Origin of the sequence: Aliagarivorans taiwanensis DSM 22990 (assembly GCF_000429505.1) — a bacterium.
Classification (GTDB): domain Bacteria; phylum Pseudomonadota; class Gammaproteobacteria; order Enterobacterales; family Celerinatantimonadaceae; genus Aliagarivorans; species Aliagarivorans taiwanensis.
The window spans coordinates 113,276-170,058 of record NZ_AUBZ01000003.1 but is presented as its reverse complement, the minus strand read 5'-3'; the positions used below and the strand labels follow the sequence as shown (position 1 = coordinate 170,058).

Genomic DNA, 56,783 nt, shown 5'->3' with positions numbered 1-56,783 from the left:
CGTTCGTTCGGGTGGTTGGCGAAAGTTACTTCCAAGGCGTGCAAGCCAACGATGATCTGGGAGAGCAAGAGAGCTGGGGGCCTGCTGTGCGTTATTACCCTAGCCGCAATAGCTATTTGGAGTTGAGCTACAACTTTACCCGTGATGATAACGACAACGACGATTATGTGGGGGCTGCGCTGAGTTGGGCTCCCACCTCCAGAACCACCTTGTATGCGGAATATGGCCAACGCTTCTTTGGTGATGCCTATGAGTTTTCATTCCAGCATCGTAAACGCCGTTTGACCACCTCGTTCTCCTACAACGAAGAGCCGGTCAGCTTTGACCGTGAGTTCTTCACCGATGGTGATGATATTACCCAGTTAAGCCTGCGTCGCTCATTAAATGCCAGTGTCAGTTTGGCGCTTAAACGCACCACCTACACGTTTAGCGGCCGACACGTGAGGCAAAAACGCCTAAGTGGCGATCAAATCAATTCAGAGAACATCAACTACGGGGTTGGTCTGTCTATCTCTCATCAGTTAACCCGCGACTGGACCGCACGAGTAGGGGCCGATTACGACCGCTACGAGCTGGAGAATCAAACCGTTGAGCAGCAGGACGATGATTACTACCGCTTCAACATTGGCTTCGACCAGCGGATTGCTGAAGAGCTGTTCTTGGTCTATAGCTACGCGTTTTCCGATCGTGCATCGAACGTCAGCAGCCGTGAATATCAAGAAAATCGCCTGTCCGTGCAGCTAAGGAAGAATTTCTAGATGTATGAAGCGTTTTTTGGGCTTAGTGACAAGCCGTTTAAGCTAAGCCCTGACCCTAAGTTCTTCTTCGCCAGCCCGCACCATGAGCGGGCTATTTCCTATTTGCGTTATGGGCTCTCTCAGGGCGAAGGATTTATCGTGGTCACCGGGCCCATTGGTACCGGCAAGACCACCATCGCGCGCAGCTTGCTAGCCTCGGTGGATGCCTCGATCGTGGCCGCGCAAATCGCCACGACCCGTTTGAACCCAGAAGAGCTGGTGCGCTTGGTGGCGGCACAGTTTGCCATTGACGTAGAAGGGCTCAACAAGGCCGAGATCCTCAAGCGCTTTGAGAAGTACCTACTGACCTTACATCAGCAAGGTAAACGAGCATTGTTGGTGGTGGATGAGGCGCAGAACCTGCCCGCCGAAACGGTTGAAGAGCTGCGGATGTTGTCGAACTTTCAGCTCGACGATAAGCCGCTGTTCCAGAGCTTTCTGCTTGGCCAGGAGGAGCTCAAGCCGATTATTGAGCTGCCGGAGATGGAGCAGTTTCGCCAGCGTATTATCGCCTCTTGTCATCTCAAGCCCTTCGATGGCGAGCAGACTCAGGGCTACATCGAGCACCGCCTCAAGCAGGTGGGCTGGCAGGACAACCCCAAGTTAGATGAGGACATCTTCCCCAAGATCTCCGAGCTGACCAGAGGCATCCCGCGTAAGATCAATATCTTTGCCGATCGCTTGTTCCTGTATGCCTTTTTGGAGGATTTGCACACCATCTCCATGCAGGCGGTAGAAGCGGTTGCTGAGGAGATGGGCGGTGAGCTCAGTGGCTCGCTGAATCAGCAAAGCACCGAGCAGCCAGTTGCGTCGGCAGCCAACAACGAGCTGGAGCAAATCCTCGGCGAGCAAGCACCAATCGGCGATATCGATAGCAACCGGATAAAAGCGAACCTGTTGGATGTTTCCAGCTATCTGGAAGAAGTGGTGCTACGTAAGATCAAAATCATTCGCTACCTCGACAAGATGATCGAGAAAAAGCGCAACAGCTTGGTGGAAACCGACAGCGAGTCGGAAGCCTAAGCACAGCATAGGACACTCACGTGGTTTTACTCGGACTGGCCGGCTTTGCCTTGTCGGCCCTGCTCTATTTGTTTTTTGGCGCACTGCTATTGACGGTGAAGCCTCAGCGTATGCAGCAGGCACTGTTGCTGGCGGTGGGACTGAGCCTGCTATGGGCCGTGCTGGCCTTGTTGCAGCTAGCTTGGGGCGCGCCTCTTTACTTGGTGATGGCGGCCGAAACCCTACGAAACCTCGGCTGGTTTGTGCTGTTGTTAGCGGCGACCTCGCCGTCGCTGTGGGTGATGCGTTTTAACTCCTACAGCAGCAAGCGCCAACGGCTGGTGAGCATTGCGCTGTTGGTGGCCTTGCTACAAGCCTTTAACCTGCAGCTGGGTTCGTCGGGGCAATGGGTGTGGCTAGTGGTGCAACTGGCACAAAGTGTGGTGGGGCTGTGGCTGATTGAGCAGCTGTATCGTCGCGTTGAACCCTCAATACGCAGCGCTACCAAACCGTTGTGTTTAGGCTTAGGCCTGTTGTTTGCGTTTGACTTTACCCTTTATGCCGAGGCCATGCTGACGGCGCGCATTCCACTGGCCTTTTGGAGCCTGAAAGGGGTGTTTGCGATGATCTCGGTGCCGCTGGTGCTACTTAGCGCTCGCCGGGTTAAAAACTGGTCCACCGAGCTCTACGTCTCCCGAGATGTGGTCTATCACAGCACACTGCTAATGGTTGCGGGTGGCTACTTGCTGATGATGGCGCTGGTGGGCTATTACATCCGCTACGTGGGCGGTGCGTGGGGCTCCTGGGCGCAACTCGCATTTTTTGCGCTGAGCGGTCTGGTACTGGTGAGCCTGTTTTTATCAGAGAGCTTCCGCAAGAAGGTCAAGGTACAGATCACCAAGCACTTTTTTGCTAATAAGTACGAGTATCGTCAGGAGTGGATGGACTTTGCAGCGGTGCTGGAAGAGGGCTCGCAGTCGCCTTATCACGTGGCTTTGCAGGCGATCAATCGCCCCTTTGGTTGTAGCTATACCTTGCTGGCGCTCAAAGAGCAGGGGGAGTTTCGAGTGGTTGCCTCTTACAACACCCGTCAAGATGACCAAGAGGCGTTGCGGGTACTAGACGCCTTTGCTGAGTTGGCGCTGAATCAAAACTGGATCATCGATTTAAGTGAGCTGCGCTCCAATAACGATTTGTTGCCCAAATCGGTTAGCGCCAAAGACCTGCAGAGCTTCGAGAAATTCTCCTTGGTGGTACCGATTAAGACCAGCGCTGGCTTCGAGGGGGCGTTTGTCTTATCGCCACCAAGCTCGACTCAGCGGATCAACTGGGAAGACCGGGACTTGCTGCGGGCAATTAGCTATCAGCTTGGGTTGTTCTTGCAGATGCACCATGCTCATCAGGCGCTGGCCGAGAGTCAGCAGTTCGATGCCTTTAACCGAATGTCGGCGTTCTTGGTGCATGATTTGAAAAACGTCTTGGCTCAGCTGCAACTGCTCAGCAAGAATGCGCTTAAGCACCGCGATAACCCGGAGTTTATCGACGACGCCTTCAGCACCGTGGACTCCGCCGCCCAGCGCTTGGGCAAAGTAGTGGCCCACTTGAGCAATCAGCGCCATCATCAGCAGGCTCTGGAGCGGGTCGACTTATGTGAGCTCGTCAAAGAGGTGATCAGCCGGCGTGAATCGGGGGCGGTGAATGTTAGCTTAGCGTGCAACCCCAGTGCCTTGATGCCGATTGAGTGCGAGCGAGAACGCTTTAGTAACGTATTGTCTCACTTGCTGCAAAATGCGGTGGATGCCTGTTTGGCTTCGGACAAGAGTGAGCCAAGGGTGGTGATCTCGGTGGATACGGCAGAGCCTGGCTACTTTCGCTTGGCCATCACCGACAATGGCATCGGCATGTCTGAGGCGTTTATCGCCGAGCGCTTGTTTAAGCCCTTTGATACCACCAAGGGCAATGCTGGGATGGGGATTGGCGCTTACGATGCGAAGCGCTATGTCCAAGAATTGGGTGGACGCCTGGATGTTGTCAGCGAGGAAGGGGAGGGCTCAACCTTTACTCTCCACCTCCCACAAAGTAATGTTGATAGCGAGCGTTCTGTTGATAGCGAACGTCCCGTTAATAGCGAACGTCCTATTGCAAAGGAAATGCGAGAATGACAAAGGAAATACTGCTGGTCGTGGAAGACGACCCGGGCATTCAAAAGCAGATGAAATGGAGCTTCAGCGATTATCAAATCGTGATGGCGCAGGATCGCAGCAGCGCCATTGCCGCGCTGCGCCGCCATGAACCCAAGGTGGTGACGCTGGATTTAGGCCTGCCGCCGGATCCTGCCAATGCCAGCGAGGGGCTAGCTACCCTTCAAGAAATCCTCGAGCTTGCGCCGCTTACCAAGATCATCGTGATTACCGGCAACGAGGACAAAGATAATGCGCTGAAGGCGATTGCCATGGGCGCCCACGATTTCTATCAAAAGCCTATCGATGACGACACCATGTCGGTGATTATCCAGCGGGCCTTTTTCGTTGCCAATATTGAGCTCGAGAACGAAGCGCTCAAGCAAAGCTCACTGGATGAAAATGGCTTCTTGGGCCGCTCTCAGCAGATCCAGAAGGTCAGTCGCATGGTCGAACGGATCGCTCCCACCGAAGTGACCACCTTGCTGCTGGGTGAGAGTGGCACCGGTAAAGAGGTGTTGGCGCGTGCGATTCACCAGAAAAGCCCGCGCAAAGATCAGCCCTTTATTGCCATCAACTGTGCGTCGATCCCCGAAAATCTGCTGGAAAGTGAGCTGTTCGGCTTTGAGCGTGGCGCCTTTACCGGCGCCCATAAAACCACCGAGGGTAAGATTGAGTGCGCCAACGGCGGCACTCTGTTCCTTGATGAGATTGGTGATATGCCTTTCCCGCTACAAGCTAAGATCCTGCGCTTCTTGCAGGAGAAAGTGATTGAGCGGGTGGGCGGACGTAAAGAGATCGCGGTGGATGTGAAGATTGTCTGCGCGACTCACCAAAATCTGGCTCAGATGGTTCAGGAAAAGGCCTTCCGTGAGGATTTGTTCTACCGTATCAGCGAGATGACCATCAATATCCCACCTCTACGTGAGCGTGACGAAGACGTGGTGATCTTGGCGCGCGCCTTCTTGCACAACTTTAACCGGCAGATGCAGCGCAATGTGGTTGGTTTCTCAGAAGATGCCATCGTCGCCATGAGCAGTTACCACTGGCCGGGCAACATTCGTGAGCTCCAGAACAAGATTAAGTCAGCCTTAATCATGGCCGACAGCAAACTCATCACTGCCGACGACCTAGCACTTAATCTACAAAGTGATGAAGAGCAACCGAAAATGGCGCTCAACCTGCGTCAGGTGCGGGAGCAGGCAGAGAAGCAGGCAGTACTGAAAGCACTGGCCTTAAGCGATGGAAACGTGTCTAATACAGCAAATTTGCTGGGTGTGACGCGTCCCACACTTTATGCGTTGATGGACAAGTACGCCCTGCAGCGGTAATTGAATTTAAGAAGGCAGTAATGGATAAATCTCAAACTGAGATGAATATTTTGGTCACCCCTGAGATGGCCAACTTTTCCGGAAAGATGCATGGTGGCGCCATGCTTAAGAAACTCGATGAAGTGGCATACACCACCGCCATTCAATACAGCGGTCAGTATGCAGTGACCCTGTCGGTGGATCAGGTACTGTTCAAGAGCCCGGTGGAGATTGGTGAGTTTGTCACCTTCTCGGCCTCGGTGAACTATACCGGCCATACCTCCATGGAAGTGGGGATTCGGGTGGTCGCCAAAAACCTGAAAACTCAGGAAGAGCGCCACACCCACTCTTGCTACTTCACCATGGTTGCAGTGGACGAAAAGGGTAAGACCGTTGCCGTGCCGCCGCTCGAGCCAAAAACTGAAGCGGCCAAGCGCCGCTATCAAGCTGCAATGAAGCGCCGGGCGCGCAAGCTGGAAGACCGCCAAGCCGGTTAACCTTGACTAACGGGGCTTTGCGCCCCGTTTTTTATGCCTAAAGTGATACCCGGCCATGCTGAGCGGGAGTAGTCGATTGAGCCCCTGCTCTTTCACTCAGGCCCTATATCTACCAAGGCCACGTGCCGCTTCCTCCATTGGTCGAACACATCGCTCCTCAATCTGCGCTTCATACCTGAACGAGTGATCGAAATATATTCCTATCGGTTATAAAACAGCCCGTTTTATTCTTTATTCCGTCCTATATCACTTGGTTAAACTAGGGCTAATTTCATTCTGGGACCGAAACCATGTTGTTAAAGGATCTATCACCGTTAGCCAGTCCGTTGAGCGAGCCTCAGCTCAAGGCACTGCAACAGGCCACCGCCGAACTTAGCCCAGCGCAAGCTGCTTGGGTAAGTGGTTATCTCTATGGCGTTTCTCAAAATACCGATGTGGCAGTGCAGCCTGCAGCAGCGCCAGCTTCCAAACTGACAATTCTCTATGCCTCACAGACCGGTAACGCCAAGGGCGTGGCCGAAGAGCTACTTGATAGCGCTCAGCAACAAGGCATCAGCGCAGAATTGTTTAACGTAGCTGACTACAAGCCGAAAAACCTTAAGCAAGAGACTCACTTGCTGATTGTGTCTAGTACCAACGGCGAGGGTGAGCCACCCGATGACGCACTGGCCTTCCACGAATTCTTGGCATCGAAAAAAGCGCCTAAGCTGCCGAACCTGAAATACAGCGTGCTGGCCTTGGGTGACTCCAGCTATGAGTTTTTCTGTCAGACCGGTAAAGACTTTGATGAGCGCTTGGCCGCCTTAGGCGCCGAGTGTGTGGTGCCGCGTGTCGACTGTGATGTGGATTACGATGACGACGCAGCAGCGTGGGGTAAGAGCGCGCTAGCTAAAGTACAGGAAACCTTAGAACAGGCCTCTGCCTCTGTGGTAACGCTGCCGGTTGCCGGTGCCAGCAGCCATAACTTTAGCAAGAAGAATCCGTTGGAAGCTGAGCTGGGCCTTTCACAGAAGATTACCGGTCGTGATTCGGCTAAAGATGTGCGCCACGTAGAAATCGACTTGGGTGATTCTGGGTTGACCTACCAGCCGGGTGATGCACTGGGTGTGTGGTTTGACAATGACCCTGCCTTGGTTGCACAGATCCTGCAGCGTTTGGAGTTAGACGCTGCCAGCGAAGTGAGTGTCGGTGAAGAGACCTTGTCTTTGGAGCAAGCGCTGATTACTAAACTAGAGCTGACCCAAACCCCGGGCAACTTTGTTGAGTTCTGGGCTGAGCTGTCAGACAGCAAAAAGCTGCAAAAGATCTGCGCCGATAAAGATGCGCTGCGTGAGTATGCGGCCAATCATCAGGTGATTGATGTATTGCTGGAGAAGAAGGCCAAGCTGGACCCTCAACAGCTGGTGGATGCACTGCGCAAGCTGAGCCCTCGCCTCTACTCGATTGCCTCTAGCCAAAGCGAAGTGGATAGCGAAGTTCACCTCACTGTGGGTGTGGTGCGCTATCAACAGGGCGAGCAGGGCCGTTTAGGCGGCGCCTCGGGCTTCTTGGCCGAGCGTGCTGAAGATGCTGCAAATGTGCGGGTGTTCGTTGAGCATAACGACAACTTCCGTCTACCCGCTGACCCTATTACGCCGGTTATCATGATCGGGCCAGGAACTGGTATCGCTCCGTTCCGCGCCTTTATGCAAGAGCGAGATGCTCAGGATGCCGAGGGCGACAACTGGCTGTTCTTCGGCGACCAAACCTTCACCCAAGATTTCCTCTATCAGGTGGAGTGGCAGGGCTATCTGAAGTCCGGCCTGCTGACGCGTTTGGATCTGGCATTCTCACGTGACCAAGCCGAGAAGATTTACGTGCAAGACCGCTTGCGCGAGCAAGGCGAAGAGCTGTTTGCTTGGCTGGAGCGCGGTGCTCACCTTTACATTTGCGGTGATGCCAACCGTATGGCCAAAGATGTGCATCAAGCGCTGCTGGAGATTATCGCCGAGTATGGCAAACAGAGCGTCGAGCAAGCAGAAGAGTATTTGAAATCATTGCGCACCGCGAAGCGCTATCAGAAGGATGTGTATTAATGAGCGCGAACAAATTAATCGTTGAAGGCAAGTTGGCTGATAACGAGCGGCTTAAATCTGAAAGCAACTTCTTGCGCGGTACCATCGAACAAGACTTGCAAGATCGGATCACAGGTGGCTTCACCGCCGACAACTTCCAGCTGATCCGCTTCCACGGTATGTACCAGCAGGATGACCGAGATATCCGCGCCGAGCGTGCTAAGCAAAAACTAGAACCGCTGCACAACGTGATGCTTCGGGCACGTATGCCCGGTGGCATTATCACTCCTAAGCAGTGGCTGGCCATCGACAAGTTTGCCGATGACAAGACCATGTATGGTTCGATCCGTCTGACTACCCGTCAGACCTTCCAGTTCCATGGTGTGCTTAAGCCGAACATCAAGCTGATGCACCAGACTCTGAATAGCATCGGTATCGACTCTATCGCCACTGCCGGCGACGTAAACCGTAACGTGCTGTGCACCAGCAACCCGGTGGAGAGCGAGCTGCATCAGGAGGCCTACGAGTGGGCCAAGAAGATCAGCGAGCACTTGCTGCCGAAAACCCGTGCCTATGCCGAGATTTGGCTAGATGGTGAGAAGCTCGAAGGCGGCGATGAAGAGCCGATCCTCGGCTCAACCTATCTGCCACGTAAGTTTAAAACCACGGTGGTCATTCCTCCGCAGAATGATGTGGACGTGCACGCCAACGATCTGAACTTCGTTGCGATTGCCGACAACGGCAAGCTGGTGGGCTTTAACGTATTGGTCGGTGGAGGCTTGGCGATGACCCATGGTGATACTTCTACCTACCCACGCCGTGCTGATGACTTTGGCTTTATTCCGCTGGAACATACCTTGGCTGTGGCCGAGGCAGTGGTAACTACCCAGCGTGATTGGGGTAACCGGGTTAACCGTAAGAATGCCAAGACCAAGTACACCTTGGACCGTGTCGGTATCGACACCTTCAAGCGTGAAGTCGAGAGGCGTGCTGAGGTGGCCTTTGAGGTCTCGCGTCCCTATGAGTTTACCGAGCGTGGTGATCGTATCGGTTGGGTGGAAGGCATCGACGGTAAGCATCACCTGACCGTGTTTATCGAAAATGGCCGCCTGCTGGATTACCCCGGCAAGCCGCTGAAAACCGGTATAGCTGAGATCGCCAAGATCCACAAGGGCGACTTCCGCATGACCGCCAACCAAAACCTGGTGATTGCTGGCGTAAGTAAGGCGCAAAAGGCCAAGATCCAAGCCTTGGCAGAGCAGCATGGTCTGATTGACCCAAGCCACAGCGAGCAGCGGGTGAACTCGATGGCTTGTGTGGCCTTCCCAACCTGTCCTCTAGCTATGGCTGAGGCCGAGCGTTATCTGCCTGGACTGGTCACTGAGGTTGAAGGGCTGCTGGCGAAGCATGACTTAGCCGCAGAAGAGAACATCATCCTGCGCGTGACGGGCTGCCCCAACGGCTGTGGCCGCGCCATGTTGGCCGAGGCTGGCTTGGTCGGTAAAGGCCCGGGCAAATACAACCTCTACTTGGGCGGTAACCGCGCCGGAACCCGTGTGCCGAAGATGTTCCGCGAGAACATCGGTGAGCAGCAGATCTTGGCTGAACTGGACGAGCTAATTGGCCTATGGGCCAAGCAGCGCGAAGCGGGTGAAGCCTTTGGTGATTACGTTATCCGTGCCGGCATTGTTAAAGAAGTGAAAGTCAGTGTAAGGGACTTTTATGACTAATCTGAATTTGAATGAGCTCCTCCAGCTCTCTCCTGAGGCTCGCGCCGCCGAGCTACAGGATGTCAATCTAGAGTTGGAGAAGATGAGTGCTCAGCAGCGGGTTGAGTGGGCGGTGGAACACCTTCCACCACAGCGGGTGCTGACTTCCAGCTTCGGGATCCAATCGGCGGTGAGCTTGCATCTGCTGACCCAAGCTCAAGCGGACATTCCGGTGGTGCTAACCGATACTGGCTACTTGTTCCCTGAAACCTATCGTTTTATCGATGAGCTGGGGGAGAGATTAACTCTGAACCTGAAGGTTTACCGTTCGTCGATGTCACCGGCCTGGCAGGAGGCGCGCTTTGGCAAGCTTTGGGAGGAAGGCGTAGATGGCATCAAACGCTACAACCAACTGAACAAGGTTGAGCCGATGCGCCGCGCGTTTGATGAGCTGGGGGTGCAGACTTGGTTTACAGGTTTGCGTCGCTCGCAATCGAGCTCGCGGGCTCAGTTGCCAGTACTTCAGGTGCAAAATGGCGCCTTCAAGGTACTGCCGATCGTCGACTGGTCGAACAAAGACGTGCACTACTACCTAAAAGAGTTCGATCTGCCTTACCACCCTTTATGGGAGCAAGGCTATGTGTCGGTGGGTGATGTGCAAACCTCGCAGCCGCTGCAGCTCGGCATGAGTGAAGAGGAAACCCGCTTCTTTGGCCTGACTCGCGAATGCGGTATTCATGAAGAGATGGGAGGAAGCGGCATCTAATACCGCTTCTTTTGGAACTTGGCGGGCTAGTTCATTTCAAAGAAGTGCTCTAGCAGGCCAAGCAGCTGGTGGCAGTATCCGTTGTCAGCTTGATCGCCAATCAGTTTAGCCAGCTCATCGCCCATTGGCGTGAAGCGGTAGTAGGTTACCCGGCAGCCTTTGCTATGCGGACGCATGGCGTGGCTGCGGCCATTGATGCTCAAATAGGTTGCCTGACTTGAGTTGGGGCGAAACTCCAGCTCTCTATCGTAGATAAGGCCGAGTTCAGCCAGATGCAGAATATGGTGGTAGGGCAGACGAAACTGGCCTAGGTTGAGCTTTTCCACCTTTGGCCTCACCCAGCCCATGGCCGCAGGCGGTCGCATCACCCCGGTCACAATCTTACGGTTTAGTTCCCCTCCAACCTGACAGGTCATCTCACAGGCATGCTGAAACCACTGAGCCTCACGTTGGGTCATCTGTTTGAGCGTCTGCATTGCCTTGACCGAGAAGCTACCGGGTTGGCGCAGCTCTTCCGCCCAGATATTGGCCCATAGCTGCTGCATGGCGGGCACTTGGGTCTTGGAGGCTAAGCGCAGAAACTCAGTCATCCAGTCGGCATCGGGCTCGTTACCAATCTCTTGGTCGCTGGCTTGTTTCATTGCCAAGGCGCTGATGCGCTCAAGGTTTTGCTGCTCGCGGGCATGCTCCAGCTTTTCACGATACTCAGCGCGCTGAGCAAAGCTGGAGTGTGGCTTCGATTCTTGCAGCAAGGCGTCGATCCCGCGTTTGTGGGCAACTTCTTGCAACTGTTGTTTAACGTTTATCCTTCGCTTCTTACTGCTAGTTGTATTGGGCGTTTTCGCCATTGAGTTAGTCCCCTAAAGAGTCATTTACCGTTGCTTGTCGCAGCTGTTTGCTTGCTTTTTGTATTTAAAATGTTAACTTAAGGTTAAGAGAAACGCTGGGGGTTATTGTGTTCCGACGAATCAAGCTGTGGACTCGGCGCCACAAGTCTCTTACGGTCCTTATGGGTCTCTACATTGCAAGCTTATTATTATTGATGTCAATGTTTGACTGAGTTTTTCCCCCTGAAAAGCCGGTTCGACCCAGTGAATCCAAGGTAAAAACACAAAGAGGCGCAAAGCGCCTCTTTTTTTATCGGCTTAACGGCCCGCGCCATTAGTATAAAGCGTCACTCACCAGCTTGGTTTTACTCAACAGGGCTTGTTGGATCTGCTCATGGGGGCCTGAGATCACCGTATGTGGGCGCTCGTCGATGATAACCGTTACGCCCTCAATCCCACTGCTGGCATCAATGGTTAGCCAAGCCGGCGAGACGCTGCCGATACTTCCCTCCGGATAGAGCATATGCATGGTATAACCCGGTGCCATACGGCTCATCAGTACCGCCAGTAATAAGGCGCGCTCATCGCTATCTGCAGAGTTACTGGTTAGCACATTCAAGGGGCTGGCAAAATCGTGGCGGGTCTCTTCACGCTCGGGGATGTTACCGAGCCAAGCCTTAGCGTTCTCCAAGGAGTAACTCGGCCCAAGTGGCGAGTGCAGTTGCTGGGCTAGCCCGCCTAAACGGCCTCTGTTTAGGTAGAACAGCTGTGAGTAGTTTGGGCGAACACAGGGCAATGCGGCATGGTCTGGGTGTTGGCAAGGTTTCACAATCAGGTGTCGATAAGCATCTTGCTTGTACTGCTCATAGGCATCCCACATCATCATCGCCGCAGGGTCGTTCAGATCGACGGTGTCTTTTCTTAACGCTTCCACCAAGTGTTCTTGTGAGACCTGCTGATGACGTCGAATCATCTTGACCGCATAGTTTAGGCGGGGTGTTAGGTAGGTGCTGAGTGCTTGAACGGGGTAGGCGAGGCTGAAGCTGACTTTAATCCGCTCTTGTTCGGCCTCGGTTCGCATGTCTTGGTTGATCTCTATCTGGGACTGTCGGAGAGCACCCCGATTGTCAGTCCAACTCCAATTACCTTGAAAGGGCAAGGTTTGCTCTTGCTCGCTCATGGCCATCGCAGACGGTACCAGCCAAAGGCTGACGAGTACACTACACACTCTCGCTAACATAGACACCTCATTCTCACACTACGTCTACGTTAATGAATAGCAGTAATTATTATGTTTAACTAAAAAAGTTAATAAATTGTTACAGGCAGTTGCCGTTTTGGAAGCTTTCAACCTGAGGATCTGCACAGGCCGAGCAGGCGTTGCCGTACTCTTTCATCTCACCATCTACAACTGCGCAGACTGGCGCATATTCCATGGTGCAGATCTCTGGTCTGGGCTCTTCACAGTAGCCATCGCTGGCAAATTGAGGGTCGTTGCTGGCTTGGCTGCAAGCAAATAACGCAGAACTTAGCGCAAGGCTGATAATCGTTCTATACATGGGCTGTCTCGCTGTTTAGTGGATTGAATTGAGCAACTACTGATTATGGGAAGTATATCGCTAAGTGGCTCATTTCTCTCGTTAACAGGCCTCAATGTTTTGCTATCCTAGGCGCATATTTGATTCTGAGTAAGCAGTATGCACATCCATATTCTCGGTATTTGCGGCACCTTTATGGGCGGTTTGGCAATGCTGGCAAAGCAGGCGGGCCATCGCGTGACCGGCTGTGATGAAAACGTTTATCCACCCATGAGTACTCAACTTGAGTCGCTGGGCATTGAACTCATCCAAGGTTTTGACCCTACTCAGCTCGAGCCAGCTCCTGATCTGGTGGTCATCGGTAATGCAATGAGCCGTGGCAACCCTTGTGTAGAGTATGTCTTGAATCGAGGGCTGGAATACTGCTCCGGGCCGGAGTGGCTTAAGCGACATATTCTACCGCAGCGCTGGGTGCTAGCGGTTGCCGGGACTCATGGGAAGACCTCCACAGCAAGCATGCTGGCATGGATCCTCGAAGATAACGGACTAGCGCCGGGCTTCTTGATTGGCGGGGTGCCACAGAACTTTGGCGTGTCAGCCCGCAATGGCGATACGCCATTTTTCGTGGTGGAAGCCGATGAGTATGACAGTGCGTTCTTCGATAAGCGCTCGAAGTTTGTGCACTACCAACCGCGCACCTTGGTGCTTAATAACCTCGAGTTCGACCATGCGGATATCTTCGATAGCCTGAAAGATATTCAGCGTCAGTTTCATCACTTGGTTCGAATTGTTCCGGAAAGCGGCAGGATCATCTCTGATGGCGACTGCGAAGCGCTTGAACAGGTGCTGGCAATGGGGTGCTGGACGGAGTGTGAGTATCGCGGTAAGGAGTGGTCCTGGGAGGCTGTAGTTCCTTCATGTCAGCAGTTTAAGGTCCTCCTTAAATCTGAGCTGCAGGGAATCGTTGATTGGGCGCTTATCGGCGAACACAACGTGCAGAACGCCATTATGGCGATTGCTGCAGCGCGGCATGTTGGGGTTAAGCCGGAGCATGCCGTTGATAGCCTGAGCCGCTTTATCCCACCGAAACGACGTATGGAGCTGTTGGCTCAAGTGGATAGCGTATCGGTGTACGATGATTTTGCACACCACCCCAGCGCCATTGAGACAACCTTGCAAGGGCTACGCGCTAAAGTGGGTAGCGACAAAATCATTGCGGTGCTAGAGGCGCGCTCCAACACCATGAAGATGGGGGTTCACCAAGACCGACTGGCGGCAAGCTTAGCGCTGGCTGATGAGTGCTTGTTGTATCAAGGCAAAGAGCCTGCGGGGATGCATGAGATTGCAGAGCAACTACCGAATGCTCAAGTGAGTGAAACGGTTGATGAGCTGCTTAGTACTTTGCTGGACAACGATTTGGCAGAGCCTTGTCATATTGTGATTATGAGCAACGGTGGCTTTGCCGGACTGCATCGTCGTTTAGTGGATGCTTTATACCAATCTACATAAGTAACTGATCATTCTTGCTGGTTAAAATCATTGATGCCCGCGTCAACGCTTTTGTAATTAGTCCACTAGTTCCGGCAAGCGCCTCCTTGTCCTCAATGATTTTGCCTGCGCAATATCTGAGCATTAACTTATCCAGATTGGTATTAAAACAAAAAAGCCCTGAATAGGGCTTTTTTCATGACTAGTCCAATATCGACTAGTGTGCAGGTGGGCGCAGCAGCGACTGTACATAGTCGCCCAAGAAGTCGAGAACTTCCTGTTTGGCTGGCTTATCTGGGCGGTTGCTCATTTGCACGCCCAGGTAGATAGCACCGTTAATCGCTTGGGCGGCTTGCAGCGCGTTTAGCGAGCTGCTGATCTCGCCCTTGTCGAAGCCTTGCTGTAGTACATCGCCGATTTGCTTGTTGATCTTACCGGAGATGTCGCTAAAGCGTGGCCACACGTCTTCACGAACAGAAGAACTCCACTCCAGCCAGATGCGGATAACATCAGGTTGGTCGTAGGTCATATCGAGCAGCGCTGACAGGTGGTTTTGCACCGCCTGCATGGCACTGTCGTTTTCTGCATAGGCAGCTTCGACGAGCTGTTGCATCGTCTGCTCTACTTCAGAGAGCACTGCATCGACTAAGTCCTCGCGGGTGTTGAAATAGTTAAAAACTGTTGCCACAGACACGGTGGCGAGCTCTGCTATTTCAGCATGACCAGCTCGACCAATACCGCGGCGGGCAAATACTTCGATGGCGCATTCCATCAATTGCTTACGTCTGACTTCTGGTGAGAGTCGGGTGCGACGTCTAATAGTACTTGTTTGCATATGTTACTCTCGTGCTTGCTACCAATTTCGTTCCAAAGGCGCCTACTTTTTAAGGTAAATATAATCTAAAATGTGCCGATTAACTGCTGAAGGCACGCTTGTCTACGCCTTTGTTAGAGAATCATAGAGTAAGTGCGAAGAAATTTGTAGGTTATTGATATAAATATCTAATGTTAAATTGGATATATTTAATGATATCAATAGTTTGTATTCTCATTACCAGCTATTACTGACACATTAAGAGCCATAGGTCAATTACATGAAACACCGTATTGAAGAGATGATCAGCGAGCAAGTTATTGCTGAGCGTATCGTACAGTTGGGTAAAGAAATAACCGAAAAATATCAGTCTGATAGAAAGCTTGTTCTCATCGGCTTGCTACGTGGTTCCTGCATCTTCTTGTCCGACCTGGCGCGTCGAATCGAGCGTAACTTAACCTTGGATTTTATGACAGTATCCAGCTATGGAAGCGCAATGGAAAGTTCCAGAGATGTGCGGGTGCTCAAAGATCTGGATGATGACATCAAAGATTGTGACATCATTATCGTTGAAGACATCATTGATACGGGCAATACCCTTAGCAAGGTTCGCGAGATGCTGAGCCTGCGTGAGCCGCATAGCGTAGAGATCTGCACGTTACTTGACAAGCCATCGCGTCGCGAAGTTGAAGTGCCGGTTGACTACGTGGGCTTCTCTATCCCGGATGAGTTCGTGGTGGGCTATGGCCTGGATTACGATCAGATCTATCGTAACCTGCCTTATATCGGTAAAGTTATTCCACTGGATTAAGTGTCTATCCCCGTGATATTTCAGGGTATTGCTCTCTTAAGCTGGTAGAAAAGCAAGTTGGGATGCATCGATACCAGGCATGGAAATAACGGGATTGCTGTTCAATTGAAAAAGTGACCTGCCTGGGTCACTTTTTGTTTTAGCGGGTTTGTTATGTACGCGTTGGAAATATCGGGTTTACAAAAAACCTATAGCGGGGGCGTGAAAGCGCTTAAGGGCTTTGACTTAAAAGTGGGAAAGGGCGACTTCTTCGCTCTGCTTGGGCCAAATGGTGCGGGGAAGTCCACCAGTATTGGCATCATCACCTCGTTGGTGAACAAAACCGAAGGCAGTGTGCATATCTTCGGTCATGATATCGACCAAGCGCTGGAACAGGCCAAGGCGCAAGTGGGGCTGGTGCCACAGGAGTTTAACTTCAACCAGTTCGAGACGGTGTTGCAGATCGTGGTTAATCAGGCCGGCTACTACGGTGTACCTCGCACAGTTGCGTTGCAGCGCGCCGAAAAGTACCTAGGGCAGTTAGATCTGTGGGAAAAGCGCAATAGCCGCGCCCGTGAACTCTCCGGCGGCATGAAGCGCCGGTTGATGATTGCTCGTGCGCTGATGCACGAGCCGCAACTGTTGATCCTTGATGAGCCAACCGCGGGTGTCGATATCGAACTGCGCCGCTCCATGTGGCAGTTCCTCACCCAGCTTAACCAGCAGGGGATCACCATTATTCTGACCACCCACTACCTGGAAGAAGCCGAGATGCTCTGTCGCAACATCGGCATCATCGATAAGGGCGAGCTGATCGAGCACACCTCGATGAAGCAGCTGCTATCCAAGCTCAACATCGAAACCTTTATCTTTGACCTGCCAACAGGTTCGCACATCGATAACTTGGCAGGCTTTACCTGCCGAATGGTGGATGACCATACCTTAGAGGTGGATGTGGCGAAGAGCCAAGGCTTGAATGCTGTGTTCCAGGAGCTGGATAAGCAGGGCATTACTGTGCTGAGTATGCGTAATAAGGCTAATCGCTTGGAAGAGCTGTTTGTGGAATTGGTGAGCGAGGGCCGTAACCGTGAATCTTAGTGTCTACCGGATTGCTCTGAAGAGCATTATCAGCAAAGAAATTATTCGCTTTACCCGTATCTGGGTGCAAACCTTGGTGCCGCCGGCGATCACCATGAGCCTCTACTTTGTCATCTTCGGCAACCTGATTGGCTCGCGTATTGGCGAGATGGGGGGCTACAGCTATATGGAGTTTATTGTTCCCGGCCTGATTATGATGTCGGTGATCACCAACTCTTACAGTAACGTAGCGTCCTCATTCTTTAGCTGTAAGTTCCAACGCAATATCGAAGAGCTGCTGGTGGCGCCGGTCCCCAACTACATCATCATTGCGGGCTTTGTCGGTGGCGGTGTCGCTCGAGGGCTGCTGGTGGGGCTGATTGTCAGTCTGGTTTCGCTGTTCTTTGTGCCTCTGCAACTACACAACGTATTGGTGATTGCGCTAACGGTATTTCTCACCTCGGTGCTGTTTGCCCTAGGTGGACTGATTAACGCTATCTATGCCGATACCTTTGATGATATCAGCATCATTCCTACCTTCGTGTTGACCCCGCTAACCTACCTTGGCGGTGTGTTTTACTCGCTAACGCTATTGGGCGACTTTTGGCAGACGCTGTCGAAGGTCAACCCCATCGTGTATATGGTGAATGCCTTTCGCTATGGCTTCTTGGGGATCTCTGATGTTTCGCTGCTGACCAGCTATTCGATGATCTCAACGTTTATCGTTGGCCTGTACCTGTGGGCGCTTTACCTGATTAAGACCGGCTATGGGCTGCGCAGCTAATGGACGCCTGCTCTAGAAACGTTGAATCTAACCAAACCGGCCTGCATGAGCGTCTTGATGAGGTGGTGCAGCGCCACCTTGCGCATCGTTTCCGTAAGCCTTATCAGGAGCACTCGTTAGCCGCATTCAAACAATTGGAGCAACAGGTTGAGCGTGCCGGTAAGCCGCTGATCTTTGATTCCTGTTGTGGGGTGGGGGCGAGCACTGCCCGGCTGGCGGAGCTGCACCCCGAGGCACTGGTGATTGGTATGGACAAGTCGGAACATCGGCTGTCGCGCCATCATGCTCATACTCCTAGCGAGGGTGAGAACTATCTGCTGCTTCGGGTCAACCTCAACGACTTATGGCGCTTGGCGGAAGAGGCGGGGTGGACGCTGAGCCACCACTACTTGCTCTATCCCAACCCATGGCCGAAGTCGGTACACCTGCAGCGACGCTGGCATGGCAGTGCGGTGTTTCCATCGTTATTGGCGCTAGGTGGCCAGCTACAAATGCGTAGCAACTGGCCGCTGTATCTGCAAGAGTTTGCCCGAGCGCTTGAGCTAGCAGGCCACAGTTCTTCGCTGCAGCAGATCAACCCCGAGCGGCCAATCACCCCATTCGAAGAGAAGTATCAGGCCAGCGGCCAACCGCTTTGGCGACTGGACAGCGACCTGAGCTCCTTGTCTTAAAGAGCGGTCTTAACGAGCGGCTTAAAGCGGCTCAAGCTCAGGCCTCGCGGCTAAGGTGCTCGATGCCGGCGTCATACACTTGATAGATGGCGTCCAACACCTCAGTGGCCTGACGGAAGTACTCCTGAACCGAGATACTGGGCGTTTCTGTCTTGATAAGATCCTGCTCGATGGTTTGTTGCAAGCGCGCTAACGAGTCCCAGCGTAGCTGTTTTTCGGGCAGCAGCCAATAGCTGTACTGATCGAGGATAGCTGGGTCGGTCTCGGCAATCTTTTGGTGTAAAAACGATAGCCGAATGCGCTCAACGCTGCTGCTATGGCCCGCCGAGGCCAAGCCGCTTCCCAACGCTCGCGCCTGACCGATCGATTCGGCGGTCAGCAATAGCTCGTGCCACAGAAAACTTACCGACAGTCCCTGCCCATCAAGACTGTTTATCTCAAACTCGATGGCGATATCCTCTGCAAAGTACAACAGGTTACGGATCATCAAGCTGTGTTGGGTGATGTTGTTCTCCAAGGTGTTGCTCTGCCAAGAGCCATGTAAGCGCTGCCAGTGCTGCAGATAGCTTTGCCAACGTGTCTGCTTGGCGATATAGGCATGGTCGTTGAGCCGGGTCTGCCAGCTGCGTAGCTCCTGTTGCAGACGCTGTAGGTCGCTCAGTGCCTGCTGGTTGCCTTTGAGATAGGAAGAGCTGAGCCCGCGATGCTGCTGCTGACGGACCACCAACTCTTTGAGCTGACTGAGTAATGCCAAGCCGCTGCGACGAGTTTGGCGCAAGCGTCGTTTGGCTATGTAGCGAGACGCGAGCACCGCGAGTGCCATTGCCGCTAATACCCCAAGGGGTAAGTAATGGTTCATCTAGGCCTCCGTCTGACTTAGCTGACGAAGATGCTGGGCGATGTCGGCGCTTTGCTCTGCGCTGGCCATATTGGCGCGGGCGGCATCGGCGACCTCGCTGATATGTTCGGCCAGCGAGTGAGTAGCCAACTTTTGCTGGCTGCTGGCAACGCTGATCTGTTCAAGCTGCTGCTGCAGCAGTTGGTTGATTTGCTGGATCTCGCCATGTAGCTGGTGGCTGTGTTGGATCTTCTGTTGTAACTCACAAACCTGCTGGTCGAGCTCGCTAAAGCGCGCCACCGTAGCATCTAGCTGTTTGGTTTGGGCGTTGATGTGCTCACCGATCTGATCTGCGGCTTGATGGCAGTGCTGGGCCAACTCGCGAACCTCTTGTGCAACGATGGCAAAGCCACGGCCATGGTCACCGGCGCGAGCCGCTTCGATGGAGGCGTTTAACGATAACAGATTGGTTTGCTTCGCCAGATCGAGGATGGTCTCGGTGAAGCTGTTAATGCTAGAGGATTGCTGGCTTAGCTGACGCAGTTGTTGACGCGTCTGCTGGCTGCTCTCCAACAGCACATGGGTGGCCCGATAGGCTTGGTCGCTGGCATTGCTGCCGCGCTCAGCGATGGAGAGCGCCTGCTGGCTTTCGCTGGCCACTTGCTCGATGTTGCGGGCCACTTCCGACTGGCACTCGCTCATCTCCAGCACCGCGGCCGATGAGCTATCACTGGCTTGGGATTGCTGTAAGGTGCCACTGGCCACCTGTTCGGCATGCTTGCTGAGTTCGCGGGCGCAGTGGCTCATCTCGCTCAGTGCATCAGCCTGCTCTTCGAGGTTTCGTTGTAGCTCGGTGTCAGCGAGCACTGGTTTTGGGGCGAGAGGTGCGCTGCGGGAGGCGAGCCATAAAAAGGCGAGCCCTGGCAACATCACTAAGGTGAGTGGCTGGCTGAGGCTGAGCAAAACAGAGCCAAGCAATAGCGCCAACAACACCGGGTAATAAAATCGAGACATACTGCTCCTTGCTGTCTTGTCACATCCTGTGTTGCCCATATCGGTGATATGAGCATCAATAAGACACTAGCAAGCACCATTCCGCTTTGAGTAAATAAGACTAGGAAGTTTGCATTTGTAGGCTGGCGCGAATCAGCCGGCGATGGCGCAAGCTGGCCTCTGGCAGGCTGTCACAGTGCTTTAAGGCCTGCCACTCGTGGGCGAACAGATGCAGTGGGCTAGCACCATGGTGGGCGTGCAGGGCGATGACTCGTTCGTCGATCTGCTCTTGTAGTCCTTCGAGGCGGGCGAGATGAAAAAGGTCGTGCCGTAGATACTGCATATGCAATCGCCAGTGGCGGCGTAGCATTGGCTCTAGCAGCTTGAGTTGGCTCTGTAGCGGGGCATTATCGGGCTCAACGCCACTAACCACATAATCGCCGCTAAGCGCTGAAAAAAGAGGGATATACCACTTCACCTGAGACAACCTGGATCGAGCTAAAGCTAAGTACTGGCAAACAAAATGCCAAAGTCGCAGGCTAACTCCCTAAGGATAATCTCGATGTTTATTAGAAACGCAAAATAAAAAACCAAGTGTATGGGTGGCACTTGGTTTTTTCAAAAGATTCCTTGGTGGCAATGACAAGCCTTGCTTGCATTGCACTTATTTGGTGCGAAACTTAGGCCAGTTGCACCGGAATATCTTTGCTGGTGCGTACGATGTTGTTTTGCTGATCGAGGTATACCAAAGAGGGCTTATGTGCCTGAGCTTGCTCAGCGCCCATGCCCACATAGGCACAGATGATTACCCGATCGCCCACCGCGGCTTGGCGAGCCGCCGCGCCATTTACCGAGATGATTTTTGAGCCGCGCTCACCGGCGATGGCATAGGTAGAGAAGCGCGCGCCGTTCTCGATGTTGTAGATATCGATCTTCTCGTACTCGAGGATACCGGCCGCGTCCAGCATGTCTTGGTCGATGGCGCATGAACCTTCATAGTTAAGTTCGGCATGGGTCACGCGTGCTTGGTGAAGTTTGCCCTTAAGCATGGTGGTTTGCATGGTTGATTCTCCTTTATAAACGGTTGCCGGCTCAGGCCTGGCTGTTGTGCTGGGGCAGTGCCACCACAAGGTTATCAATAAGTCTTACGTCACCCAGAAAGGCTGCCATCAAGATAACGGCGCGCTGGGATGACGGGTTAAGCGGGGCCAGGGTATCGGCATCGACGATATCGATACCGTCACAGCGAAATCCCTGTTGGTTGAGCTGTTGCTCACCCCAGGCAATGGTTTGCTCAATTTCTGCTAGCTGAACGCGCTCGGCGAGTTGGCGCATGATCTGGGCAAGCTTGGGGGCGAGATCACGTTGTTGCTGGCTCAGGCGATTATTGCGTGAGCTCATTGCCAGACCAGATGCTTCGCGCACTGTGGGTAGGCCGACAATCTCGATCGGCAGCATCAGGTCGCGAGTGAACTTACGGATCAGCGCCAGCTGTTGGTAATCTTTTTCGCCAAACACAGCCACATCGGGCTGCATCAGGTTAAAAAGCTTGGTGACCACGGTGGCAACACCGGTAAAGTGGCCAGGGCGCATGGCGCCTTCCAGCACATCATGCAGTCCGGTGACCTCGATCCGGGTCTCCCTCTCCAGCCCGTTTGGGTACATTACCTCTGGGGTTGGGGTAAATACCAACGCGACACCGGCTTGCTCCAGTGCTGCCAAGTCTTGTTCGAGGGTACGCGGGTAGCTATCCAGATCGCTGGCGTTGTTAAACTGCATCGGGTTAACGAAGATAGAAACAGCCACCTGATCGGCCAACTCACCAGCCTTGCTCACCAGCGCCAAATGGCCATCGTGCAAGTTGCCCATGCTTGGCACAAAGCCCAGGCTACCGGCCTGCTTAAGCTCAGCTATCGCTGGGCGTAGCTGTTCAATAGAAGTAATGACTTTCATGACTAGTTGAAGCTGTGCTCTGCTGCTGGGAACTCACCGCTGGCGACCTGCTCGATGTACCGGCTGACGGCGCTGCGGATGTCTCCGGTTTCGCTAAGGAAGTTCTTGGAAAACTTAGGGATGTGGCCTTTGGTGATACCGAAGGCGTCGTGCATCACCAAGATCTGGCCATCTGTAACATTGCCGGCGCCAATGCCGATCACGGGGATCTGCAAGGCATTGGTAATACGCTTGGCCAACTCGGTGGGGATACACTCCAGCACCAACAGTTGCACGCCTGCCGCCTCAAGCTCGATGGCGTGTTTGAGCATCTCGTCGGCTTGCTCGGGCTCGCGGCCCTGCACCTTAAAGCCGCCGAACAGGTGTACCGATTGCGGCGTTAGCCCGAGGTGACCGCACACCGGGATGCCGCGCTCCACCAAGCCGCGAATAGTCGGGGTTAGCCAGTCGCCGCCTTCTACTTTGACCATTTGCGCGCCCGCTTGCATCAGCTTGGCGGCATTCTCGTAGGCTTGTTCGGTGGTGGCATAGCTCATAAACGGCATGTCGGCGACAATCAGCGCCTTGTCTGAGCCGTTGGCGACGCTGCGAGTATGGTAGGCCACGTGTTCAACGGTCACCGCGACGGTGTCGTCATTACCTTGCAGTACCATTCCCATGGAGTCGCCGATTAACAGCATGTGCATGCCTGCTTGATCAAACAGCGCGGCAAAGCTGGCGTCATAGGCGGTGATACAAGAAAACTTGTCTCCCTGCTGTTTCATTTGCTTCAGCTGGGCGGCAGTAATTCGTGTCATGTTAATAACCTTAGGGTCTAACCCTCTGATTGTTAATGTGTTCCCACCCACTCCATTGGGCGTTTAGCGATGTGCAGGCCATTATTATCGATGGCGGCGGCTAGATCCTTGACCGCTCGGCCATCTGGCAGATGTAGCTCTGGGGCGATTTCAACGAGGGGTAATAATACAAACTCTCGCTGAGTCATACCAGTGTGGGGAACTTGCAGCCGTTCGCTGCTAAGTACCTGATCGCCGTACAGCAAGATATCCAGATCCAAGGTGCGCTCTCCCCAGCGGCGCAAGCGCTGGCGCCCCTGTTGTTGCTCGATGGCTTGTAGGGCATCGAGCAGGGCTTCCGGGGAGAGTGAGGTCTCCAGCGCCACGACTGCATTCAGGTAGTCGGGCTGGTCCTGAGGACCCATTGGGCGGCTGCGGTACAGCGAAGACACCGCGCTAAGTGTCCATAGCGGTGACTCGCTCAGGGTGTGGCGAGCCAATAACGCCTGCTTAAGCGGATCGCCCAGGTTGGTACCCAGGCCGATATAGCAGATAGGCATATTAGTCCTGGCTAGCGCTTGGTTTGCGTGGTTTACGGCGGCGCTTGCGCGGGCCATTGCCTTTGTTGAGTTGGCGCAGCATGTTGGAGCGGCCGGGTTCGTTGCTCTGTTGCCATAGCTGCCACCATTCCACCAGTTTGGTCTGCTCTGGGTCTTCGCTGGTTTGAGCACGCAGCTCCAGGAAGTCATAGGCGGCGCGGAAGCGCGGGTGGCCGAAGGTGGCAAAGGCTCGTTTGCCGTGGCGGCGGCTTAGGCGCGATTGTAGCTGCCAGATCTCGCGAACACCGGTGGTAAAGCGGCGTGGGATCGCCACGCTCTTACATTGTTGGTCTAGCACCCAACCCATGGCCATGACCATGGCATCGTGCTCGCCCAGCGACAGCTCAATCAGTAGCTCTTCTTTCTTCTGCTGTACCAATGGCCATAGCAGCGCGGCGAAGATAAACGCAGGCGTCACCTTCTGGTCGTTGTTGACCCGGCGATCGGTGCTGGCCAGCGCCGCTAGGATAAAGCGTACATCTGGGTCCCGTTCATCCATCTCTTGCAGCAGAGGCTTGAGCAGCGGGAACAGTGAGAACAGCAATTGCGTTTGCTGCAGCATCTTGAAGGTGTCGACGCCGTGGCCGGCCATAAATAGCTTGAGGCACTCTTCGAACAGGCGTGCAGCTGGAATATCTTTGAGCAGGTGGGCCAGTTGCGGGATCGGATCGCCACAGCTTGGCGCAATCTCGAAGTCCAGTTTTACCGCAAAACGCACGGCGCGCAGCATCCGTACCGGATCTTCGCGGTAGCGGGTCTCTGGGTCACCAATTAACTGCAAGCGACGGGCTTCGATGTCGTCGATGCCGCCAGCAAAGTCGACGACCGAGAAGTCGGCAATGTTGTAGTACAGGGCATTTACGGTAAAGTCGCGGCGCTCGGCATCTTCGTCGATGCCGCCGTAGACGTTGTCGCGCAGTAGCATACCTTCGTCGCTTTGCTTGGCGTGCTTGTCGGGCGCTTCGACATGGTGGCCGCGGAAGGTGGCAACCTCGATGATATCGCGGCCAAACAGGATATGTGCCAGACGGAAGCGGCGGCCCACTAAGCGGCAGTTACGGAACAGCTTCTGGATTTGCTCAGGAGTAGCATTGGTGGCGATGTCGAAGTCTTTCGGGTGCTTGCCCAACAGAAGATCGCGTACACCACCGCCTACTAGATAGGCCTCGTAGCCAGATTTGTGTAGACGATACAGTACCTTCAGCGCATTCTCGCTAATGTCTTGGCGGGAGATATTGTGCTGATCGCGGCCAATCACCTGCTTTTCAAGGCGAATTTCCGATTCTGTTGCTTGCGGCTTAATCATGCGCTTAATGCCCTTGGCGATGCGACTTAAAATGGTTGCCCCCTGAAAAAATACTACATCTTGGCTAAAAATAAGGCGCTAATATAGCGAGTTTCAGCAGAAATACAACTGTGTCAGAGTGAGTGCATCTCACTACGGGGAATGCGTTGCCAATCCCACTGTTCGACAGCTAACTGCAGCAGTTGCTCACAGCTTAGCTCAAGCCACTGTGGATCGCTGTGTTGCCCTAGGTATTTCAAACTTTGCAGCAGCAGTTGTTGTGGCTGTGCATCGGAAATAGATGGGGCGTGATTTTGCTTGCTGAGCTTGTTGCCATGCTCATCGAGGATTAATGGCAGATGCAGATAACTGGGAAGCGTTTGGCCCAAGCAGTGATAGATGTAGATCTGCCGTCCGGTTGGCTCAATCAGATCGGCGCCACGCACCACTTCGGTAACCCCTTGGTCGATATCATCTAGTACCACCGCCAGATTATAAGCGAACAGGCCATCGCGGCGTTTTACGATAAAGTCTTCTTCGGCCAGCGCTTTAGGGACGCTGATGGTGCCATTCAGGCGGTCATCAAACTGGTAGACTGCGGCGTCGGTTTTCAGGCGCAACGCAGCATTATCGGCACCCAGCATCAAGTTCCGACACGTCCCGGGGTAGTAGCCTCCAGCGGCTTTGATCTGTTTGCGGGTGCATTGGCAGTAATAGGCCAGTCCTTGCTGCTGCCATTGCTCCAGCTGAGCTAGATAGTGTTCGCTTTGCTGGCTTTGGTAGCGCACCTCGCCATCCCAATGTAGGCCGTAGTGTTCAAGCTGTTTGAGGATCAGTGATGCTGCGCCGGGTTGCTCACGCGGCGGATCGATATCTTCTATGCGCACCAGCCATTGGCCGTTATTGGCACGCGCCTGCAGATAACTGCCGAGGGCAGCAACCAATGAGCCAAGGTGGAGTGGACCGGAAGGAGAGGGGGCGAAGCGCCCTACGTAGCGACTACGCATTTGTTGAGGCATATAAAAAGCAAGGGCCACTTGCGTGGCCCCTTCGACTAACCGACGAGTTGTTTCTCTTTAATCTCTGCAAGGGTCTTGCAGTCGATACAGAGGTCGGCGGTGGGTCGCGCTTCTAGTCGGCGAATACCAATCTCGACACCGCAGGCATCGCAGAAGCCGAAATCGTCTTCGTCGATTTTTACCAAGGTCTTTTCGATCTTCTTGATAAGCTTGCGCTCACGGTCGCGGGTACGCAGTTCCAAGCTGAACTCTTCTTCTTGAGCTGCTCGGTCAACTGGGTCAGGGAAGTTAGCTGCTTCATCCTTCATGTGGGTTACGGTGCGGTCGACTTCCTCACGCAACTGATTGCGCCACGCATCGAGAATGGTACGGAAATGATTCATCTGATCATCATTCATGTACTCTTCGCCCGGCTTCTCCTGATAAGGTTCAACCCCAGCGATTGACAGTACACCTAGTGTTTTCTTTTTGCCTTGTGGCATACCTTTCTCCCAAATTCCATACTGCCGACTGTTCCGACAGTCGTGGATAATAGGCGGCTATCTATAGCAGAAAGAATCAGTACTCGCAAATCCTTATGCTGCTTTTGCCAAGCCAGCCCAAGCCTGCTTAAAAGCTATACGCAGATATACGCAAAATGTAAGCCAACGGTTTCCCTTAGCGGGGGACAAGGTTAATTAATAACACGCTCATTTTGCAGCAGCATAGTTTATTGCTTAACGTCTCGTTTACAAGTTTTTTGTGGACTAATCGAACAAAAAACTGTCGATTGCTTAGCTCCATTTGGCGACATTATTTGCTACTATCTGCCCGTTTTTAGTTACTTTAGTGAATCTTTCCCGTGATATCCCGGCAAGCCAAAGACTACCTCAAGGCCATGAATATCGACATTTGGCTCGAACGTCGCCCCGCGCAATTATGCCCTGATGTGCCGCTGGTGGTGCTTAGTGACGCGCCTCTCAATGCGCGTCAGCAGCAGCTCGCCGATCGCTTGACGGTGGTATTGGGCGGCGCGGAGAAGGCGACAGTAGTGGCACCTGCTCGGCTGTCGAAGGACTTTCCGGGGTGGGTGTTAAGCGTTGATGCTGCGCAGGGGGCCGATACCCGACCTAAGCTACTCTGCGCGTCTGTGGACGAGATGCTAGAGAAGGTTGAGGCCAAGCGCCGGGTGTGGGCGCAGCTATGTCAGAGCTAGTGTTCAAGCCTTTAGCGGCAGAGCAGCTGCCCGCGATTGCGCGTATTGAGCAGCTTGCCCATGCCTTTCCCTGGTCGCACAGTTCGCTGCAGGGCAGCTTTGGTCGGCTTTACCACAACACTGGGCTATGGCGCGGTCTGCAGTTGCTCGGCTACTCCATCGTGCGCGAGGTGGCGGGCGAGGCGGAGTTGCTGAATCTGGCGGTCGACCCCGGTGTTCAGGGCTTGGGACTGGGGAAGCAGCTAATGAAGCAGCTGATCGCGGATGCTGAAGCGCAACATTGGCAGCTAATGTGCCTGGAAGTCAGAGAGTCCAACCTGCGCGCAATCAACCTCTATAACCAGTTCGAGTTTGTTGAGGTGGAGCGGCGCAAGGCCTACTACCCGAGCGAACAAGGGCGGGAAGATGCCATCGTTATGTTTCGTCACTTTCCCGCAGAGTAGCGGCTCTAGGGCCGCCTTGCTGCCTGAGTAGATACTACCAGTGCCACTGTAGGTGGAAGCCGTGGTAGTTGCTGCCCCCTTTGATCCGCCCAAACATCGCTGAGCTCTCAAAGATAGCGGAGCGGTGGTGGATGTTATAACCAAACCATGCACTCTCCCACTGCGGCTTTCTAAACAAGTCACCAAGGTTAAGATCGAGAGAGAAATCGAGATAGTTCATAAACTTACTACCCTCATACTCTTTCTCTTTCATCTCTTCATCTTCGATATAGGTTAGGCTAGAGATGTAGGACAAGCCCTCACCTGCGCCAAAGCGCACCCGCACTGGGGTATTAAAGGTGTAATAGCCTTTGAAGGCGAACACATATTCGGTCTTACTGCTTTGATCAGAGGATGCGTAATGGAAGGCGAAGGCGCTATGCAGATATACCTCAATCGGCAAGCTCAGTAAGGTGTCGCTCAGCTTATGACCGTAGGCGATGGAGGTGAGTTGGTTGCTGTTATGCTCCCAATCGAACTCGATCATTTCGCCAAGGTTTGATGGCGTTCCCCAGTTATGAGCAACCCGCAGATAACCGCTGGGCAAACGGGCGTTGCCCTTTTTAAGCTCGCTACCAAAGAAGGCAAAGCCCACATAGGACTCAAATTGGCCACTCTTGTCGATGGTATCCAAACCGCGGGTGTTTGAACCGAATACGCTGGCACCCACGTCCCCCACCAAGTAAAGCTCTTGCCAGAGGTGGTAACGGCCACTCAGCCCCACCTTCCAATCGATATCGGCCTTGGCATCGATATCGGTGGCCTCGCTCAGCCCGTAGTAGTAGCTGTTAAAGCGGCTGGATTTAAGCTTGGCGTTGGCATAGGGGGTTAGCTGCCAACCATTGCCCCGGTAGTGACGGCTAAGCGCTAAGTTGCTCTGAAAGCGACTTTCCAGATCAGTCAGCAGGTCGGCCTTTAAAAAGGTGTCGTCGGCAAAGCGCCAGGTCCACTTTAGGCCGGTATCCAGCCCATCTTTGCGTATCGTATTCTGTAAATCTTTCGGGATATCGAAGAAGCGATAGCGGCCCATCAACGCCACACTGGAGTTATCGCCCTTCCACAAGTAAGCACCGAGCTCGGTGCCGTCCATATAGACATGCTCGCCGTGGTAGTAAAACATCGGCACAAAATCGTTCACATACTCCGAGTCGTTTACCCCCGGCACCAGATCTTCGGTGATATTAAAGGGGATGGTGGCACTGCGGAATGACACCGCGACCCCCCAATCACCCGGTTCAGTTTCCAGATAGGCGGCACGTGCGGAGTTAGTGGCGAAAGCACTGCACAGTAGCAGCATAATGAGTCGGCGATTAAGCATTGGCGTATCGAAACTATTCTGACGGTGGCTGAAGGGCGCGTATTTTGGCACGCTCCAAGGCGAGACGGAAGCTGGTTTCGGAAAGGGGCATGAAGTTCCCTTTTTCTAGGTGTTGCTCCATGGGTACCCAAATTTGTTGGGTGGCCAAAACGAGGAAGGTCGACACCGCATAGTCTGGGTCGTTGAGTACAAACAGTGATGGGTAGGTATACATACCAAACTGATCGGCAAAGCGCTCATGGCGCCGATCGGTATCCATGTTGATTTGCACCTTGATGTACTCATTCAAGGTGGGTTTGAGCGCCGAGTTGTTGAGAAAGTCTTTCTCAAAATCGAGGCAGCGCTGGCAGGCCTTGCGCCGCACATACAATAGGATCGGTTGGTTTTCAAAGCGCGAGCGGCTGATTGCTTGGTAATAACCTTCAAGGTCAAACAGCCAGCCATCTTTTGCATGCACGCCGCGGTCTTGGACATGAAAGATAAAGATATAGGCTAAGGCCGCCACTGCCACGCCAATCAACAGGCAGCTAAGCAGGATTTTCTTGAACACTTCCATGGCCCCTGATGATTATCCCAAATGTAAGCTAATACTCTGTATAGCTTAGCAATTTTGCACCGCTTAATAAATGCGCAAAAAAGCGCCCTACCGGAACGGACCAGTAGAGCGCTTGGGTATTGTGACTGTGTTCGAAGTATTTAGCGCACGAAGTCGAGTACGGTTAGCTCCTCACCCAGGTAGCTGGAGTTAGTTCCTGGCACCGGATATAGCTGAGCCTTACGACCTTCAGAGGCATCATCATTGTCAGAGAGAGCGATGTTGAAGCCAATACGCTCGCCAGCCAGTGTCTCGACGGGGAGTTCGACCGCAAAGCTCATCACACTGCCGTCATCGCTCCACTTCGCAACTCGCTCGCCCGGGAAGCTGTTGTCTTGCCAATCCTGACCAACGATGCTGCGCAGTTGCACAAATTGCTCGCCGACTTTCAGGAATAGCTCAACGTTGTCGTTTTCCCAGTCATGCTCGTGGTTTGTAACGGTAACATCATCGTGACGATGTACCACGCCGTAGAGCACGTTGCCCTGATAGCCCACTTGCCAAGAGCCATAGATATCACTCTGCGCCGGTGGTGACATATCTCTGCGATTAAGCTGGTTGAACGCAAAGGAGTAATGGTAGGTATTCAACCAATCCATAGGCTTGTAACTGCCCGGTTCGCCAGATACTTGCACCTCAACAGCTTTAAAGGTGTAAGGGATCTCAAATGGAATCGCTGAGATCTCCAAGTTTTGCCCCGGGAAGAAGATTTCAGCGAAGTCTTCACCTAGGTAGCCGGAGTTGGTGCCGGTTACTGGGTAGAGCTGGGAGCTACGTTGGCCATGCTCGGTGCCCGCCTTATCATTGTCCGAAAGAGCAATGTTAAAGCCCCAAGTTTTACCGGCGAGGGTATCGACAAAGTTAGGGGTAATGGCAAATTCGAACACCTTGCCGTCATCGTGCCATACGCCTTTGGCGGTGGCGTCATATCCTTGAGGAGCAAAGTCCTGGCCCACAATTGCACGGTATTGAACGAACGGCTGATCTTTGCCTGCGCGAAGGAATACCTCTACCGAATCGTTCTCATAGTCTGGTTCCACGTTGTTGATCGTGATGTTGTCTTCACGTTCAACTCGACCGTATAAAGTATTGCCTTTGTACATCACAGCAAACTTACCTGAGATCTCCTGATCACTTGGCAGACGTTGATCGCGTCCTTCCAGTTGGTTGAAGGCAAATGGGTAGTAGGTCGCGTCTTGCCACAGGCTTGCATCGTTGTTCAAGCTTGGGCGCTGTGGAGCCTCTGGAGAGACAAAGGCCTGCAGATAGCGGTTTTCGGTGGCAATGCGCACCGGTGGCTGCCATTCAAATTTGTCATCGCGCTTCAACTCCATTTGAGCTTGAACTGCGTGATATGCCGGTTTTGGCTGATACTGCTTGTCGAGTAACAGACCATGATCCCAGCCTTTGAACCAATGAGGGATCCAGCTGTACTTGTCGGTCAGCCCCCAAGTAGTAAACACATTTACCGCATCGTAGTGTAGGGCGAGTTTCATCAGCTCTTCGTACATGGTTGCTTGTTCCGCAAGGGCGCGGTCAGTGGCATCACCCTGAATACGAATATCGACTTCAGTGAAGTGATACTCCAAACCCAGCTCTTCGTGGCGCTCAATGTTGGCGGCAATGTTGGCGGTACGTAGAATATCGCCGCTGATCAGGTGAAGCTGGGTGCCCGCGCCATGGATTGGCACGCCTTGCTCTTGTAGCTGTTTCACTAAGCGGTAAGCGGCGTTGGCTTTAGGGGTGGTGCCTTCGGTGCTGTAGTCGTTGTAGTACAGTAGCGCGTCCGGGTCGGCCTCGTGGGCCCACTGGAATGCCTTGGCAATATACTCTTCACCGATGCCTTTATACCAGATGGTTTCGCGCCAGCCGCCGGCATCATCCAGTGCTTCGTTTACTACATCCCAGTACTTGATACGACCTTTGTAGTGACCAGCAACGGTCTTGATATGCTCTTCCAAGATCTCCAGCAACTCTTCGCGGGTGAACTCGCCTTCTTCCAGCCACTCAGGGTTTTGGATATGCCATACCAGCGCGTGACCACGCACTTCCATGCCATTCTTCTCTGCGAATTCGACCAGCTTGTCCGCTTTGCTAAAGTCGTAAACACCGCGCTGAGGCTGGATGTAGCTCCACTTCATCTCGTTTTCAGGCGTTAGCAGGTTGAACTCGGTTTTGAGTACCTCTGCAAACTTCTTCTCGGCGATGTGATCGGTCATCATCGCTGAGCCGATCAGTAGCGTGTTTTCGTCGAGGATCTCTCTGAGGGGATCTGCCTGAGCAAAGCTGCTGCTGACGGCTAGCGCCAACAACAGCGGCTTGGCGCCCTTGGGAAAGTGCTTATTTAGCATCCTTAGTCATCCTTATTCTTTATTTTCTTAACCGCTGGAGTCACGCTCCGGTGGTTTGTGGTTCTTGTGTTTGTCGCTGCCATTTACGTTTATTAATTAAAATCAGTGTATTGGCGTTGCTGGCAGAACATTGTCTATGGCCCGCTTAGGGCCTCCATTTTCCTTCCTTTGCTGACTTCACTGTATGTAAAGTAATCACGTTTAAGGATTGTGGAAAGTCACACTGGGGTTACCAAATCTTACTAATGTGAGTGGTGGCAACAGCTGGTGAAAGCTGTATCAAAACCGCTTGATAAAGGTGATTTGGCTCTTTGCAAACAGGCAAATGATTTGTTGGCTGTTACCAGCAAAAATGTCTGCTAACTCAGAAGCTTGTTTTAGTTGCTGCGCTGCTTCACACTGGCAATAACCATTGGTAGGTCAACGCGCCACTGTGAGGCGCTCAAAGGAAAGGTCGTTGGCAAGTTTTCAAAAAAACGCTGTGGAAGCAGCGGTGCGTATAGCCTTGTTATTTGTGCTGGTGGCGTGGTGTTACGACATCTTGAAGCCATTTATTACCCCTATAGTGTGGGCGGCCTTTCTGTCGGTGGCGCTTTATCCGCCTTATCGGCGCTTGCGTAATTCTCTGGGCAATGCCTCGTTAGCGGCGGTAGTGATTGTGTTGCTGGGCTTGATGCTACTGCTGATCCCCGGCGTTCAGTTGGCTAGTGCGGTCGTCGGCAGTGTGTCGCATTTTGCAGAAAACCTACAAGAGGCGGACTTTGTCCTACCGGCGCCTTACCCGGCGATCCGCCATTGGCCGTTTATTGGCGAGTGGTTGTTTCAGCAATGGGCGCTGGCGGCACAAGATTCCCAAGAGTTCCTGCTACAACACTCCGAGCGCCTGGCTGATTGGGCTGCGGTATTGCTCAACTTAGCCGGTGGCGTGGTCGCCAGTTTATTTCTTTTCTGTTTTTCGTTTATCGTTGCCGGCGTGTTGCTGGCTAACTCAGAGCGCTGCAAGCAGCTTAGTCAGCGCTTTGCTGAGCGCCTGCTCGGACATCGCGGCCCAGCAATGATCCAACTCTCTAGCGATACTATCCAGAGCGTGGCTAAAGGCGTGCTCGGTGTCGCTTTGATTCAAACGGTGTTGATTTCAATTGCTTTTATTGCGGTAGGCATTCCCGCCACCGCACTCTTGTCGGCCTTGGTGCTGGTGCTTGCTATTGCTCAACTGCCGCCGCTGTTGGTAGTCGGGCCGGTGATTATCTACGTCTTCTACACTGAGCCGATGTGGGTGGCGATCACCTTTGCAGTGTGGGGCGTGGTGGCAAGCTTTAGTGAGCATGTGCTCAAACCTTGGCTGTTGGGGCGGGGCGTGGATGTACCGATGCTGGTTATCTTATTGGGGGCGATCGGCGGGCTGCTGATGTCGGGCTTTGTGGGCCTATTCATTGGTGCGGTTGTGCTGGCTGTTAGTTATCAGCTAGTGATTGCTTGGTTGGATGATGGGTTGCCCAAGCCGTGATGGTTGGGATAAAAAGGCCCGCACAGGGTGCGGGCAAATGGAAGGAAGAACTGATTACTTGCGAAGACGTTCAGCCTAGTTACACAGTGCTATGGCATCGCTAGGCACCTCTGCGGCAGCCGCAATACTGGCGCCATGGAAGGTGTACTGGGCCGTGCCGCCGCGTGTATCGAGATGAACAGGGCGCTTGACCGAGCTGATATCAAAGTCTGCATCTGCATCATTAAAGCAAGATAGCGGGGCGGCAAACACCTTACGACCTTGTCCGGCTTGGGTTGCAAACAGGTCGTTGCTGAAGTAAAGCGGTTTGCGGCTGTTCCATTCATCGGTTTGCAATGCCAGTAGGTTGGAGTCACTGCCGGAGGCTGCCGCAATCTCCATGTCTAGCAAGATCACGCTATCGCTAGAGGTACTCATATCCAGAGGCGTATCTGAGTAAATAAACAGATAGGACTGTTCGGTGGTGGTGCTATTTACGCTCCAAGAGACCACATTGCCGTCGGCATCAGTGTTGGCGCTAACGGTCATGTTGCTGTTGTTGATTGTGCTACCAGCATTTACTAGGGCATCTTCGTTCCAGCTGGGCTCGCTGCCGGCTTTTAGCTCAAGCCCAGTTGCTGCAGCGCCATCGGCGTAAAGAATATCGCCAGGTAGGCTTGGCTCATCAGGTTCTCCGGGCTCACCAGGTTCGTCGCTATCACACAAGTTCACCGCACCTTCTGGCAGGCTTGCCTGCATATCCAAATAGACACCCGCCAGCTCGTAATCGGTAGCGCCATCGCGCATATCCAAACGTAGCAGCTGATTAACCTTGCTTAAATCAAACGCACCGGCTTCGTCTGCTTCGAAGCAGCTCAGTGGCAGGTACAGGGTCTGCCAGCCTTCGCCTTCCAGCGCAGTCAGTGCTGACTGCGGGAAGAAGAAGTTGTTGCGATCCAGCCAAGGGCTGGCACCTCCATCGGTTTGCATGGCAATCAGGCTCTCGCCACCATCATCGATAGCTAAATCAACCTTCAGTTGAATGCGCAAGGCACCGTCGGCGTATTCGTTCAGATCCATGCCGCTAGCGTGTTGCACCACCAGATACGCTTCATCTTGTGCGCCAGTGGTGGACACCATCCAGCTATGCTCGGTCTCTTCGCCATTATCAAAGCCACCGCCTTGCTCGGCAGACAGGCCGCCATCGGAAAAGCTACTACCTACTTCCAGATTGCTCATACCGTAGTCTTCAGAGCTGCCAATCTGCAGGCTGGCACCGCTAATGGCTTGGCCATTGCTATACAGGGTGGCGGTTTCTGGGCTGGGATCGGGGCCCGGACCTGGGCCTGGATCGACAGGATCATCGTCGTTACTGCTGTTACAGGCGCTCAGCGCGAGTACACAAGCAAGACTTAGGGCAGAGTACTTTGCTGTTTTCATTATAAAGTTCCTTTTTCTTGCGTCATTTCATGGTGTGCTGAACCGCTGGCGTATCCGCTTGCCATGGATTCGGCGTAGCCGGGCCCACACCACCCTCTGTGAGGGTGGTGATAGACCAAGTAAAAGCGTGAAAGTGTTAGCTGTTTGGTGCGTAGATCTGGTATTCGCCGCTTAGGTGAAGCAGGGCGAACATCTGCAGTAGGCCGTCGTAGTAGCGCCACTTACCGGTGGGCAGGTCTTGCTTCCACAGGCGTTTCACATAGTCGTGGGCATCTTGGTTATCGATAACTAGCGCGCCGGTAGCGTTCATGGCTAGCTGGCCGTGGCTGCTCCACTCAACTTGTGGCACACCTTCCATGGAGTGAACCTGGAAGTTTTGACCGTGCTTTTTGTATTCCTCGTTGTAGAAGCGCAGTTGCTTCTCGACCAGTTGCTTTTGTCCTTCATCGGCGGCAAACCAGTTGTAGTCCATGGCGATGTTGCCGATCACCCGGAAGGCGTCATACCCGCTTTGGTGGCTGATCTTGTTAAAGCTGGTCACCTGAGGCGTTCCATCAAAGGCGGCATATTCTGCATAGAGGCCAGTCTCTGGGTGCTGGGAGATATGCAGATAGTTGCGGCTAGTATCTGCAGCGGCAGTCCATAACTCATTTTCTACCGAAGCCCACTCGCCCATCAGCTGATAAAACGCGGGCACGTGGTAAGAGGGGTCGGTGTAGGTACCCAGCGATTTCTCGGTAACAAACAGGATCTGCTGCTGTTCGCGGCTAAACATCGGTACTGCTGTCGACGTTTCTGGCTTGTTTACCATGGCGTCGAGGATGGTGTTGGCTTCATCGGCGTAGGCAAAGATGCCTTTTCTGCCCCCCCAGCGGTTTTCTGCCATTAGCAGCGCCATAGCAAAGTACAGCTCGCCGTCGGGGGCGGGATTGTCGTCCAGCGAACCGTAGGGGGCTTCAGCTTCAAGATGCCAAGCAAAGTAGTGCTCGTACCAACCTTCTTGGTGCTGCATAAAGGTTTTCGAGAACTTCCAAAGCTTGTCGAACATCGGCTGATCGTTCATCTGCAGGGCAATCATCATGCCGTAGGACATACCTTCTGAGCGTACGTCGTTGCTGCCAATATCCTTGATAAAGCCCATATCGTCGCCCACTGGGAAGAACAGGGCTTTGCCGTTTTCGGTACCACGGGATGTTGAGTAGAACAGCTGCTGGTATGCCTTATCGACCTTTTTCTTCACCTGCGCTTGGTTGCCCAAGCCAAGTTCAACGAACACGTTGCGGTACTCACCGGTGTGGTAAGCGCCCTGTGGAGAGTCCGCATAGGCTGAGGTCGATACGCTAAAGGCACTCACGGCTAATACGGTGGAGGCTAAAAACTGGGCTTGCTTGCGCAAGTGTCGGGTCATTTTCATGAACATTTCCAAAATAGATTTGCGTTGCTTCTTTAAGATAGAGATTGCCGATAAGTCGCAGTAATTATTTAGATTATTTAGTCGCTTACGATATTTAGCTTTAATGATATCGCTCAAAAAGCAACCGGTGAAACTTGTGCAACTGAGAGCTCCCCCACTTCAAAAAGTTGCTGCGCATCTAACAAGCCTGGCTTGAACAGCCATTTATGATGCTTATTTTGTGAGCGCTCTCAAAATGAAAGTGTGATCTATCGTCAGGGTTGCCACAAGTGGATGAGCAATATTTCACCAGCGAAGAGGTGAGTTTGCGAGGGGCGTTTTACGTAATTGAACAGTCTGAACACAAGATTATTCCCGGCTTTTCCCCTGCTTTGATTGTCTATCACAGCCAGATCAGCGAAAATACCCGGCAATTTTTTGCCCAGTCTGATTTTTGACCAGCTGGCGCACTATCTGATGAATTCAAAAAGAACCGAGTCTATGTCTGAGTCACTGAAGCCCGAGGTGTCGAAACGCCGCACCTTCGCCATTATCTCTCACCCCGATGCGGGTAAAACCACCATCACCGAAAAGGTGCTATTGTTCGGACGCGCCATCCAAACCGCCGGTACGGTAAAAGGCCGTGGCAGCGCCCAGCACGCCAAGTCTGACTGGATGGAGATGGAGAAAGAGCGGGGCATCTCGGTAACCACCTCGGTGATGCAGTTCCCCTACAACGACAGCATCGTCAACCTGCTGGATACCCCCGGACACGAAGATTTCTCGGAAGATACCTATCGTACCCTGACTGCGGTAGACAGCTGCTTGATGGTGATCGATTCGGCCAAGGGTGTGGAAGACCGAACCCGCAAGCTGATGGAAGTAACCCGTCTGCGCGACACCCCCATCGTGACCTTTATGAACAAGCTCGACCGCGATATTCGCGATCCGATGGAGTTGCTCGACGAGGTAGAAAACGAACTCAACATGATGTGTGCACCGATTACCTGGCCAATTGGCTGCGGTAAAGAGTTTAAAGGGGTCTACCACATCCATCGCGATGAGGTGATCCTGTATCAAACTGGCCAAGGCCACACCATCCAAGAGAAGCGCATCATTAAAGGCTTGGATAACCCTGAAGTTGATCAAGCAGTAGGCGAAGAACTGACAGCGCAGCTGCGTGATGAGCTAGAGCTGGTGCTGGGTGCATCCAACGAGTTCGACCAAGAGCTGTTCTTAGATGGCGAACTGACCCCGGTTTACTTTGGTACCGCACTGGGTAACTTTGGCGTGGACCACATGCTGGACGGCCTGACCGAGTGGGCGCCCGCGCCAATGCCGCGCGCCACCGATGCACGTCAAGTGACCGCCAGCGAAGACAAATTCAGCGGCTTCGTGTTTAAGATCCAAGCCAACATGGACCCCAAACACCGCGACCGTATCGCCTTTATGCGTATCGTATCGGGCGAATACAACAAGGGCATGAAGATGCGCCACGTGCGTCTGGGCAAAGATGTATCCATCTCTGACGCGGTAACCTTTATGGCCGGTGACCGTAGCGCTGCCGAAACCGCGATTGCTGGTGACATTATCGGTTTGCACAACCACGGCACTATTCAGATTGGTGACACCTTCACCCAAGGTGAGGTGATGAAGTTCACCGGTATCCCTAACTTTGCCCCAGAGCTGTTCCGCCGTATCCGCCTGAAAGATCCACTTAAGCAGAAGCAGCTGCAGAAAGGCCTGATCCAACTCTCTGAAGAGGGCGCGGTGCAGGTATTCCGGCCAATGCGTAACAACGACTTAATCGTGGGCGCGGTAGGTGTGCTGCAGTTCGACGTGGTAGTACATCGCCTGAAGACCGAGTACAAGGTCGAAGCGGTCTACGAGAGCATCTCGGTGGCCACCGCTCGTTGGTGTCACAGCGACGACGTGAAGAAGTTCGAAGAGTTTAAGAAGAAGGCACATGACAACTTGGCGCTTGATGGTGGCGACAACCTAACCTACCTGGCACCGACCATGGTCAACCTGAACCTGGCGGTTGAGCGCTACCCTGACGTGCAGTTTAGCAAGACGCGCGAGCACTAATCGCCGCGCTAAAGGCGCGAATCTGATAGTGAAAAAGCCCGTGGGGAAATCCTCACGGGCTTTTTATTTATCTGATTATTAATGCCTTTTTACTTCCTGGTCAACCAAAATTTTAAGTCATTAATGAATTTATTTAGTAATTATTAATTGACTCAAAAATTAATTGCGAAGTAGTAGTGAATACTCACACTGATGGCTAGTGTATAGACTCTAAAAATGTGTAAGTGAAGGGAATCCGATGAAAGTACCTGTTGATGTCATTACCATTTTTGTTGCTATTGCGGAGTCTGGGTCTTTTTCTTCAGCATCTAAAGTAATTGGGAAGTCACAGGCCTCGCTAAGTATTGCAATACAAAGTTTGGAAATAGAACTGGGCTTTAATCTATTTAATCGCAGCCCTAGCGGGGTCGCATTAACTGACGATGGTTATCACTACTATCAGGAGTGTCAGCGCCTATTAGCCGACTGTGAGCGGTTTAATCATGCGATATCCGGAATATCTGCAGCGCCGCTGCGGGAAATAAAGATAGGCGTCGATAGCCTGTTCGCTAGCGCGGAGCTAGAAAAAGCACTGATTGACACCTTAGAGCGCTATCAGGAGGTGAACATTAGCGTTACCTCGGCGTCGAGCAAAGTGCTCTCAGAGCAGTTTCATCAGCAGCAACTGGATATGGCATTCGGCTGGTATCCCTGCCCGGATACCCTAAGTTATCGTCGCCTCTACGATGTGCAGTGGACTTGGGTGGTAAGTGCTCACTCTGTGCGTAATGGTTCTAGACCAAGTATTCGTGGTAAGTCCTTGCTGATCCCCATGGAGGCAGAAGTTCTTGGCCTGCGTGACAAAGGCGTACTTAGTCGCGCACGGGTAATCGGCTCCATTGAGCTGTTACTCGAGCTATGTCGCGCCGGCAAAGGGGCGGCTTATCTGCCTTATAATCATGTTCGCGCTTTGTTGGCCTGTGGCGAGTTAGTCATGGTCAGGCAAGCCTGCGGCCAAGATGTATGGCGAACCACCCTATTATTGTCTCCAAAACTCAACCAACACCCTGAATTTGCATGGATTAACGAGCAATTGACTAACCTTCCTTCGCATTTATTAGCCGAACCTTTGTATGCCGTTACCTAGATATTTGACAGATTTAACAATTAATAGTTAACACTCCTGTTACCTAAATAGATGTCATGTTTAACATGTGACCGGTTTCCAAAGTCGGTGAGCCTTCTCTAAGCCATTAATAATCAAATCAAAACCCATCTACATAAACAGACTTAATAGCGGCTATTTTGCGTCTAATGGCAGATTTTCGGAAACTTGCCCCGCTACTAATTCGGAACGACGAAAACTTATAAGGAAATAATCGATGTTTGCATATATCCAAGCTCTGATGGGACGTTTTGTAAAAGACCAGCGTGGTGTGACGGCTATTGAATACGGCATGATTGGCGTGGCCATTGCTGTGTTGCTAGGCGCTCTATTCACCACCGGTGGTGATGACGGTAATACGGTCATTGACGCAATTACCGGCGCCTTTGAAACCATCACCACAACACTTGATGATTTCACACCAAGCAACAACTAATTGCTGTTGGTGGGTTACTCCCTATCTGGCGTCTTTCTTGTTCTGGTTGCGATCAACTATTGCGACCTGATGAGACGCCAGATCCCAAATGTGCTCCTGGGTGGATTGCTGATCTGCCTGTTACTGGCATTCCCCCAATATTGGTCCTCTCTGGGACTGAGTCTGGCAGCTGGTGGAGCCATTTGGTTTTTTTGTATTTGGGGAGCGGGAGACGCCAAACTCGCTGCCGTGCTCAGTATCGCGATTCCAACTAGCTCATTGCTCAATGCCTGGCTGGTCACGCTCTACGCCGGTGGTGTGTTAGCGGTGGTCTACCTGATTAAAAGCCGCGTGCGTCATTGTAAACCTGATGGCTTGCCCTACGGCGTGGCTATCAGTATCGGCTTCTTCTCCCAAATACTCCTTAGCAGCGTGGATATCGCATGAATTCTAAATTGGTATTTTTTTTCGCCCTGTGCTCACTGTTGCTTGGGGTGTTTGGCTTGGTAGGTCAACTGACCTCAAAGAGTATGGCCAGCGTCGACAACACCGACTGGCAGCAACTCGCACCGGAAGCCGAAGAAATCAAAGTCCGACTTTGGCGGGCCAAACGAGGCCTGGGAAAAGGCGAGGTGTTTGAGCTCGCCATGGTGGAAGCGGTGGTGCTCGATCGTGAGCAGGCTAATGAGGCCGGGTTCACCGAGGATGTGCTTCTTAGCCCACGGGTTGGCGGGCGCCTGAATCAAGATATTGAAGAAGGTGATTGGGTCGACCAGTGGCAGATAACCCAAGCGGGTGAGAAAGGCTTCCTCAGCCTGATTACTACGCCTGGTAAGACGCTCTATCCACTTAATGTTTCTACGCGCAATCAGGTGAAAGACTACATGAACGCCGGGGATTATATCGATGTTATCGCGATTGGCTCGCCCCAGCGCAACCTCTCCAACGACCTTGCCCAGATCGATCAATACCAAGGTGTCATTGCCACCAAGCTACTTAGCGATGCGCTGCTGGTATCGATTACCTTTGGCGAGATGCAGGGCTCTGATGCCGACCCTATAAACGTGGCCAACAGCGACCTTGAGGCGACTTTAGTGATCGAAGTTGAACCCCAAGATGTTGGACGCCTGGCGCTCGCCCAGCGAAGCATGCATATCGAAGCCTATCCCAGTGATCAGGGCATTATGGACAACGACGTTGCATTGCGTGACGTGATTAAGAACTACGATGGCGTGATTGAACTGCGCGGCGACGGTTATGGAGGTTCGCTGTGAGCATCCTCAAGTACTACAAGCAACTGCTCTGCGGGATGGTCGGCGTAGTTATGCTGGCGCTGCCGGCTTTTGCGACCAACATAACCGTTAATCAAGCGTTCACCATCGATGTCGGTCAGGACATCGGTACCGTATTTATCAGCCAACCGCAGATTGCCGACTATAAAGTCGTCAACAAGCAACGGCTGCTGGTCTTCGCCAAGCATGTTGGTCAGACCCAGCTGGTGATCTATGACGTAGACGGTGGGGTCATTCAAAGTCGCAAGCTGTTCGTTGATGAAGACCTTACCTTGGTACGTCGGCAACTGGCCAAGTTTTTCCCCGATGAGGACATCACGGTGGAATCGGTGGGGCGGATTGTCACAGTGACCGGGCTGGTGGATAGCGAGAAGGTGCGTGACGATGCCTATCGGATGATTGCCATGCTGTTAGAGCGTGAGGCGGTGCCGCGGTTCGCTACCATGACCAAGGACACCGGCATCGGCTGGAGTGAGTTTGCAGAGCAATACCAATGGGATGGCATCGTTGAAGGGTTGAGTGTTCTCGGCAGCAAGCAGGTTAACGTTAAGGTCTCGGTGGCCCAGGTTACTGAAGAGTTCACCGAGGCGATTGGGGTGCAATGGGCAACCATTGGTCAGGGCTTTGGGCGGTTTTTGCTACAAGAGTTTAAGGCCGCCGATTTGGTTACCCTGATCACCGCACTTGGCGATGACTCCATGGCCGAAGTGCTAGCCGAACCCAACCTCACAGTGATGTCTGGCGAGTCTGCTGACTTCTTGGTCGGTGGCGAGCTGCCGATCATCGTTCACGACAAAAACGGCATTACCATCAGTTTTAAAGAGTACGGGGTACGCCTGGGAATTACCGCCAAGGTGCAGAGCAACGATCGGATCCGGCTGAACCTCTCTCCGGAGGTGAGTTCCATTGAACGCTACATTGAGGCGCAGGGGATCCAAGTCCCGCAACTGTTCTCCCGCAAAGCCAACACCACCATTGAGCTGGCCGATGGCCAAAGTTTCATCTTAGGCGGACTGCTCGACTCCACCGATTTGGAACAGCTTAGCAAGGTGCCGTTGTTGGGCGATGTACCGGTATTTGGTGCGGCGTTCCGCTATGCATCAACCGTTCGACGCAAAACTGAGCTGTTAATCGTGGCCACGGTCAACCTGGTAGAGCCCACCCAAACCGAGAATGTCCGCCTGCCTAACATGCAGCGCAGCTCAACCTTAGGCCGGCTACTGAATGTTGACCTCGACCAAGACGAAGATTTGCAAGAGCAACAAGCCATGGAGCAGATGCTGCAAAAGGGAGGATTTATCCAATGAGAATAATCACTATCGTAGCGATGTTGCTGGCCCTGATGGCGTGTGAAACTACACCGCTACAACAGCGTGGGGCTGTGGTGACTCTGGTGCCGGTGGAGGCTACCTTCACCAGCAGTGAGATGACCCCAGATGCAGCCGCCATGCAACGCTTCTTCAGTCAGTTCCCGCTGCAGCAACGCAATGTCACCGTTGAGGTGTCGGCCCGCGGTGCCGAGCAGCGCAGTTGGTTCAACCAGCAGTATCTGTCGTTCTGTGATGAGACCTGCGCAAAGCCATTGTTTAAGAGAGCTGTTGGCGACTTCTCAGTCACTGTTATTGAATACCACTTGTTAACCGAAGAGTGCCAAGCGCGGGCTAAGCAGAACCGCGTTAAAGGCTGCTTCGTTGATACGGCACGGGCCGGTCAGGTGCGCTATCCGCAACACATGATCGCTGAGGAGTAGCGCATGGATATCCCAAAGGCGATTAACCTCAGCTTGGTTGATCAGGCCAAGCATGCCAAAGATGACGCGCCCCGCGGCGCGACCTTGATCACCCAGAATCGCGAGTGTCGGCGGCTGTTCGAAGAAGCGTTTCGCTTCGAGGGGTGGCAGGTCCCCAAGGTGGTCTCTGACTATCAGTTCGACAAAGACAACCTCGAAGAGCTGGTGATCATCGACCTGACAGATGAGAGCGATGTGCTGTCGGAGGCGCGGACCTTGTCTAACTCCCTGCCGCACCACAAGGGCGTGGTAATCGTCGGCTGCGAAGATGCGATTTCAACACTACGCGGGCTAAAAGCGCTCGGCTTTTACTATGTGTACTGGCCGGTGGACAAGCAGGAGATGGTCGAGTTTATCAGCCATGTGACCCGCAACCAGCGCCGTTTGATGGGGGTGAGTCGCCAGCGCCGGGCGAAAAAGATCGCCGTTGTTGCTTGTAAAGGCGGAGTCGGCAGCAGCACCGTGGGTATAGAGCTCTCGGCGATGCTGGCCGAAGAGGGCGGCGAGACCGTTATGGTGGACTATCAGTACAGCGGCAGCAATCTGGATGTGCTGCTCGGCCAAGAGCAGTTTAATCGCTTCGATGTCACCGGTATGGATATTCGCATGCTGGAACAAGATCAGCATGGCGTCAGTAGCTACCTGCACAACGTACAAAGCAATCTAAGTCTGCTCGCCCTAGAGGCCGAGCTGGCGGTAAAAGAGACCAATAAGTACACCCAGTTACTGGTCGAGATGCTAGAGCGTCAAGTTAACTTCATTGTGAAAGACTACTCTGCGTCGCTGGATTTCCCACTGAACATCCCGCAGCTATGTAGCGACAATGACCAGATTATCTTGGTAATGGACCCTTGTGTTTCCACCGTGCGCCGGGCCCAGCGGATCCTCAAAGAGATCGATGACTATTTCTTTAGTCGTGACAACAACCTGCGGGTTATCAGCGTGGTCAACTGCCATCGACCGGAGAAGGCCTTCAGCCTCAGCCACGACGAGGTGGTGCGCTATTTGGGTAAAGCGCCGGACATCTATCACGGCTTCGACCGTCGTTATGCGCGCACCTTGTTGCAGGGTAAGCGCTTGATCAAGCAACATCCCCGTGCTGCTAAACCCTTGCGTGAACTGTCCAAATTGGTACTCGGTGTCGAGAGCAAACCGAGTCGACGGAAGTTCAAGCGATGAATGCGAATCAGGCGATTTATCAGGAGTTTAGGCAACGGATCTTCGATGTGGTGGATGCGGAGCTGCTGGCCAGCTTAAGCGAGGGTGAGCTATTCGAGCAGATCAGCCAGGCGGTTGAGCTGCTGGCCATCGAGTCGCCGCGCCAGCTGCCTAACTTGGTTAAGAAGACCATCATCAAACACTTGATTGATGAGTTGGTTGGCTTAGGGCCGCTGCAGCCGTTGATGGAAGACCCAGACGTCTCCGACATCATGGTGAATGGCCCGGATCAGGTATACATCGAGCGGAATGGTAAGCTGGCGCTGTCTGAGGTGAGCTTTCTCAGTGAAAACCAGCTGTTGGAGGTCGCGAAACGGATTGCCTCGCTGGTAGGGCGTCGGGTGGATGAGTCCTCGCCCATGGTGGATGCTCGCCTCGAAGATGGCAGCCGGGTGAACATTGTGATCCCGCCAATTACCATCGACGGCACCTCGATCTCTATCCGCAAGTTTAAAGAGCACAAGATCGATTTGGAAACCTTGATCGGTTACGGCTCGCTATCCAAAGAGATGGCGCGGGTACTGATGATCGCGGCCCGTTGCCAGCTGAACATCTTGATCTCTGGCGGTACCGGCTCGGGTAAAACCACCTTGCTCAATGCGCTATCGCACTACATCGGTAATGACGAACGTATCGTGACCATTGAAGATGCGGCCGAGCTCAAGCTGCAGCAACCCCATGTGGTGCGCATGGAAACCCGTACCGCCAGTACCGAAAACACCGGCGCCATCAGCCAGCGCGAGCTGGTGATCAACTCCCTGCGGATGCGTCCGGATCGGATCATCCTCGGTGAGTGTCGCGGATCGGAAGCGTTTGAGATGCTCCAGGCCATGAACACTGGCCACGATGGCTCGATGTCGACACTCCACGCCAATACCCCACGCGATGCTATCTCAAGGGTGGAGTCGATGGTGATGATGGCCAACCTGAATCAGCCTCTGGAGGCGATCCGTCGCACCATTGTGAGTGCGGTGAACTTGATCGTACAGGTCAGCCGGATGCGTGATGGCAGCCGTAAGGTCGTCAGCATTAGCGAAGTGGTTGGGCTGGAAGGCGAGACCGTGGTGATGGACGAGATGTTTTGTTTTCAAGCTAAGGAGACCAGCCAGGACAAGGTCGAAGGTGTATACCACTGCAATGGCCTTATGCAGCGCTCCGAGCTGGTCAAGCGAGCGGCCTATTTTGGTTTGCGCGAAGAGCTGCTGAGCTCCATCAGGAGTGTGGCATGACGATCTCGTTCAGTCTGGCGCTTATCTTTGCAGGCATTTCAATGCTGCTGAGCTTGCGTCCACACCGCGTGAGCAAAGATGTGTTTTTCCGCCGAGACCCTGAGCAGCAAAAAGAGCAGGTGAGTGCGATCCGCTTAGACCGGCTTAACCGCGGGCAGATCCGTGAGTGGTTTCAGCATCGCTATGACTACCTGGTGTTGGTGTTGGGTAAGCGTTTTATCCTCACTGGCGCGGTGTTGCTGTCGCTGGCTATGGTGGCTGGTATTGCATTGGCGATCAAACTGCAGATGCGTGGCAGCGGCTTTCTCGCCTTGTGGCTGGCCTTTCCCTGTTTTACCTTGCTGGCGTGGTGGTGGATGATGAGCCAGCGCCGCAAAGCCAAGTTCTCGACCAGTTTCCCGGATGCGCTGAACATTATGATGAGCGCGGTGACGGCGGGCGAGAGCATGATGGCTGCTATGGCCTATGTGGGTAAGCTTACTGATTCGGCGATTGGTCGGGAGTTTGCTTACATGGCTGAGCGCTTCAAGTTGGGCGAGTCCACCGATGTGGTGTTTGAGCGCTCGATACTGCGCTATCCCTATCCCGCCTACCTGTTTTTTATCGTTGCGTTGAAGGCCAATATCAGTCGTGGTGGCGCCCTCAAGCCTGTGATGAGTCGCTTGATTAAGGTCTTGGTTGAGTCCAAAAGCCTTGAGAAGAAAAAGTACGCGCTGACCTCAGAGGCTCGGTTGTCAGCCAAGATCGTGGCATCTTTTCCGGTGATCTTCGGGGTGATTATGTACTACATCAGCCCCAGCAACGTTCACTTCATTTTGTTCGACCCCGATGGTCGCATTATCTTCTGGTACGTGCTGATCAGTGAGCTGCTGGGCCTCGGGATCATCTGGGCGCTTGTGAAGGGGGTGAGATGATAGTGCTCTATTTAATGCTCACCTTATTGGGTGTGGTGGGAGTTGCCTTTTCGCTGAGCATGCACGTTGAGCTGGCGCAGCGCACCCGGGTGCTCAATCGCATTCTCAAGCTCAAGACAGAGCGTAAGAAGCGCCGCTGGCGTATGCCGGTTTCGCTGCTGCCACTGCCCAAGAAAGAGATGGAAGATAAGCTGGCCGATGCGGGCTTTTACTCGCCCTTTATGGCTCGCTGGTACGGGGTGTTTAAGCTCGCTTTGCTGGTGCTGTTGGGGGCCTTCTGCTTGGTGCTGGACTGGCAGTTGACCAACAAGCTATTGGCTGGTGTGGGCGGGCTTATCGCCGTGATCATGCTTCCCGACTTTTACCTCGAGCTGCGTCGCCGCAAGGTGGTCAGTAAGGTCTCATCAAACCTGCCATACATGCTGGATATGATGGCAGTGTGTATTCAAACCGGGCAAACCATTGAAGCGGCCCTTGAGTACCTCTCTAAAGAGCTGGCGCTATTCGATAAAGATTTGTGTATGCACTTGCAGCGCACGGTCAAGATCGCCCGTATCAAGAACATGAATTTTGCCCTTGAAACCTTGAAAAAGCGCATCGGCTCTCAAGAGGTCAACAGCTTTACCTTTACCTTGCAGCAAAACATGCAATACGGCACCTCGATTGCGCCGGTACTCACCGATTTAGCTCAGGATATCCGTCAAATGCAGATCCTGAATTTGGAAGAAAAAGTGGGCAAGCTCGCCGCCAAGATGAGCGTGCCGTTGATTTTGCTAATCCTGTTTCCGGTGGTCATCTTAATTCTGGCCCCGGGGCTTATGCAGATGATGTTGGGGAGATAATGAGAATATTCAGTTTATTGGTGCTACTGCTGGTGGGTTGTCAATCAACCTCAGAGACACCCTTATCAGAGCAACAGCAGACCCAGGTGGGGAACTACACCGCGCAGATCGAGCACTATCGACAAGCCTTGGCCCAGCGCCCGGGCGATATCAAGGTGAAGCAGAAGTTAGCCACACTGTTCTATCTCAATGGCGATAACGAGTCCGCCGACTTTTTTGCCGAACAAGTGCTGGAGCAAAGCCCGGTTCACGGCGATATGTACTTTGTTCGGGGCCAGGTGGCCATGAACAGGCAGAACTATGTCTATGCCTTGCGCCAGTTCCAAAAGGCGATCCACTGTAAGCAGCCCTATGCCGATACCGGCTACTTGTTTATCAACGTGGGTATCGTCAATGCGATGATCGGCGACTACGAGAAGGCGATCGATTACACCAACAAGGCGCGCTTACTTGGCTATGAAACCCGTGCGGTCAAAAACAACCTGGCGGTGATTGCGATGTCGCAGGGCGACTACAAGACCAGCCTAGAGCTGTTAGAGCCGATAATGAAGCAGTACCCAGAGGATGAGTCGATCCGGGTCAACGCTGGCGTGAGCATGATTGCCTTGGGTTACCTGCAACAGGCCAAACTGTTGCTCGGCGATGACTATCCGCTAGCGGTGCGATCGTTGGCGGAAAGTCAGGGAGAGAATACGCTGTGATCATTCGGCGCAAGTCAACTCAGCAAGGCATCGTCGCTATCGAGTTTGCCATCGGCGGTGGGGTGTTCTTTCTGTTTATGTTCTTGATCTATGAGCTGTGCTGCATCTTGTATGCGGTCAATCTGGCGGAGTCGGGCTTGCGTGAAGCCAGCCGCGATGCGCGTACTACCCAGCTTTGGGGGACTCAGAACTACTACAACATCTTCGCAGGCTTTTTTGAATCGCAGGATAGCCTATGGACTGGCTTGCTTACTCATGGGACCTACCGCTTCGAGGTGGAATATTACAGCAACTTGGCCCAGTTAGCGCAGCACAACGGTGTTAGCAGCTGCGCAGACTGCCCGTTTGCCCGCTATCAGATCAGCTACGACTATACCCCATTGTTGCTGCAGTCGACCGCACTGGTGACCACGATTGAGCGGTCGATCATCACGGTGCAAGAGTTTCAGGGATGGGAGCTGTAGCATGCCTTCTAAGCGCAGTGCCCAGCGGGGCAGTTTCGCCATTGAGTTAGCCTTTGTGATGAGCTTTATCAGCCTACTTTTTTTGTTTGTGATGGATCTCTCCCAGCAGCTGTTAACACGGGGCCAGCTGGATCGCTTGAGCTATTCGTTGGTCAGTGTACTCAAAGAGCGCAGCCGCTTTTTTGTTGACGATGGGGTAGTGCGCCTATCCATCAACAACGAGGATTTACTTACGCTATGGCGTATCGCTGCGCCAGAGCTTGATGACGCCAGCGGTATGGTGATCGAGAGCGCCATCGCTGCAGATAGCTCCCAGCGACTTACCACCGGTGTGGCATGTCGCTCCAACGAGCAGCTGCATCAGGCGGAGATGTTCACCTTGCTGGTTGATGAGCAGGGAGAACCACTGCCTTTGTACCGCGTCACTATCTGTAAGCAGATACCAGCATGGTTTGATGTGACGACGGAGGCGACGCATCAATTACAGGCTTCTTCGGTGATGGTGGGGCGTTAGTATGAGAGCGATTCATAGCCTGAAACGGCAGCAAGGCGCAGCCGCCATCATCCTGGCGTTATCATTGGTTCCGTTGTTCGGCCTGACCTTTCTTGCCCTCGAAGGCACCCGCTATGTGCAAAAGCAAGCCCGTTTGCATGACGCGCTAGAGAGCACCGCGCTGGCGCTGGCTAGTGCCAATAACGCGGGGATGGACGAAGACACTGTTGAGCGATTAGGGCAAACCTATGTGAATGCCTATGTGCGCAATCAAAGTAGCGTCGTCAGTTTGGGTGTCGAAAGGCTCGAAGGCGAGGAAGAGGAGACCGAACAGCAGGACGCCTTTGCCTATGTGCAATACTCGATCAGCGCGCAAACCAGCCACCGCTCTTGGTTCTCCTCGGAGGTGATCCCAAGTTTCGCCAGAAACATGAACCTGCAAAGTGGCTCTGCGGCGCGCAATTACTTAGAGGAGTTTGAGCCGCTCGGGTTGGATATCGTGTTTGTGGCAGACTTCTCCGGCTCAATGATGAACGATGGCCATGGGCCCGACTCTAGTGGCAAATACCCCTTGGAGTATCTTAAAGATGCGGTGGAAGCCATCAGCGAGATGGTGCTACAGCCCAACATTGATCCACCGTTGGATGAGGACGGCGAGCCCATCTACAACCGTATTGGCTATGTGCCCTATAACAACCGGACCCAAGAAATCGTGGCGGGCCAACGTCTGTGTGTCTCGCAGACCCGTTACGACAACAACCTACACCCCTACGGCGGCAGGGCCTATGAGCAGATCGATTGGTCAAAGTGGGCGCTGGTGGATCAATATCGAGTCAGAAACTGCGCCAACTCGGCCAGTGCTTGTAGCGACAATGCCTTGCCTACCCCGGTAGAGAGTCGACGCGAGCAGGCGATCACCATCGCCAATGTGATCAGCAGTACCAACCAAGTGAGTTGGATGGTGTCACTTGAGCCCCCGAACTACCTGGATGCAACTGCCACCATTAACGATATGTTCGTGCCAAAACACTTACCCGGTAGCGAGCTGCAGACCACCTTTGATGGTACCGGCGATCACCGGCGCTTCTTTGGCTCTGGCTATGTGCATGTATGTAACTCGCCATTCTGGACCATCGATCTCACCACTGACCTCGAGGATATTACGCCGGCGTGGCAGGAGATGGATATCACCAATGCCAGAGGCTCAACCTCGGTGTATCAGGGAATATTGCGTAGCGCCCAAGTGATGGATCAAGGGCGGCAGCAGGCAGAAGACACTGGACGAATGGAGGCCTACAACAAGCGGCAAAAGATGATCATGATTTTGACCGATGGCCGAGAAACCCCTTACCCCCAATCCAACTCGGTATTCAAGCAACTGGTGGATGCTGGTATGTGCCAAGCCATCAGGGAGCGCTTTAACGCTGAAGACAATCCCATCTATTTGGGGGTGATTGGTATTAACTTCGGTGCGTCCAACCAAGTGGACTACAGCAACTGTGTCGGTAGCGACAACATCCAGGATGTTTACAACTTGGACGAGCTACTGGAAGAAATTACCCGAATGATTCAAAGAGGAACCAGACGCAATGGAGTATCGCGCATTTTCAAGCCCGCTTAAGGGAGTAGTGGCAGTCCTGATGCTGTTCGCATCGCCAAGCTTTGCCAATGATTACGTCGAGGCCTGCGGCACTGGTACGGGGCACTATCAAGTCTCTACGCGCGTTGGCAAGGTTTTAGCGCGCGGCCACCGTGTTGAAGGCTGGGCGTTTAACCCAGTGGCTCATGAGCTGCAAGTTGTCGCTCCGGCGATGAGCGGCTTTGACCAAGATTGCCAGTCTTACGCCAAGCAAAATGCCGGGCGCAGTGAGGCGCGGGTCTATTTTGATTTCGATAAATCGAGTTTGACCAAGGAGTCGCTGGCGGTACTTTCGGCACTGGACCCCAATGCCTTCGGTCAAGAGATTGTACTGGAAGGCCATACCTGCACCCTTGGCAGCCAAGAGTACAATCAGGCGCTGGGAATGCGTCGTGCCGAACAGGTTAAGCAGCAGCTGTTGGCTGGCGAGTTTAGTGACCGCCAGATTGAAGCGCGCAGTCAGGGGCAGAACCAGCCGATTGCCGATAATGCCACTAAACAGGGGCGTGAGCTAAACCGCCGCGTTGATATTACCAGCCAGCTTTAGTGCGGTGCGATTGGGGAGCAAGTGCAGGAGAAAACAGGTGAAAAGAGTTAAACGCACACTCAAGGGTGTGCAGAGTCAGCTGCGCGGTTTTGCTAGTGACCAGCGCGCAGTAACCTCGATTGAATATGGGGTTATTGGTGTGTGTATCGCGCTTATGTTGAGCTTAATTCTTGTCAGCGATGGGGCGTTTCAAAGCGCCATTCGCGAGCTATTGAATGTGCTGACTGGCGAGATCGACGCTATCACCGGTGGCTCATAAGCCAGTTTGCAACTAGCGCTTATAGCAAATAAAGCCACCAGCAAGCTGGTGGCTTTTTCTTACGGTCCTTTCACGGAACTTACATGGAACAAAAGGAGAGGAGTAACTCCTTATTTATATCCATGAAGCTGCATACGCGAGTCGATTAGCTGTTCCAGCTCGTCGTTCTCGATAGGCTCATCATAGATATAAACCTTGATACCGTTGGCTGGTACCTCAGCGCTGATGGAGTTGGCTACCTCAATGGTGTCGCCAGTTTCTGCATCGCGCCAAGAGCCAGGGGTTAGGTAACGGTTTACGCTGATATTGGTCGAGCTGCTGTTTTTGTTGAGCAGTACCAGCGCGGTTTGGTTCACGCCATCGTGCTGGTAAACCCGCAAGATGCTGGCTTCGTTGCCGCGCACGTCGATGTTGAACTGCAGACCGCGTTGCAGGGCTACATTGTCACGACGCATCTGGCCAACTCGGCTAAGTGCTTTGTAGATAGGGTTGCTCTTAGCTTGGTTGATACGGTCCTGACCGAAGAAGTTACGGTTACCGCCATGCTCGGTTTTACACTGCTCAAAGGCCATCTCAGAGCCGTAGTACACAATTGGAATACCGCGGGTGGTGAACAGCCAGTTATGAGCGTTGATAAAGCCGTTGCTGTCGGCACAGATCCGGTCCATATCGTGGTTGTCGTAGAAGGTTGCGGTACGATACGGGTCTTGGATGGTGCCAGTATCGATGTGTAGCACACCCAACATCTTCTCATAACCGGCACCGCCGCCGCCGAAGGTGGCTTTCATGGAGTACATGTAAGGGAAGTCGAGCTTATCCATACCTACGTTCTTCTGCCAGTGTCCGATGCCGCCGGAGTCGATATCGTAGTACTCCCCAAAGGCGTAGAAGTCTTCGCCGCCCACCTCAGGCTTGCGCATTTCTTTGAGGAACTCGCGGAACCAGGCTTCTGACATATGCTTGGTGGTGTCGATACGGAAGGCATCCGCCCCTTGAGCGATCCACTGCTTGTAAGCCCCCACCAGGTAGTCGAATACCTCTTTACCAGCACCGCTTTGGTAGTTGATGTTGAAGTCAGCCAAGGTTGCAAGTTGGTCATTGCCCTTGAACCAATCATGGCCGCCTTGTTGGTTGTTGGTTTGTGCCACCAAGCTACCGTGCTTGTCATACAGCTTGCCGTAGGTTGAGCTGCTGTATTGGTCGCCGGTCATGTCAAACGATGGGCTGCCGTGGTTGGTCACGATATCGAGTACCGTCTTAATGCCGCGGCTGCGCATCTTGTCGGTGAACTCTTTGAAAGTAAAGCCGGGAGACTCCCAGTGAGGGTCGACCTTATAGAAGTTCACACCCCAGTAGCCATGGAAGCCGGTTTTACCTTTATCACAGCCAATCGCCCCTACACCCGGGTGACAGCTGCCGGTAAAGGCTTCGTTCGGGTTCTCGATGATCGGGCTGATCCAGATGGCGCCGAAGCCCATCTCGCTGAGGTAGTCAGCGTTGTTGTAGATGCCTTCAAAGTCACCGCCCATCCAGCCAATGTTAGCCACACCATTCACCGGTTGGTCAAAGGTACAGCGGCCAACAGCACAGCCTTGGTCACGCTGGTCGTTGCCAGTGTTACCGTTGGCGAAGCGGTCGGTCAGCATAAAGTAGATGGCATGCTCAGCGAAGGGCAGCAGGGTACCGTAGGCTTCGATGCTTGGGGCGACCTTGTCATCGTTGCGAATAAAGGTGGCGCTATCGCTGGTGGTGCCTTCGATGTTGCTGGCCATCGCGGTTAGCTCGATGCTTTCGCCGTTAGCGATATGCTCAGCCAACGTGAACTCGGCGTTTAGCTCATGGTCGAGATCCAGCGGTTGGCCGCCCAAGAAGGCTTCCACTTCGTAGATATCATCACCGGAGATATTCACCGAGATAACGCGATCGCCACGCTGCTCGCCGCCTTTCGGGCTGATAACGATGCGTGGGCTCAAGTCGAAGGGGTTGTCGCTGTGTGACTCACAATCGCTGGTGTAGTAGGTGTCGCGGGTGGCTTCTACGTCGCCATCGCCTTCGCGGTCACTACCGCCCAGTACTTTGTCGCCGTTGTTGTTAAGGATGTACCAGATAGAGTTGAGGTCTTTAAAGAACAACTCCACCACGTCGCCCTTGCGTTCGCCACGGAAGGTCGCATCATCTTTACCCACCAAGCCTGAGATGGAGGCACCCGGCCATGCGTCGGAGAAGAACGGGGTATCGCCGCCGTTACGGGTCCAGGCATGGATATGGCTGGCACAGCCATCTTGCACAAAGATGGAGATACCTTGCTCGGGCGCGATGATGGTCACTGAAGCGGTTTTCTTCAGGCCATCTTTTTCAGCGGTAATGGTTGCTGAGCCGGGTTGATTGGCGGTGACTAAGCCTTTGTCGGAGACGCTGGCAACGGCATCGTTGCTGCTGCTCCAGCTAAAGCCATCACGCAGCTCAGAACCATCGCTGTAGATCGCTTTGGCGATGAACAAGCTGCTGCTGCCTTGCTCAATTTGGCTGGCTCCCTGCAAGGTGATCTCGCTAATCGTGGGTAGTTCGCCACCTATCACGCTAATGGTGAGGCTGCGCGACTGGCCGTCTTTGCTTGCTGTCAGAGTGGTGCTACCGGCCGCTTTGGCGTTAACAATGCCATTTGAGTCAACACTGGCAACCGCGCTGTTGCTGCTGTTCCAGCTAAAGCCGTTGGTTACTTTAGATTGGTCTTCGTAAGTGATGGTTGCGAGGTATTGCTCGCTGGCACCCACTTGCAGTTGCTGCGGTCCATCCAGCGTAAAGGAGAGGATCCCAAGATTGCTTGCTTTCACGCTCAGGTTGAACGAGCGGATCACCTTGTCTTTTTCTGCAGAGATGGTGACATCGCCGGCGCTATTGGCAACCAATAGTCCATTGCTGCTGATGCTGGCAACCGCAGTATTCGATGAAGACCATGCTACCTCACGGGTAAAGCTGCCATCGCTGTAGACTGCTCTGGCCTCGAGGCTGGTCATATCGCCAGGCTGCATGCTGCTGGGCGCGTTGCTGATTTGGATATCGGTCACCACCGGTACGCTTACGTCGCTGTTCACGGTAATCGTTGGGCTGGCGGTAACGCCTTGTTTCGATGCGCTCACTTGGGTTGAGCCGGTCGCCTTAGCAACTACCCACCCGTTGTTGTCAACACTGGCCACGGCGCTGTTAGCACTGCTATAGGTAAAGCCGCTATTGCTGGTGCTGTTGTCGCTGTAGTGTGCAGTGGCATTGATCTGCGTGGTTTGCCCAACTTGCAGAACTTGCTCGCCGCTGAGAGTGATCTCGGTGAGTATCACCGTGCTGTCGGTAACAACTTCCACGGTTTTTTGGCCAACTACATCGCCTTTTTGGGCGCTGATGACTACCACCCCAAGTTGATGCCCAGTCACCCAGCCGTTGCTGTCAATAGAGGCAATGGTCGAGTCGCTGCTTCTCCAGCTTACGCCGCCGGTTTCTACGGAATCGTCGTCATAGGAAATCACCGCCTTGAGTTGGGTATTTTCACCCTCAAGGATCTGGCTGACACCCTGAATTTCGATGCTTTTTACTTCTCGTTGTTGTCCGTTATTACTGCTTCCTGATCCGCATCCACTTATCAGTAGCGAAATTATAACGAACACGCCTTACCTGATGCGGCGGGCCATGAGCAGTGTGACTCCCAGGCTCGCATGAGCGAGCAACAGTTAACTGCCACCGTGTATTTTGACCTCGATAAGGCGAAGTTGTCCAAGGCCTCTCGGCAAGTACTTGCTCAGCTAAGCCCTGAGGACTTTAGTGAGGTGATTGCGGTGGAAGGACATACTTGTAGCCTTGGGAGTGACAGTTATAACTTGGCTCTCGCGGCAAGAAGGGCTGAAGGCGTGCGTGATGCGATGCAACACGAAGCCTTTTTCGATAGGCGTTTTGTGGTGAAAAGTTATGGAAAATCAATGCCGATCGCTGATAATGCTAGCGAGCATGGGAGGGCGCTTAATCGGCGGGTGGAAATCAGGAGTCAAAGGTGAGTGAAGACGCGTCAAGGCTGAGTTATGGCCGTCGGAACGGAGATTTAGCGGAGTTTTGGGTATCCGGTTGGCCGGCCAGGCATGCCGAGTTTATCGGCGTGATTCTGTCGTCGCTGTTGTTGATTTATGTCATCTCGCTGTTGCAGCGTGAGCTATCTCCCGAAAGCACCTTTTCACTGACGCGTTACAAAGCGACGGTGTTGATATGCGTTGTTCTCGCTGGGCTTGGACATTATCTGCTGTCGGTGGTGAGCAACGTTGTTCGTTTGCGCCCTTCCCCCCTTAGCTCTCCACTGAGTGGCTATTGGGCGCGGCTCAGCGATACTTCGGATGTCATTGTTCGACTTGTGCTGTTTGTGGTTACCACATGGGTTTACAGCGCTTACTCTTCATTCAAACCTGAGCTGAGCACGATTCAGCCTTTCTATCTCGACCCTATATTGATTGAGTGGGACCGGGCGCTGCACTTTGGGCACGACCCATGGCGCCTAGTGCATGCGCTTATGCCCGGGAAAGCGTGGGCCAGCTTTTTGAGTCAATGCTATTGGATCTGGTTCTTTGTAGTGTGGGGCTTTCATTGTGCATTTTGCTTTTCTTCGTTGGCGCCTCGGTGGCGCGCCCAAGCCGCTCTCGCCTTTGTGCTGTGTTGGCTGGTCAATGGCAATATCGTCGCTTTGCTGCTGTCTTCGGCAGGGCCTTGTTACTACGATTTCTTCTTCGGTGGAAATGGCTACTATGCAGAGCTGTTTCAATCCCTGCAAAGCCACCATCAAATACTGTTATCGGAAGGTAGTCACTCTGGGTTGTTATCGATAGTGCTACAAGAAAAACTCCTGACAGGTTATATCGAAAACTCTGAGTTGCTTGGGCCGGGGATCTCGGCGATGCCGAGTATGCATGTCTCCATGGCGGCTTTGGTGGCTATTAGCTTAAGCGCTATAAAGCGAACCTGGGCGCTGCTGGCATGGCTGTTTTTGGTAGTTATTCAGATAGGCTCTGTCTATTTAGGCTGGCACTACGCCCTAGATGGCTATCTATCCATCATGACAACCTCATTGCTTTGGTGGGTGAGTGGCTGTTTGGTTCGACGTTTTTCTCGCGGGTTCTCTGTGCGGCCCAAGAGTCACCGCCTTGGTTTGTGATGTGTAGATGGTAAACTTAGCCGATATGCCGCAGGCAACGCGATAACATTGCCTGCCAGCTAAGGAGAATATTCTAAAAATGTCACATCTTTCCCCGGCCAATCCACTGAAACGGTTCTATAGCTACTGCAAGCGTGCGCTTGCCCGCTATGACCTTTGGTTGGCGCGTAATGGGCTGGACAAGCCTTGTCGCAGTTGCATTCCCCGCGAGCATGACAAACAAGATTGAGCGCGGCTTTTTTGATAGCCACTGCCACCTCGACTTTGCCCCGTTCGGCGCGTCTCTCGATACCCATCTCGCGGCTTTTCACAAAGCGGGCATCCGTGATTTTCTGATTCCCTCAGTGGGGCCAGACAACTGGCAAACTCTGTTGGCAATAAAAGCGCAGCAGCCGGTTTATATCGCCCTTGGCTACCACCCTTGTTTCCTGCCTGACGATCATAACCAGACCGCGCTTGAGCTAGCCTTGGAGGATTGTGCCCTGCTGGTGGCCGAGCAGCGCCATCAGGTCAGCGCGTGGGGCGAGTGTGGTTTGG

General features: G+C 53.3%; 58 protein-coding genes (2 of these 58 running past the window's edge). 38 read left to right on the top strand and 20 right to left on the bottom strand.

The genetic code is table 11. From position 1 onward, the window contains the following. The 8 genes from G462_RS0103715 to G462_RS0103680 form a co-directional block, all read left to right on the top strand. On the top strand, positions 1 to 758 hold the 3' portion of the coding sequence (locus G462_RS0103715; protein WP_169720135.1) for an outer membrane beta-barrel protein. Its footprint begins 724 nt before the window's first position; the window shows 758 of its 1,482 coding nt (coding positions 725-1,482); the start codon falls outside the window, past its left edge; it ends in the stop codon at positions 756 to 758. After that, positions 759 to 1,820: an XrtA/PEP-CTERM system-associated ATPase gene (locus G462_RS0103710; RefSeq protein WP_026957790.1), complete on the top strand. Its 1,062-nt coding sequence runs from the start codon at positions 759 to 761 to the stop codon at positions 1,818 to 1,820. It abuts the gene before it with no gap. Between the two features lie 20 nt (positions 1,821 to 1,840). Then, positions 1,841 to 3,961, top strand: coding sequence for an XrtA/PEP-CTERM system histidine kinase PrsK (prsK, locus tag G462_RS0103705; protein WP_026957789.1), 2,121 nt, complete (start codon positions 1,841 to 1,843; stop codon positions 3,959 to 3,961). After that, the gene (gene prsR / locus G462_RS0103700) at positions 3,958 to 5,310 is read left to right on the top strand and encodes a PEP-CTERM-box response regulator transcription factor (RefSeq protein WP_026957788.1); all 1,353 of its coding nucleotides are present in this window, start codon (positions 3,958 to 3,960) and stop codon (positions 5,308 to 5,310) included. The genes prsK and prsR overlap by 4 nt, the downstream gene beginning before the upstream one ends. Positions 5,311 to 5,330: 20 nt before the next feature. Then, positions 5,331 to 5,786: an acyl-CoA thioesterase gene (locus G462_RS0103695; RefSeq protein WP_026957787.1), complete on the top strand. Its 456-nt coding sequence runs from the start codon at positions 5,331 to 5,333 to the stop codon at positions 5,784 to 5,786. A 290-nt stretch (positions 5,787 to 6,076) separates the two neighbouring features. Beyond that, positions 6,077 to 7,861: an assimilatory sulfite reductase (NADPH) flavoprotein subunit gene (locus G462_RS0103690; RefSeq protein ID WP_026957786.1), complete on the top strand. Its 1,785-nt coding sequence runs from the start codon at positions 6,077 to 6,079 to the stop codon at positions 7,859 to 7,861. Then, positions 7,861 to 9,570, top strand: a complete 1,710-nt coding sequence (gene cysI / locus G462_RS0103685; protein WP_026957785.1) for an assimilatory sulfite reductase (NADPH) hemoprotein subunit — start codon at positions 7,861 to 7,863, stop codon at positions 9,568 to 9,570. The genes G462_RS0103690 and cysI overlap by 1 nt, the downstream gene beginning before the upstream one ends. Next, positions 9,563 to 10,315 carry a phosphoadenylyl-sulfate reductase gene (locus G462_RS0103680; protein ID WP_026957784.1) on the top strand — a complete coding sequence of 251 codons (753 nt, stop codon included), beginning with the start codon at positions 9,563 to 9,565 and terminating at the stop codon, positions 10,313 to 10,315. Before cysI ends, G462_RS0103680 begins: the two co-directional genes overlap by 8 nt. Before the next feature lie 26 nt (positions 10,316 to 10,341). Here G462_RS0103680 and G462_RS0103675 read toward each other — a convergent pair whose 3' ends face one another. The 3 genes from G462_RS0103675 to G462_RS0103665 all read right to left on the bottom strand — a co-directional run bounded on the left by G462_RS0103675 (position 10,342) and on the right by G462_RS0103665 (position 12,701). Continuing rightward, positions 10,342 to 11,163 (bottom strand): TIGR03899 family protein, encoded by an 822-nt coding sequence (locus G462_RS0103675; protein ID WP_084404912.1) that lies wholly within the window; start codon positions 11,161 to 11,163, stop codon positions 10,342 to 10,344. Between the two features lie 313 nt (positions 11,164 to 11,476). Further along, the gene (locus tag G462_RS0103670) at positions 11,477 to 12,382 is read right to left on the bottom strand and encodes a hypothetical protein (RefSeq protein ID WP_051326503.1); all 906 of its coding nucleotides are present in this window, start codon (positions 12,380 to 12,382) and stop codon (positions 11,477 to 11,479) included. A gap of 79 nt (positions 12,383 to 12,461) precedes the next feature. Next, the gene (locus G462_RS0103665; RefSeq protein ID WP_026957781.1) at positions 12,462 to 12,701 is read right to left on the bottom strand and encodes a hypothetical protein; all 240 of its coding nucleotides are present in this window, start codon (positions 12,699 to 12,701) and stop codon (positions 12,462 to 12,464) included. Between the two features lie 138 nt (positions 12,702 to 12,839). On the opposite strand from G462_RS0103665, the gene mpl reads away from it, so the two are divergent. Beyond that, the gene (mpl, locus tag G462_RS0103660; RefSeq protein WP_026957780.1) at positions 12,840 to 14,189 is read left to right on the top strand and encodes a UDP-N-acetylmuramate:L-alanyl-gamma-D-glutamyl-meso-diaminopimelate ligase; all 1,350 of its coding nucleotides are present in this window, start codon (positions 12,840 to 12,842) and stop codon (positions 14,187 to 14,189) included. A gap of 196 nt (positions 14,190 to 14,385) precedes the next feature. On the opposite strand, the gene G462_RS0103650 is transcribed toward mpl, so the two are convergent. Next, positions 14,386 to 15,003 (bottom strand): TetR/AcrR family transcriptional regulator, encoded by a 618-nt coding sequence (locus G462_RS0103650; RefSeq protein ID WP_026957779.1) that lies wholly within the window; start codon positions 15,001 to 15,003, stop codon positions 14,386 to 14,388. Positions 15,004 to 15,262: 259 nt separating this feature from the next. On the opposite strand from G462_RS0103650, the gene hpt reads away from it, so the two are divergent. The 4 genes from hpt (at position 15,263) to trmB (ending at position 18,304) form a co-directional block, all read left to right on the top strand. Next, positions 15,263 to 15,793, top strand: a complete 531-nt coding sequence (gene hpt, locus G462_RS0103645; RefSeq protein ID WP_026957778.1) for a hypoxanthine phosphoribosyltransferase — start codon at positions 15,263 to 15,265, stop codon at positions 15,791 to 15,793. Between the two features lie 153 nt (positions 15,794 to 15,946). After that, positions 15,947 to 16,870, top strand: coding sequence for an ABC transporter ATP-binding protein (locus G462_RS0103640; RefSeq protein WP_026957777.1), 924 nt, complete (start codon positions 15,947 to 15,949; stop codon positions 16,868 to 16,870). Beyond that, complete coding sequence (locus tag G462_RS0103635) at positions 16,860 to 17,633, top strand: ABC transporter permease (protein ID WP_026957776.1); 774 nt, start codon at positions 16,860 to 16,862, stop codon at positions 17,631 to 17,633. Before G462_RS0103640 ends, G462_RS0103635 begins: the two co-directional genes overlap by 11 nt. Next, the gene (gene trmB / locus G462_RS0103630; protein ID WP_026957775.1) at positions 17,633 to 18,304 is read left to right on the top strand and encodes a tRNA (guanine(46)-N(7))-methyltransferase TrmB; all 672 of its coding nucleotides are present in this window, start codon (positions 17,633 to 17,635) and stop codon (positions 18,302 to 18,304) included. The genes G462_RS0103635 and trmB overlap by 1 nt, the downstream gene beginning before the upstream one ends. A 37-nt stretch (positions 18,305 to 18,341) precedes the next feature. Here trmB and G462_RS0103625 read toward each other — a convergent pair whose 3' ends face one another. The 10 genes from G462_RS0103625 to dksA form a co-directional block, all read right to left on the bottom strand. Beyond that, positions 18,342 to 19,163: a nitrate- and nitrite sensing domain-containing protein gene (locus G462_RS0103625; protein WP_026957774.1), complete on the bottom strand. Its 822-nt coding sequence runs from the start codon at positions 19,161 to 19,163 to the stop codon at positions 18,342 to 18,344. Further along, on the bottom strand, positions 19,164 to 20,156 hold the full coding sequence (locus tag G462_RS0103620; RefSeq protein ID WP_026957773.1) for a methyl-accepting chemotaxis protein: 993 nt from the start codon (positions 20,154 to 20,156) through the stop codon (positions 19,164 to 19,166). Between the two features lie 100 nt (positions 20,157 to 20,256). Beyond that, complete coding sequence (locus G462_RS0103615; RefSeq protein ID WP_026957772.1) at positions 20,257 to 20,613, bottom strand: hypothetical protein; 357 nt, start codon at positions 20,611 to 20,613, stop codon at positions 20,257 to 20,259. A gap of 202 nt (positions 20,614 to 20,815) precedes the next feature. After that, positions 20,816 to 21,196: an aspartate 1-decarboxylase gene (panD, locus tag G462_RS0103610; protein WP_026957771.1), complete on the bottom strand. Its 381-nt coding sequence runs from the start codon at positions 21,194 to 21,196 to the stop codon at positions 20,816 to 20,818. A gap of 31 nt (positions 21,197 to 21,227) precedes the next feature. Beyond that, entirely contained in the window at positions 21,228 to 22,088 is an 861-nt protein-coding gene (gene panC, locus G462_RS0103605) for a pantoate--beta-alanine ligase (protein WP_026957770.1), read from the bottom strand. 2 nt (positions 22,089 to 22,090) lie between these two features. After that, positions 22,091 to 22,885 carry a 3-methyl-2-oxobutanoate hydroxymethyltransferase gene (gene panB / locus G462_RS0103600; RefSeq protein ID WP_026957769.1) on the bottom strand — a complete coding sequence of 265 codons (795 nt, stop codon included), beginning with the start codon at positions 22,883 to 22,885 and terminating at the stop codon, positions 22,091 to 22,093. Positions 22,886 to 22,917: 32 nt separating this feature from the next. Then, entirely contained in the window at positions 22,918 to 23,424 is a 507-nt protein-coding gene (gene folK / locus G462_RS0103595) for a 2-amino-4-hydroxy-6-hydroxymethyldihydropteridine diphosphokinase (RefSeq protein ID WP_026957768.1), read from the bottom strand. A 1-nt stretch (position 23,425) separates the two neighbouring features. Next, complete coding sequence (pcnB, locus tag G462_RS0103590; protein WP_051326502.1) at positions 23,426 to 24,769, bottom strand: polynucleotide adenylyltransferase PcnB; 1,344 nt, start codon at positions 24,767 to 24,769, stop codon at positions 23,426 to 23,428. Positions 24,770 to 24,882: 113 nt separating this feature from the next. Further along, positions 24,883 to 25,755, bottom strand: coding sequence for a tRNA glutamyl-Q(34) synthetase GluQRS (gene gluQRS, locus G462_RS0103585; RefSeq protein ID WP_035476640.1), 873 nt, complete (start codon positions 25,753 to 25,755; stop codon positions 24,883 to 24,885). 47 nt (positions 25,756 to 25,802) lie between these two features. Beyond that, on the bottom strand, positions 25,803 to 26,249 hold the full coding sequence (gene dksA / locus G462_RS0103580) for an RNA polymerase-binding protein DksA (protein ID WP_026957765.1): 447 nt from the start codon (positions 26,247 to 26,249) through the stop codon (positions 25,803 to 25,805). Positions 26,250 to 26,608: 359 nt separating this feature from the next. Here dksA and G462_RS0103575 point away from each other — a divergent pair, with 359 nt between their 5' ends. After that, the gene (locus tag G462_RS0103575) at positions 26,609 to 26,962 is read left to right on the top strand and encodes a DNA polymerase III subunit psi (protein WP_026957764.1); all 354 of its coding nucleotides are present in this window, start codon (positions 26,609 to 26,611) and stop codon (positions 26,960 to 26,962) included. Then, a complete protein-coding gene (gene rimI / locus G462_RS0103570) occupies positions 26,950 to 27,405 on the top strand; it encodes a ribosomal protein S18-alanine N-acetyltransferase (protein WP_026957763.1) in 456 nt (151 codons plus the stop codon). Before G462_RS0103575 ends, rimI begins: the two co-directional genes overlap by 13 nt. Positions 27,406 to 27,439: 34 nt before the next feature. On the opposite strand, the gene G462_RS0103565 is transcribed toward rimI, so the two are convergent. The 3 genes from G462_RS0103565 to G462_RS23765 form a co-directional block, all read right to left on the bottom strand. Continuing rightward, positions 27,440 to 28,762, bottom strand: a complete 1,323-nt coding sequence (locus tag G462_RS0103565) for a MipA/OmpV family protein (protein ID WP_026957762.1) — start codon at positions 28,760 to 28,762, stop codon at positions 27,440 to 27,442. Positions 28,763 to 28,775: 13 nt separating this feature from the next. After that, on the bottom strand, positions 28,776 to 29,312 hold the full coding sequence (locus G462_RS0103560; protein ID WP_169720134.1) for a thioredoxin family protein: 537 nt from the start codon (positions 29,310 to 29,312) through the stop codon (positions 28,776 to 28,778). A gap of 146 nt (positions 29,313 to 29,458) precedes the next feature. Beyond that, positions 29,459 to 31,708, bottom strand: a complete 2,250-nt coding sequence (locus tag G462_RS23765) for an endo-1,4-beta-xylanase (RefSeq protein WP_051326501.1) — start codon at positions 31,706 to 31,708, stop codon at positions 29,459 to 29,461. A gap of 457 nt (positions 31,709 to 32,165) precedes the next feature. Between G462_RS23765 and G462_RS0103550 the strand changes: the two genes are divergently transcribed. After that, complete coding sequence (locus G462_RS0103550; RefSeq protein WP_026957760.1) at positions 32,166 to 33,215, top strand: AI-2E family transporter; 1,050 nt, start codon at positions 32,166 to 32,168, stop codon at positions 33,213 to 33,215. A 75-nt stretch (positions 33,216 to 33,290) separates the two neighbouring features. On the opposite strand, the gene G462_RS0103545 is transcribed toward G462_RS0103550, so the two are convergent. Both G462_RS0103545 and G462_RS21640 read right to left on the bottom strand, forming a co-directional pair. Beyond that, on the bottom strand, positions 33,291 to 34,634 hold the full coding sequence (locus tag G462_RS0103545) for a putative glycoside hydrolase (protein ID WP_026957759.1): 1,344 nt from the start codon (positions 34,632 to 34,634) through the stop codon (positions 33,291 to 33,293). A gap of 136 nt (positions 34,635 to 34,770) precedes the next feature. Then, positions 34,771 to 36,048 (bottom strand): family 8 glycosyl hydrolase, encoded by a 1,278-nt coding sequence (locus G462_RS21640; protein WP_169720133.1) that lies wholly within the window; start codon positions 36,046 to 36,048, stop codon positions 34,771 to 34,773. Between the two features lie 269 nt (positions 36,049 to 36,317). Here G462_RS21640 and G462_RS24440 point away from each other — a divergent pair, with 269 nt between their 5' ends. From G462_RS24440 to G462_RS21625, 18 genes are all read left to right on the top strand, one after another. Further along, positions 36,318 to 36,485 (top strand): hypothetical protein, encoded by a 168-nt coding sequence (locus tag G462_RS24440; protein ID WP_157378543.1) that lies wholly within the window; start codon positions 36,318 to 36,320, stop codon positions 36,483 to 36,485. A gap of 43 nt (positions 36,486 to 36,528) precedes the next feature. Then, positions 36,529 to 38,115, top strand: coding sequence for a peptide chain release factor 3 (gene prfC, locus G462_RS0103530; RefSeq protein WP_026957758.1), 1,587 nt, complete (start codon positions 36,529 to 36,531; stop codon positions 38,113 to 38,115). A gap of 238 nt (positions 38,116 to 38,353) precedes the next feature. Next, positions 38,354 to 39,241 carry a LysR family transcriptional regulator gene (locus tag G462_RS0103525; protein WP_026957757.1) on the top strand — a complete coding sequence of 296 codons (888 nt, stop codon included), beginning with the start codon at positions 38,354 to 38,356 and terminating at the stop codon, positions 39,239 to 39,241. Between the two features lie 235 nt (positions 39,242 to 39,476). Beyond that, the gene (locus tag G462_RS0103520; protein ID WP_026957756.1) at positions 39,477 to 39,695 is read left to right on the top strand and encodes a Flp family type IVb pilin; all 219 of its coding nucleotides are present in this window, start codon (positions 39,477 to 39,479) and stop codon (positions 39,693 to 39,695) included. 9 nt (positions 39,696 to 39,704) lie between these two features. Further along, positions 39,705 to 40,121: an A24 family peptidase gene (locus G462_RS0103515; protein ID WP_035476686.1), complete on the top strand. Its 417-nt coding sequence runs from the start codon at positions 39,705 to 39,707 to the stop codon at positions 40,119 to 40,121. Beyond that, positions 40,118 to 40,948, top strand: coding sequence for an RcpC/CpaB family pilus assembly protein (locus tag G462_RS0103510; RefSeq protein ID WP_026957754.1), 831 nt, complete (start codon positions 40,118 to 40,120; stop codon positions 40,946 to 40,948). Before G462_RS0103515 ends, G462_RS0103510 begins: the two co-directional genes overlap by 4 nt. Beyond that, a complete protein-coding gene (locus tag G462_RS0103505) occupies positions 40,945 to 42,273 on the top strand; it encodes a type II and III secretion system protein family protein (protein ID WP_035476636.1) in 1,329 nt (442 codons plus the stop codon). The genes G462_RS0103510 and G462_RS0103505 overlap by 4 nt, the downstream gene beginning before the upstream one ends. Continuing rightward, positions 42,270 to 42,716, top strand: a complete 447-nt coding sequence (locus tag G462_RS0103500) for a hypothetical protein (RefSeq protein WP_157378542.1) — start codon at positions 42,270 to 42,272, stop codon at positions 42,714 to 42,716. The genes G462_RS0103505 and G462_RS0103500 overlap by 4 nt, the downstream gene beginning before the upstream one ends. Before the next feature lie 3 nt (positions 42,717 to 42,719). Then, on the top strand, positions 42,720 to 43,934 hold the full coding sequence (locus G462_RS21635; protein ID WP_051326499.1) for a CpaE/TadZ family protein: 1,215 nt from the start codon (positions 42,720 to 42,722) through the stop codon (positions 43,932 to 43,934). Next, positions 43,931 to 45,202, top strand: a complete 1,272-nt coding sequence (locus G462_RS0103490; protein ID WP_026957751.1) for a TadA family conjugal transfer-associated ATPase — start codon at positions 43,931 to 43,933, stop codon at positions 45,200 to 45,202. The genes G462_RS21635 and G462_RS0103490 overlap by 4 nt, the downstream gene beginning before the upstream one ends. Continuing rightward, positions 45,199 to 46,116, top strand: a complete 918-nt coding sequence (locus G462_RS0103485) for a type II secretion system F family protein (RefSeq protein WP_035476634.1) — start codon at positions 45,199 to 45,201, stop codon at positions 46,114 to 46,116. The genes G462_RS0103490 and G462_RS0103485 overlap by 4 nt, the downstream gene beginning before the upstream one ends. Next, positions 46,113 to 46,958: a type II secretion system F family protein gene (locus tag G462_RS0103480; RefSeq protein ID WP_026957749.1), complete on the top strand. Its 846-nt coding sequence runs from the start codon at positions 46,113 to 46,115 to the stop codon at positions 46,956 to 46,958. Before G462_RS0103485 ends, G462_RS0103480 begins: the two co-directional genes overlap by 4 nt. After that, complete coding sequence (locus G462_RS0103475; protein WP_026957748.1) at positions 46,958 to 47,659, top strand: tetratricopeptide repeat protein; 702 nt, start codon at positions 46,958 to 46,960, stop codon at positions 47,657 to 47,659. The genes G462_RS0103480 and G462_RS0103475 overlap by 1 nt, the downstream gene beginning before the upstream one ends. Beyond that, positions 47,656 to 48,123 (top strand): TadE/TadG family type IV pilus assembly protein, encoded by a 468-nt coding sequence (locus G462_RS0103470; protein WP_026957747.1) that lies wholly within the window; start codon positions 47,656 to 47,658, stop codon positions 48,121 to 48,123. Before G462_RS0103475 ends, G462_RS0103470 begins: the two co-directional genes overlap by 4 nt. Before the next feature lies 1 nt (position 48,124). After that, positions 48,125 to 48,637 carry a tight adherence pilus pseudopilin TadF gene (tadF, locus tag G462_RS0103465; protein WP_026957746.1) on the top strand — a complete coding sequence of 171 codons (513 nt, stop codon included), beginning with the start codon at positions 48,125 to 48,127 and terminating at the stop codon, positions 48,635 to 48,637. Between the two features lies 1 nt (position 48,638). Beyond that, positions 48,639 to 50,237, top strand: coding sequence for a TadE/TadG family type IV pilus assembly protein (locus G462_RS0103460; RefSeq protein ID WP_026957745.1), 1,599 nt, complete (start codon positions 48,639 to 48,641; stop codon positions 50,235 to 50,237). A 7-nt stretch (positions 50,238 to 50,244) separates the two neighbouring features. Next, positions 50,245 to 50,802, top strand: coding sequence for an OmpA family protein (locus G462_RS23760; RefSeq protein ID WP_169720132.1), 558 nt, complete (start codon positions 50,245 to 50,247; stop codon positions 50,800 to 50,802). Between the two features lie 37 nt (positions 50,803 to 50,839). Then, a complete protein-coding gene (locus G462_RS21625; protein WP_157378541.1) occupies positions 50,840 to 51,061 on the top strand; it encodes a Flp family type IVb pilin in 222 nt (73 codons plus the stop codon). A 110-nt stretch (positions 51,062 to 51,171) separates the two neighbouring features. Here G462_RS21625 and G462_RS24145 read toward each other — a convergent pair whose 3' ends face one another. Beyond that, the gene (locus G462_RS24145; protein WP_084404907.1) at positions 51,172 to 54,720 is read right to left on the bottom strand and encodes an Ig-like domain-containing protein; all 3,549 of its coding nucleotides are present in this window, start codon (positions 54,718 to 54,720) and stop codon (positions 51,172 to 51,174) included. A 48-nt stretch (positions 54,721 to 54,768) separates the two neighbouring features. Here G462_RS24145 and G462_RS21620 point away from each other — a divergent pair, with 48 nt between their 5' ends. From G462_RS21620 to G462_RS0103425, 4 genes are all read left to right on the top strand, one after another. After that, the gene (locus tag G462_RS21620; RefSeq protein ID WP_051326497.1) at positions 54,769 to 55,104 is read left to right on the top strand and encodes an OmpA family protein; all 336 of its coding nucleotides are present in this window, start codon (positions 54,769 to 54,771) and stop codon (positions 55,102 to 55,104) included. Next, positions 55,101 to 56,246, top strand: coding sequence for a phosphatase PAP2 family protein (locus G462_RS21615; RefSeq protein ID WP_051326496.1), 1,146 nt, complete (start codon positions 55,101 to 55,103; stop codon positions 56,244 to 56,246). Before G462_RS21620 ends, G462_RS21615 begins: the two co-directional genes overlap by 4 nt. Positions 56,247 to 56,325: 79 nt before the next feature. Next, positions 56,326 to 56,475 (top strand): hypothetical protein, encoded by a 150-nt coding sequence (locus G462_RS24640; RefSeq protein WP_169720131.1) that lies wholly within the window; start codon positions 56,326 to 56,328, stop codon positions 56,473 to 56,475. Further along, a protein-coding gene (locus G462_RS0103425) for a TatD family hydrolase (RefSeq protein WP_026957744.1) crosses the window boundary here: on the top strand, positions 56,459 to 56,783 show its 5' end (the start). The gene runs 488 nt beyond the window's last position; the window shows 325 of its 813 coding nt (coding positions 1-325); it begins with the start codon at positions 56,459 to 56,461; the stop codon falls past the right edge of the window. The genes G462_RS24640 and G462_RS0103425 overlap by 17 nt, the downstream gene beginning before the upstream one ends.

Bases quoted from the DNA above. Each gene is read 5' to 3' on its own strand.
- G462_RS0103710 (WP_026957790.1), top strand. From the start codon at position 759: ATGTATGAAGCGTTTTTTGGGCTTAGTGACAAGCCGTTTAAGCTAAGC.
- prsR (WP_026957788.1), top strand. From the start codon at position 3,958: ATGACAAAGGAAATACTGCTGGTCGTGGAAGACGACCCGGGCATTCAA.
- G462_RS0103695 (WP_026957787.1), top strand. From the start codon at position 5,331: ATGGATAAATCTCAAACTGAGATGAATATTTTGGTCACCCCTGAGATG.
- G462_RS0103690 (WP_026957786.1), top strand. From the start codon at position 6,077: ATGTTGTTAAAGGATCTATCACCGTTAGCCAGTCCGTTGAGCGAGCCT.
- cysI (WP_026957785.1), top strand. From the start codon at position 7,861: ATGAGCGCGAACAAATTAATCGTTGAAGGCAAGTTGGCTGATAACGAG.
- G462_RS0103680 (WP_026957784.1), top strand. From the start codon at position 9,563: ATGACTAATCTGAATTTGAATGAGCTCCTCCAGCTCTCTCCTGAGGCT.
- G462_RS0103675 (WP_084404912.1), bottom strand. From the start codon at position 11,163: ATGGCGAAAACGCCCAATACAACTAGCAGTAAGAAGCGAAGGATAAAC.
- G462_RS0103670 (WP_051326503.1), bottom strand. From the start codon at position 12,382: ATGTTAGCGAGAGTGTGTAGTGTACTCGTCAGCCTTTGGCTGGTACCG.
- G462_RS0103665 (WP_026957781.1), bottom strand. From the start codon at position 12,701: ATGTATAGAACGATTATCAGCCTTGCGCTAAGTTCTGCGTTATTTGCT.
- mpl (WP_026957780.1), top strand. From the start codon at position 12,840: ATGCACATCCATATTCTCGGTATTTGCGGCACCTTTATGGGCGGTTTG.
- G462_RS0103650 (WP_026957779.1), bottom strand. From the start codon at position 15,003: ATGCAAACAAGTACTATTAGACGTCGCACCCGACTCTCACCAGAAGTC.
- hpt (WP_026957778.1), top strand. From the start codon at position 15,263: ATGAAACACCGTATTGAAGAGATGATCAGCGAGCAAGTTATTGCTGAG.
- G462_RS0103640 (WP_026957777.1), top strand. From the start codon at position 15,947: ATGTACGCGTTGGAAATATCGGGTTTACAAAAAACCTATAGCGGGGGC.
- trmB (WP_026957775.1), top strand. From the start codon at position 17,633: ATGGACGCCTGCTCTAGAAACGTTGAATCTAACCAAACCGGCCTGCAT.
- G462_RS0103625 (WP_026957774.1), bottom strand. From the start codon at position 19,163: ATGAACCATTACTTACCCCTTGGGGTATTAGCGGCAATGGCACTCGCG.
- G462_RS0103620 (WP_026957773.1), bottom strand. From the start codon at position 20,156: ATGTCTCGATTTTATTACCCGGTGTTGTTGGCGCTATTGCTTGGCTCT.
- panD (WP_026957771.1), bottom strand. From the start codon at position 21,196: ATGCAAACCACCATGCTTAAGGGCAAACTTCACCAAGCACGCGTGACC.
- panC (WP_026957770.1), bottom strand. From the start codon at position 22,088: ATGAAAGTCATTACTTCTATTGAACAGCTACGCCCAGCGATAGCTGAG.
- panB (WP_026957769.1), bottom strand. From the start codon at position 22,885: ATGACACGAATTACTGCCGCCCAGCTGAAGCAAATGAAACAGCAGGGA.
- folK (WP_026957768.1), bottom strand. From the start codon at position 23,424: ATGCCTATCTGCTATATCGGCCTGGGTACCAACCTGGGCGATCCGCTT.
- pcnB (WP_051326502.1), bottom strand. From the start codon at position 24,769: ATGATTAAGCCGCAAGCAACAGAATCGGAAATTCGCCTTGAAAAGCAG.
- gluQRS (WP_035476640.1), bottom strand. From the start codon at position 25,755: ATGCGTAGTCGCTACGTAGGGCGCTTCGCCCCCTCTCCTTCCGGTCCA.
- dksA (WP_026957765.1), bottom strand. From the start codon at position 26,249: ATGCCACAAGGCAAAAAGAAAACACTAGGTGTACTGTCAATCGCTGGG.
- rimI (WP_026957763.1), top strand. From the start codon at position 26,950: ATGTCAGAGCTAGTGTTCAAGCCTTTAGCGGCAGAGCAGCTGCCCGCG.
- G462_RS0103565 (WP_026957762.1), bottom strand. From the start codon at position 28,762: ATGCTTAATCGCCGACTCATTATGCTGCTACTGTGCAGTGCTTTCGCC.
- G462_RS23765 (WP_051326501.1), bottom strand. From the start codon at position 31,708: ATGCTAAATAAGCACTTTCCCAAGGGCGCCAAGCCGCTGTTGTTGGCG.
- G462_RS0103545 (WP_026957759.1), bottom strand. From the start codon at position 34,634: ATGAAAACAGCAAAGTACTCTGCCCTAAGTCTTGCTTGTGTACTCGCG.
- G462_RS21640 (WP_169720133.1), bottom strand. From the start codon at position 36,048: ATGAAAATGACCCGACACTTGCGCAAGCAAGCCCAGTTTTTAGCCTCC.
- prfC (WP_026957758.1), top strand. From the start codon at position 36,529: ATGTCTGAGTCACTGAAGCCCGAGGTGTCGAAACGCCGCACCTTCGCC.
- G462_RS0103525 (WP_026957757.1), top strand. From the start codon at position 38,354: ATGAAAGTACCTGTTGATGTCATTACCATTTTTGTTGCTATTGCGGAG.
- G462_RS0103520 (WP_026957756.1), top strand. From the start codon at position 39,477: ATGTTTGCATATATCCAAGCTCTGATGGGACGTTTTGTAAAAGACCAG.
- G462_RS0103510 (WP_026957754.1), top strand. From the start codon at position 40,118: ATGAATTCTAAATTGGTATTTTTTTTCGCCCTGTGCTCACTGTTGCTT.
- G462_RS0103500 (WP_157378542.1), top strand. From the start codon at position 42,270: ATGAGAATAATCACTATCGTAGCGATGTTGCTGGCCCTGATGGCGTGT.
- G462_RS21635 (WP_051326499.1), top strand. From the start codon at position 42,720: ATGGATATCCCAAAGGCGATTAACCTCAGCTTGGTTGATCAGGCCAAG.
- G462_RS0103490 (WP_026957751.1), top strand. From the start codon at position 43,931: ATGAATGCGAATCAGGCGATTTATCAGGAGTTTAGGCAACGGATCTTC.
- G462_RS0103485 (WP_035476634.1), top strand. From the start codon at position 45,199: ATGACGATCTCGTTCAGTCTGGCGCTTATCTTTGCAGGCATTTCAATG.
- G462_RS0103480 (WP_026957749.1), top strand. From the start codon at position 46,113: ATGATAGTGCTCTATTTAATGCTCACCTTATTGGGTGTGGTGGGAGTT.
- G462_RS0103475 (WP_026957748.1), top strand. From the start codon at position 46,958: ATGAGAATATTCAGTTTATTGGTGCTACTGCTGGTGGGTTGTCAATCA.
- tadF (WP_026957746.1), top strand. From the start codon at position 48,125: ATGCCTTCTAAGCGCAGTGCCCAGCGGGGCAGTTTCGCCATTGAGTTA.
- G462_RS0103460 (WP_026957745.1), top strand. From the start codon at position 48,639: ATGAGAGCGATTCATAGCCTGAAACGGCAGCAAGGCGCAGCCGCCATC.
- G462_RS21620 (WP_051326497.1), top strand. From the start codon at position 54,769: ATGAGCGAGCAACAGTTAACTGCCACCGTGTATTTTGACCTCGATAAG.
- G462_RS24640 (WP_169720131.1), top strand. From the start codon at position 56,326: ATGTCACATCTTTCCCCGGCCAATCCACTGAAACGGTTCTATAGCTAC.